This window comes from Natrialba taiwanensis DSM 12281, from assembly GCF_000337595.1.
In the GTDB taxonomy this organism is placed as follows: Archaea; Halobacteriota; Halobacteria; order Halobacteriales; family Natrialbaceae; genus Natrialba; species Natrialba taiwanensis.
The window spans coordinates 1-57,671 of record NZ_AOIL01000029.1; the positions used below are offsets into that span (position 1 = coordinate 1).

At 64.2% G+C, this 57,671-nt stretch carries 51 protein-coding genes (1 of these 51 running past the window's edge); 20 read left to right on the plus strand and 31 right to left on the minus strand.

What is annotated here, in order from left to right; genetic code table 11:
* Positions 1-1,156: 1,156 nt before the first annotated feature.
* Positions 1,157-1,429, minus strand: a complete 273-nt coding sequence (locus C484_RS08385) for a MarR family transcriptional regulator (protein WP_006664414.1) — start codon at positions 1,427-1,429, stop codon at positions 1,157-1,159.
* A 241-nt stretch (positions 1,430-1,670) separates the two neighbouring features.
* Between C484_RS08385 and pan1 the strand changes: the two genes are divergently transcribed.
* On the plus strand, positions 1,671-2,888 hold the full coding sequence (gene pan1 / locus C484_RS08390; protein WP_006664413.1) for a proteasome-activating nucleotidase Pan1: 1,218 nt from the start codon (positions 1,671-1,673) through the stop codon (positions 2,886-2,888).
* Positions 2,889-3,085: 197 nt separating this feature from the next.
* Complete coding sequence (locus tag C484_RS08395) at positions 3,086-3,994, plus strand: glycerophosphodiester phosphodiesterase (protein ID WP_006825508.1); 909 nt, start codon at positions 3,086-3,088, stop codon at positions 3,992-3,994.
* Positions 3,995-4,079: 85 nt separating this feature from the next.
* Here C484_RS08395 and C484_RS23630 read toward each other — a convergent pair whose 3' ends face one another.
* Entirely contained in the window at positions 4,080-4,220 is a 141-nt protein-coding gene (locus C484_RS23630) for a hypothetical protein (RefSeq protein WP_162832063.1), read from the minus strand.
* Between the two features lie 171 nt (positions 4,221-4,391).
* On the opposite strand from C484_RS23630, the gene C484_RS08400 reads away from it, so the two are divergent.
* The gene (locus tag C484_RS08400) at positions 4,392-4,946 is read left to right on the plus strand and encodes a GMP synthase subunit A (protein WP_006825509.1); all 555 of its coding nucleotides are present in this window, start codon (positions 4,392-4,394) and stop codon (positions 4,944-4,946) included.
* 16 nt (positions 4,947-4,962) lie between these two features.
* On the opposite strand, the gene hflX is transcribed toward C484_RS08400, so the two are convergent.
* Positions 4,963-6,297, minus strand: a complete 1,335-nt coding sequence (hflX, locus tag C484_RS08405) for a GTPase HflX (protein ID WP_006825510.1) — start codon at positions 6,295-6,297, stop codon at positions 4,963-4,965.
* A 398-nt stretch (positions 6,298-6,695) separates the two neighbouring features.
* On the opposite strand from hflX, the gene C484_RS08410 reads away from it, so the two are divergent.
* Both C484_RS08410 and C484_RS08415 read left to right on the plus strand, forming a co-directional pair.
* A complete protein-coding gene (locus C484_RS08410) occupies positions 6,696-7,202 on the plus strand; it encodes an LUD domain-containing protein (protein WP_006825511.1) in 507 nt (168 codons plus the stop codon).
* A 3-nt stretch (positions 7,203-7,205) separates the two neighbouring features.
* Positions 7,206-9,623 carry an LUD domain-containing protein gene (locus tag C484_RS08415; protein WP_006825512.1) on the plus strand — a complete coding sequence of 806 codons (2,418 nt, stop codon included), beginning with the start codon at positions 7,206-7,208 and terminating at the stop codon, positions 9,621-9,623.
* A 103-nt stretch (positions 9,624-9,726) separates the two neighbouring features.
* Here C484_RS08415 and C484_RS08420 read toward each other — a convergent pair whose 3' ends face one another.
* Both C484_RS08420 and C484_RS08425 read right to left on the minus strand, forming a co-directional pair.
* Positions 9,727-10,005, minus strand: a complete 279-nt coding sequence (locus tag C484_RS08420) for a DUF3194 domain-containing protein (RefSeq protein ID WP_006825513.1) — start codon at positions 10,003-10,005, stop codon at positions 9,727-9,729.
* 6 nt (positions 10,006-10,011) lie between these two features.
* Complete coding sequence (locus C484_RS08425; protein WP_006664406.1) at positions 10,012-10,410, minus strand: prefoldin subunit beta; 399 nt, start codon at positions 10,408-10,410, stop codon at positions 10,012-10,014.
* Positions 10,411-10,529: 119 nt separating this feature from the next.
* Between C484_RS08425 and C484_RS08430 the strand changes: the two genes are divergently transcribed.
* Positions 10,530-11,639 carry an iron transporter gene (locus C484_RS08430; protein WP_006825514.1) on the plus strand — a complete coding sequence of 370 codons (1,110 nt, stop codon included), beginning with the start codon at positions 10,530-10,532 and terminating at the stop codon, positions 11,637-11,639.
* Positions 11,640-11,675: 36 nt separating this feature from the next.
* On the opposite strand, the gene C484_RS08435 is transcribed toward C484_RS08430, so the two are convergent.
* The 6 genes from C484_RS08435 to C484_RS08460 form a co-directional block, all read right to left on the minus strand.
* A complete protein-coding gene (locus tag C484_RS08435) occupies positions 11,676-12,170 on the minus strand; it encodes a DUF2243 domain-containing protein (protein WP_006825515.1) in 495 nt (164 codons plus the stop codon).
* A gap of 159 nt (positions 12,171-12,329) precedes the next feature.
* Entirely contained in the window at positions 12,330-12,596 is a 267-nt protein-coding gene (locus tag C484_RS08440) for a KEOPS complex subunit Pcc1 (protein ID WP_006825516.1), read from the minus strand.
* A gap of 184 nt (positions 12,597-12,780) precedes the next feature.
* Complete coding sequence (locus tag C484_RS08445; RefSeq protein WP_004215399.1) at positions 12,781-12,915, minus strand: DNA-directed RNA polymerase subunit P; 135 nt, start codon at positions 12,913-12,915, stop codon at positions 12,781-12,783.
* 22 nt (positions 12,916-12,937) lie between these two features.
* A complete protein-coding gene (locus C484_RS08450) occupies positions 12,938-13,201 on the minus strand; it encodes a hypothetical protein (RefSeq protein ID WP_006664402.1) in 264 nt (87 codons plus the stop codon).
* 118 nt (positions 13,202-13,319) lie between these two features.
* Positions 13,320-13,538 (minus strand): hypothetical protein, encoded by a 219-nt coding sequence (locus C484_RS08455; RefSeq protein ID WP_006825517.1) that lies wholly within the window; start codon positions 13,536-13,538, stop codon positions 13,320-13,322.
* A 111-nt stretch (positions 13,539-13,649) separates the two neighbouring features.
* On the minus strand, positions 13,650-14,387 hold the full coding sequence (locus tag C484_RS08460) for a DUF2103 domain-containing protein (protein WP_006825518.1): 738 nt from the start codon (positions 14,385-14,387) through the stop codon (positions 13,650-13,652).
* Positions 14,388-14,546: 159 nt separating this feature from the next.
* Here C484_RS08460 and C484_RS08465 point away from each other — a divergent pair, with 159 nt between their 5' ends.
* Both C484_RS08465 and C484_RS08470 read left to right on the plus strand, forming a co-directional pair.
* Positions 14,547-14,960, plus strand: a complete 414-nt coding sequence (locus tag C484_RS08465) for an FxLYD domain-containing protein (RefSeq protein ID WP_006825519.1) — start codon at positions 14,547-14,549, stop codon at positions 14,958-14,960.
* 114 nt (positions 14,961-15,074) lie between these two features.
* Entirely contained in the window at positions 15,075-16,751 is a 1,677-nt protein-coding gene (locus C484_RS08470; protein ID WP_239640946.1) for a flippase, read from the plus strand.
* Positions 16,752-16,778: 27 nt separating this feature from the next.
* Here the strand turns inward: C484_RS08470 and C484_RS08475 are convergent, their stop codons facing one another.
* The gene (locus C484_RS08475; RefSeq protein ID WP_006825521.1) at positions 16,779-18,206 is read right to left on the minus strand and encodes an MATE family efflux transporter; all 1,428 of its coding nucleotides are present in this window, start codon (positions 18,204-18,206) and stop codon (positions 16,779-16,781) included.
* A 177-nt stretch (positions 18,207-18,383) separates the two neighbouring features.
* Between C484_RS08475 and C484_RS08480 the strand changes: the two genes are divergently transcribed.
* Together C484_RS08480 and C484_RS08485 are read left to right on the plus strand one after the other, a co-directional pair.
* Positions 18,384-22,316 (plus strand): glycoside hydrolase family 97 catalytic domain-containing protein, encoded by a 3,933-nt coding sequence (locus tag C484_RS08480; protein WP_006825522.1) that lies wholly within the window; start codon positions 18,384-18,386, stop codon positions 22,314-22,316.
* Between the two features lie 236 nt (positions 22,317-22,552).
* A complete protein-coding gene (locus C484_RS08485; RefSeq protein ID WP_006825523.1) occupies positions 22,553-24,958 on the plus strand; it encodes a DNA topoisomerase I in 2,406 nt (801 codons plus the stop codon).
* A 230-nt stretch (positions 24,959-25,188) separates the two neighbouring features.
* On the opposite strand, the gene C484_RS08490 is transcribed toward C484_RS08485, so the two are convergent.
* The 5 genes from C484_RS08490 to C484_RS08510 form a co-directional block, all read right to left on the minus strand.
* Positions 25,189-25,914: a TlpA family protein disulfide reductase gene (locus tag C484_RS08490; protein ID WP_049915169.1), complete on the minus strand. Its 726-nt coding sequence runs from the start codon at positions 25,912-25,914 to the stop codon at positions 25,189-25,191.
* 225 nt (positions 25,915-26,139) lie between these two features.
* On the minus strand, positions 26,140-26,883 hold the full coding sequence (locus tag C484_RS08495; protein WP_006825525.1) for a TlpA family protein disulfide reductase: 744 nt from the start codon (positions 26,881-26,883) through the stop codon (positions 26,140-26,142).
* Positions 26,884-26,972: 89 nt separating this feature from the next.
* The gene (locus C484_RS08500) at positions 26,973-27,539 is read right to left on the minus strand and encodes a class I SAM-dependent methyltransferase (protein ID WP_049915180.1); all 567 of its coding nucleotides are present in this window, start codon (positions 27,537-27,539) and stop codon (positions 26,973-26,975) included.
* A 73-nt stretch (positions 27,540-27,612) separates the two neighbouring features.
* The gene (locus C484_RS08505) at positions 27,613-28,707 is read right to left on the minus strand and encodes a phosphotransferase family protein (protein ID WP_006825527.1); all 1,095 of its coding nucleotides are present in this window, start codon (positions 28,705-28,707) and stop codon (positions 27,613-27,615) included.
* A gap of 116 nt (positions 28,708-28,823) precedes the next feature.
* A complete protein-coding gene (locus tag C484_RS08510; protein ID WP_006825528.1) occupies positions 28,824-30,296 on the minus strand; it encodes an aldehyde dehydrogenase family protein in 1,473 nt (490 codons plus the stop codon).
* A 677-nt stretch (positions 30,297-30,973) separates the two neighbouring features.
* Here C484_RS08510 and C484_RS08515 point away from each other — a divergent pair.
* Positions 30,974-31,654 carry a LysE family translocator gene (locus tag C484_RS08515; protein WP_006825529.1) on the plus strand — a complete coding sequence of 227 codons (681 nt, stop codon included), beginning with the start codon at positions 30,974-30,976 and terminating at the stop codon, positions 31,652-31,654.
* A gap of 248 nt (positions 31,655-31,902) precedes the next feature.
* Here C484_RS08515 and C484_RS08520 read toward each other — a convergent pair whose 3' ends face one another.
* Entirely contained in the window at positions 31,903-32,577 is a 675-nt protein-coding gene (locus C484_RS08520; RefSeq protein WP_049915171.1) for an HD domain-containing protein, read from the minus strand.
* Between the two features lie 224 nt (positions 32,578-32,801).
* Between C484_RS08520 and C484_RS08525 the strand changes: the two genes are divergently transcribed.
* The 3 genes from C484_RS08525 (at position 32,802) to C484_RS08535 (ending at position 35,723) form a co-directional block, all read left to right on the plus strand.
* On the plus strand, positions 32,802-33,260 hold the full coding sequence (locus C484_RS08525) for a cobalamin B12-binding domain-containing protein (RefSeq protein WP_006825531.1): 459 nt from the start codon (positions 32,802-32,804) through the stop codon (positions 33,258-33,260).
* Positions 33,257-34,426, plus strand: a complete 1,170-nt coding sequence (meaB, locus tag C484_RS08530; RefSeq protein ID WP_006825532.1) for a methylmalonyl Co-A mutase-associated GTPase MeaB — start codon at positions 33,257-33,259, stop codon at positions 34,424-34,426. Before C484_RS08525 ends, meaB begins: the two co-directional genes overlap by 4 nt.
* A 223-nt stretch (positions 34,427-34,649) precedes the next feature.
* Entirely contained in the window at positions 34,650-35,723 is a 1,074-nt protein-coding gene (locus tag C484_RS08535; RefSeq protein WP_006825533.1) for an alpha/beta fold hydrolase, read from the plus strand.
* 47 nt (positions 35,724-35,770) lie between these two features.
* Here C484_RS08535 and C484_RS08540 read toward each other — a convergent pair whose 3' ends face one another.
* The 4 genes from C484_RS08540 to C484_RS08555 form a co-directional block, all read right to left on the minus strand.
* On the minus strand, positions 35,771-37,387 hold the full coding sequence (locus tag C484_RS08540) for a BCCT family transporter (protein ID WP_006825534.1): 1,617 nt from the start codon (positions 37,385-37,387) through the stop codon (positions 35,771-35,773).
* A gap of 451 nt (positions 37,388-37,838) precedes the next feature.
* Positions 37,839-38,693 carry an NAD+ synthase gene (locus tag C484_RS08545; protein ID WP_006825535.1) on the minus strand — a complete coding sequence of 285 codons (855 nt, stop codon included), beginning with the start codon at positions 38,691-38,693 and terminating at the stop codon, positions 37,839-37,841.
* 188 nt (positions 38,694-38,881) lie between these two features.
* On the minus strand, positions 38,882-39,271 hold the full coding sequence (locus C484_RS08550) for a Zn-ribbon domain-containing OB-fold protein (protein WP_006825536.1): 390 nt from the start codon (positions 39,269-39,271) through the stop codon (positions 38,882-38,884).
* Positions 39,268-40,434: a thiolase C-terminal domain-containing protein gene (locus tag C484_RS08555; protein WP_006825537.1), complete on the minus strand. Its 1,167-nt coding sequence runs from the start codon at positions 40,432-40,434 to the stop codon at positions 39,268-39,270. The genes C484_RS08550 and C484_RS08555 overlap by 4 nt, the downstream gene beginning before the upstream one ends.
* A gap of 147 nt (positions 40,435-40,581) precedes the next feature.
* On the opposite strand from C484_RS08555, the gene C484_RS08560 reads away from it, so the two are divergent.
* Positions 40,582-41,715 carry a M42 family metallopeptidase gene (locus C484_RS08560; protein WP_006825538.1) on the plus strand — a complete coding sequence of 378 codons (1,134 nt, stop codon included), beginning with the start codon at positions 40,582-40,584 and terminating at the stop codon, positions 41,713-41,715.
* Between the two features lie 51 nt (positions 41,716-41,766).
* On the opposite strand, the gene trkA is transcribed toward C484_RS08560, so the two are convergent.
* Both trkA and C484_RS08570 read right to left on the minus strand, forming a co-directional pair.
* Entirely contained in the window at positions 41,767-43,104 is a 1,338-nt protein-coding gene (trkA, locus tag C484_RS08565; protein ID WP_006825539.1) for a Trk system potassium transporter TrkA, read from the minus strand.
* 238 nt (positions 43,105-43,342) lie between these two features.
* On the minus strand, positions 43,343-43,864 hold the full coding sequence (locus C484_RS08570) for an SRPBCC family protein (protein ID WP_006825540.1): 522 nt from the start codon (positions 43,862-43,864) through the stop codon (positions 43,343-43,345).
* 171 nt (positions 43,865-44,035) lie between these two features.
* On the opposite strand from C484_RS08570, the gene C484_RS08575 reads away from it, so the two are divergent.
* The 4 genes from C484_RS08575 to C484_RS08590 all read left to right on the plus strand — a co-directional run bounded on the left by C484_RS08575 (position 44,036) and on the right by C484_RS08590 (position 49,240).
* A complete protein-coding gene (locus C484_RS08575; protein ID WP_006825541.1) occupies positions 44,036-44,773 on the plus strand; it encodes an NAD(P)/FAD-dependent oxidoreductase in 738 nt (245 codons plus the stop codon).
* 105 nt (positions 44,774-44,878) lie between these two features.
* Positions 44,879-47,104 (plus strand): IucA/IucC family protein, encoded by a 2,226-nt coding sequence (locus tag C484_RS08580; protein WP_006825542.1) that lies wholly within the window; start codon positions 44,879-44,881, stop codon positions 47,102-47,104.
* A gap of 66 nt (positions 47,105-47,170) precedes the next feature.
* Positions 47,171-48,343: a bifunctional phosphopantothenoylcysteine decarboxylase/phosphopantothenate--cysteine ligase CoaBC gene (gene coaBC, locus C484_RS08585; protein WP_006825543.1), complete on the plus strand. Its 1,173-nt coding sequence runs from the start codon at positions 47,171-47,173 to the stop codon at positions 48,341-48,343.
* Positions 48,344-48,466: 123 nt separating this feature from the next.
* On the plus strand, positions 48,467-49,240 hold the full coding sequence (locus tag C484_RS08590) for a DUF7344 domain-containing protein (protein WP_006825544.1): 774 nt from the start codon (positions 48,467-48,469) through the stop codon (positions 49,238-49,240).
* An 89-nt stretch (positions 49,241-49,329) separates the two neighbouring features.
* On the opposite strand, the gene C484_RS08595 is transcribed toward C484_RS08590, so the two are convergent.
* Positions 49,330-50,169 (minus strand): aldo/keto reductase, encoded by an 840-nt coding sequence (locus tag C484_RS08595; protein WP_049915172.1) that lies wholly within the window; start codon positions 50,167-50,169, stop codon positions 49,330-49,332.
* Positions 50,170-50,564: 395 nt separating this feature from the next.
* Here C484_RS08595 and hpt point away from each other — a divergent pair, with 395 nt between their 5' ends.
* A complete protein-coding gene (gene hpt, locus C484_RS08600) occupies positions 50,565-51,134 on the plus strand; it encodes a hypoxanthine/guanine phosphoribosyltransferase (protein WP_006825546.1) in 570 nt (189 codons plus the stop codon).
* A gap of 143 nt (positions 51,135-51,277) precedes the next feature.
* Here hpt and C484_RS08605 read toward each other — a convergent pair whose 3' ends face one another.
* The 6 genes from C484_RS08605 to C484_RS08630 form a co-directional block, all read right to left on the minus strand.
* Positions 51,278-51,790, minus strand: a complete 513-nt coding sequence (locus C484_RS08605) for a DUF7529 family protein (RefSeq protein ID WP_006825547.1) — start codon at positions 51,788-51,790, stop codon at positions 51,278-51,280.
* Between the two features lie 178 nt (positions 51,791-51,968).
* Positions 51,969-52,427 carry a DUF7555 family protein gene (locus tag C484_RS08610; protein ID WP_239640947.1) on the minus strand — a complete coding sequence of 153 codons (459 nt, stop codon included), beginning with the start codon at positions 52,425-52,427 and terminating at the stop codon, positions 51,969-51,971.
* 74 nt (positions 52,428-52,501) lie between these two features.
* Positions 52,502-53,914, minus strand: a complete 1,413-nt coding sequence (locus C484_RS08615; RefSeq protein WP_006825549.1) for an ABC transporter ATP-binding protein — start codon at positions 53,912-53,914, stop codon at positions 52,502-52,504.
* Entirely contained in the window at positions 53,911-55,401 is a 1,491-nt protein-coding gene (locus C484_RS08620; protein ID WP_049915182.1) for an oligopeptide/dipeptide ABC transporter ATP-binding protein, read from the minus strand. The genes C484_RS08615 and C484_RS08620 overlap by 4 nt, the downstream gene beginning before the upstream one ends.
* Positions 55,402-55,406: 5 nt before the next feature.
* A complete protein-coding gene (locus C484_RS08625; protein WP_006825551.1) occupies positions 55,407-57,122 on the minus strand; it encodes an ABC transporter permease in 1,716 nt (571 codons plus the stop codon).
* Positions 57,123-57,671, minus strand: the 3' portion of a protein-coding gene (locus C484_RS08630) for an ABC transporter permease (protein WP_006825552.1). The gene runs 516 nt beyond the window's last position; the window shows 549 of its 1,065 coding nt (coding positions 517-1,065); the start codon falls outside the window, past its right edge; its stop codon occupies positions 57,123-57,125.

Genomic DNA, 57,671 nt, shown 5'->3' on the forward strand with positions numbered 1-57,671 from the left:
ATTCCTGCTGAACCGCTCTTCCGATCTGAGCAATACGGCGGCGTCGGGATCGGCGAAACTCACCGTCACCTCCTCGGTCTCGTCCGGCAGCTCCCGCCGGTCGTTCATCCGGGCCACGAGCGCCCCGCGGTCGAGCGCGAGTTCTTCGACGGCGGCTGGGGTGATCGGGCGACCCTCGCCCTCGACCGTCACGATGACGACGGCGTCCTCGACATCGTGCTGGCGGACGCGTTCTTGCACGCGGTCGATGCCTTCGCCCGCCTCGATTTCAACGTCGACGAAGACGAACTCGCGGGTGTCGGTGAGCGCGCGACGGCTGATGGCGACGCCGTCTTCGTCGGCGGCCTCGCCACCGAACTCGACCAGATTGTATCCCCGCGCCTCGCGCTCGCTGGCGCTCGCACGTTCGGTCGACCCGCAGTACGTGACCCAGGTATCGAGCACGTCCGCGGTCTCGGGCGCGTGGTTGTCCCCGAGGAGCACGGCGTCGAACTCGACGGTCGCCTCCTCAAGCATGCGTTCGGTATCCCAGTCCGCGTGGGCGAACGGTTCGAACAGGCCGTGGCCCACCAGCGCCGCGTGGGTCGCCTCGTCGGGATGCGGACTGAACTCGTAGTCGAGTTCGTCTCGCCGGGAGCGGGGGACGAAGTCTTGTCCGTAGATGGCGATGTCGTTGACGACTTCGGGGGTCGGTCCGAGTCGCGTCGCGAGGCCGATGTCGGCGAAGAGGTCGAGCCACTGTGCGTCGCGTTTGCCCTCGTGGTTGCCAACGATTGCGAGAAAGGGGATGTCGGCGTCGTCGAGCGTTCGGAGGACGTCGATGGTGCCCTGGAGGTCGACCAGTCCCGGCCGGCGGTCGTGAAAGAGATCGCCGGCGTGGATCACGGCGTCGACGTCGGCCGCGACCGCGTCCTCGGCGACGGTTCGAAACGCCTCGAGAAAGTCCCGTCGGCGGGCGGGCGAGTTGTACTGCTGGTACCCGATGTGGGTGTCGCCCGTGTGTATCACCCGTGTCATCTACCCGTCATTGGTGTGTGGGCCCTAAAGAGGTTCCGCGACCGGAGTGAAAGTAGTCTTCGCTGAGAAATCTCGATTCGGGAACTGCGGCTCGCGGATCGAATCATCTCCACCGCCGGCGAGTTCCGGTTGCGGCCGTTCAGGCGTCGATATCGAGACTGTACAGGCGCTTGCGGGCGTCCGAGAAGGAAAAGCGAGCGTCGACGACGTTCTCCTCGTCGAGCCGATTCAGCGCGTAGCGCACCGTTCGGGCGGGGAGCAGGGTCTCGTCGGCGATCTGCTGTTGGGTCATCGTGTCGTTGTACTCGAGGACCTTCGCGACGAGTTTGGCACTCGGGGGAAGTTCGCGCACGTCGTCCCAACTCCCTCGCTCCTGTTCGGTCTCCTGCCGAAACGTCTCTGAAGCACTCATCGTATACCCATTACCGAATACGAGGTGATAATATTTTCTGTTTCGTATAATGCCCCATAGTTATATATGGAGGCAATGGAGCAGTGAACTCGTTGTAAACCGGGGAGGGAAAAACGAGCCATCGAGCGGCTCTCGGCGAGAAGTGGCGGAATCGAAGCCGGTTGAATCTGTCGGCACAACCGGCTTCAGCGGGGACAGATGACCCGAAGCCTCTTATGAACCAACACCTAAGGAACGGGTGATGACTGACACTGTGGACGACGTCGACCTCCCATATGACGAGGACGAGGCGTCCCAACAGGAGAAAATTCAGGCACTCGAGGACCAGCTGGAAATCCTCGAGTCGCAAAACGAGGAGATGCGCGACAAGCTCCTCGACGCGAACGCCGAGAACAACAAGTACCAGCAGAAACTCGAGCGGCTCACGCACGAGAATAAGAAGCTAAAGCAGTCCCCACTGTTCGTCGCCACCGTCCAAGAACTCACCGACGAGGGCATCATCATCAAACAGCACGGGAACAACCAGGAAGCCCTGACCGAAGTGACCGACGAGATGCGCGAGGAGATCGATCCCGACGCCCGCGTCGCCGTCAACAACTCCCTCTCTATCGTCAAGACGCTCTCCAACGAAACCGACGTTCGGGCCCGCGTCATGGAAGTCACCGAGAGTCCCGAAGTCAGCTACGAGGACATCGGCGGCCTCGAAGACCAGATGCAGGAAGTCCGCGAAACCGTCGAGATGCCCCTCGAGAAGCCCGACATGTTCGACGACGTCGGGATCGACCCACCGAGCGGCGTTCTGCTGTACGGCCCGCCGGGTACCGGAAAGACCATGCTTGCAAAGGCCGTGGCCAACCAGACCAACGCCACCTTCATCAAGATGGCCGGCTCCGAACTCGTCCACAAGTTCATCGGCGAGGGAGCCAAACTGGTCCGGGACCTGTTCAAGGTCGCCCGCGAGCACGAACCCGCCGTCATCTTTATCGACGAAATCGACGCCATCGCCGCCAAGCGCACGGAGTCGAAGACCTCCGGCGACGCCGAGGTCCAGCGGACGATGATGCAACTCTTGAGCGAAATGGACGGCTTCGAAGACCGCGGCGAAATCCGTATCATCGCCGCCACCAACCGCTTCGACATGCTCGATCGCGCGATCCTCCGCCCCGGCCGCTTCGACCGCCTCATCGAAGTTCCAAAGCCGAACCAGGAGGGCCGCGAGATCATCTTCGAGATCCACACCCGCGGCATGAACGTCGCCGACGATGTCGAGTTCAGCGCACTCGCCGAAGCGGCCGACGAGGCCTCGGGTGCCGACATCAAAGCGGTCTGTACCGAGGCCGGGATGTTCGCCATCCGCGACGACCGCACCGAGATTCAGATGGCGGACTTCGAGAACGCCTGGGACAAGGTCCAGGCCGAATCCGACGAGACCGAAGACGTGTCGAAGACGTTCGCCTGATCGGTCTCTCCTGTTGGGCCGTCATCCGTTTTGAGGAACTGTCTGCCGTCATTTTCTGTCGACGACGATCGTGAACTCGCCAGCGGCTGCTTTTCGTGCACGGGATCGAGAATCTCTCTATACCAGCACGGAGCAGAATTTGTGATATGTAGCACTCATATAAACGATCTTTGTTGTCAGTCGGGTGGTCCGTCGTGATGGCTGGAAGACAGCCCGATTCCGACAAGACGGCACAGCAACGGCACACGACTGGCACGGCCGGTCGGCGGACGATCCTCGGAACGATCGGAGCAGTTACGGGACTCGCAGTCGGGACCGTCGGTATGAGCGACACCGGTGCGGCACGGGAGGGCGACGACCGGGTAGCTTCGTCCGAGCGCTCTCGCTCCGGCCCAACGCACGGCCCACACCTGACTGCACACCGCGGGTACGCCGATATCTTCCCGGAAAACACGGTCGCGGCGGTCGCCGGCGCATCGCGGCTCCGAGCGGACCGCATCGAAATCGACATTCAGCCGTCCGCGGACGGCGAAATCGTCGTCTTCCACGACGAGTTCCTCGACGACCTGACGGACGAGACGGGACGCGTCGCCGAGACGCCCGCCGAAACGGTGCTCGGAGCCGAGGTTCTCGAGAGCGGGGAGACGGTGCCGACGCTTCCGGCAGTTCTCGACGCCGCCCGCCCGAACGTTACGATGAACATCGAGTTCAAGGACAACGGCGATTACTCCTGGCAGGAAGTCGCCGACCGCACCCTCTCGATCGCAGCCGACTATCCGGGCGAGTTCTACGTCTCGTCGTTCGAGACGGCCGCGCTCGAGGCGGTCCGGAACGTCGATCCGAGCGTGTCGGTCGCGAAGCTCTTCGGGTCGAACAAAGACGAAAATCTTCAGACCGCGCGCGAACTCGACGCCGAGGCGGTCAACCCGTCGCTCGGCGTCCTCGATACTGAACTCGTCGAAACGGCTCACGAGGAGGGCCGTGCTGTGAACGTCTACACCATCGATACCTGGCAGGAGGCGCGCCAGCCCCTCGAACTGGGCGTCGACGGGCTTATCGCGGATTATCCGAGCGTCCTCGAGTTCGGAACCAGCAAACAGGTGTAATCCGCCGACGGTCGTTTCACCGTCGGTATCGTAGCGAGGCTCGAACGCGTGGGAAGACGCAACGTCTGGCTCTCTCCCCTTTCTCTTACAGCAATGCCGAGAAGACGAGCCACGGCACGACGAAAAGGGCGATCGTCAACACCGCGAGGAGCAACAGGTAGCCAGCGCCCGTTCCGAGCGCGGTGATCCAGGCCGGATGCTTGAACTCGTTGAGATCGACTGCCATATCCATACCGTTCGCTGACGAGCGTATAAACGTACCGGACAGCGGCAGTGGGATAGCAGCGGTAGCCAGCGACGCAGGCCATCTGAGAAGCCGACGAGAGCCGGGGTCATGCTACCGTGTGGCGTTGCGCTTCCGGACCGTTTTTACCGGGTGACTGGCTAGAGGGCCGTAATGACGAAGATCGTCGTGGTGGACAACCACGGGCAGTTTACGCACCTAGAGCGCCGGGCGCTTCGCGACCTCGGCGTTGACACGGAATTGATCGACAATGACACCCCACCGGAAGCGATCGAGGCGGACGGCGTCGTCCTCTCGGGCGGACCGGACATGGACCGCATCGGCGCTTCCGCCGAGTATCTCGAAGCGGACGTCCCTGTTCTCGGCATCTGTCTCGGCATGCAACTCATCGCCGAGGAACTCGGCGGCCGCGTCGAGGGCGGCGACTACGGCGGCTACGCCGACGTTACCGTTGAACTCGTCGACGCGGACGACCCGCTCACCGGCAATCTGCACCCCGAAACGCGAGTCTGGGCGAGTCACGCCGACGAGGTCGTCGAACTCCCCGACGGCTTCGAACGGACGGCAACGAGCGACGTCTGCGGCATCGAAGCGATGAGCGATACCGACCGGGAACTCTACGGCGTCCAGTGGCATCCGGAGGTCGCCCACACCGAGGAGGGCGATGCGATTTTCGAGAACTTCCGGGATATCTGCGAAGCAGCGTAAGGTCGATCCGGACGAGTCAGAGTTCTTCTGCGGTCGCTCGCAACTGTTCGATAACCGACGGCCGCCCGCGACAGACGAGCGTCACGGTATCGCCGTCGTAGTCGACGGTGTCGACCGACGTGCGATCGTACGCCTGCGAGACGAGCGACATTGCGTCGTCGCAGTTCGGCAGCCGAAACACTGCCCGTTCGGCCGGCAACCGGTCCAGGATCGTCGTCCGAAGCGGTTCGAGGTGTCTCCCCGTCCGAACGCTTATCGGGACCAGGTCCGAGGCAGATGCCGGGAGGATCGACCGTGCTACCGAGCAGCGACGCGCCCGCTCGCGGACGCCGAGCAGATCGACTTTGTTCAGGGCGGTGACGATGCGGTCGTCGTCGACGCCCTGTGCGTCGAGCACGTCGAGCGAAAGCGTGAGTCGCTCGCGAAAGCGGGCCGGGGGATCGCTCGCGTCGACGACCAGCACGACGACGTCCGCGGCGGCCGCCTCCGAGAGCGTCGCGCTGAAGGATTCGACGAGTTCGTGCGGGAGATCGTCGACGAAGCCGACGGTGTCGGTCGCGAGGACGGGTCGGCCGCCGATGGTCGCTCGCCGCGTCGTCGTTTCGAGGGTTTCGAAGAGGCGATCCGCGATGGTGGCGGTCGGGGCGTCGTCGGAGCGATCCGTCGCTGGCGTCTCCGGTGATCGGTCGGGCGATCGCGAGCGCGCGGGTGGCGAGTACGACAGGTCGTCCGCGAGCCGGTGCAACAGCGTCGACTTGCCGGCGTTGGTGTAGCCCGCGATCGTGACGAGATCGAATCCCGCTTCGCGACGGCGTTTGCGAAACTCGGCCGCTGGATCCTGGCACGCGGACAGTTTGCGTTCGAGGCGGTCGATTCGGTCGCGAACGTCGTAGACCGGCGACCCCGTTTCGGTTTGTCTGTTGAGTAACCCTTCGTCCGCGGCTTCAATGACGCGCGGGAGTTCGTATCGTAGCGTCGCGAGTTCAACTTGCAGTTGCGCACGGCGCGTGCCGGCACCGTCCTCGAACCGTTCGAGAACGAGCCGGTAGCGATCGATCACGGTCGTTTCGTCCGGCATCGATGATGCGAGCGCGTGGTGCTGGCTCGGCGTCAGTTCGCCGTCGACGACGACGCGTTCGGCGTTTCGGTCTGCGACGGTCCTGGCGAGTTCGGTGACCGTGCCGGCCCCGAAGTGGGTGCCGGGGTCCTCGGGACCGACCTGGGTGCGTTCGGCGACGATTTCGTGTCCGGTTGCGCGGGCTAACTCGGTGATTTCGTCGGTATCTACGGGAGCGGTTGCTGATCGTTTCGCGATGACTGTGCGTCGAGTCGGCGTGTTCGATTGTACCATGAGTGGGTGTTCGGTGGCATGGGTCGGGACGGAATCGGTGCTCGCCGCGGTTCGCGCGGGAGCCGCGGCTCTCGACGTGGTGACGGCCGGGTGCTCGCTGTGTGGTTTCGCCGCGTTGCGGTTCCACAGTGTCGCGTCTTCGCGGACTCGAACCTGTTCGATGTCCGATTCGATGCAGTACTCTGGGCCTGAAACCGCAGCCTGAAACTGCCGCTCACGACGGCGGCGAGCGATCCCGGCTTACCGGATGAAAAGGGTCTCCATAGTCCTCAAGTTCACTTCAGTAAGGAGCGATATAGCACTTTGGCCGGTGTGTGAACAGGACACACGATCTCGCGCCCAGCACGGGACCGAGACGACCGCCACGCTATTGGTCTCCCACCAGAACATGGTAGATAATGACAACCGATACAGTCGGCCGATTCGAACGCAGCCTCGACGAACTCGCAGTGAGCGTCGAGTTCACGTCGGCGACCGATGCGACCGACCGGCTCGACGCGATCCTCGAGACGCCGGCCGTCGGCGTCCCACTGCCGTTCGACGGCGTTTCGGTTCCCGAATCCGTGACGACGAGTCCGACGGCTGCCGAACTCGCGGACGCCCGAACCGGCATCACGCCGGCCACGTTTGCGATCGCGGAGTACGGTACCGTCGCGATCGAGTCACGAGCAGCCGGCGACGAACCGATCAGCCTCTACCCGGAGCACCACGTCGCCGTCGTCGCGGCGACCGATATCGTCCCGGACATCGGGGCCGGATTCGATCGTCTCGCTGACCGGTTCGCGGCCGGCGGCGACAGCATCGTCTTCGCGACGGGCCAGAGCGCGACCGCCGACATGGGCGGACTCGTCCACGGCGTCCACGGTCCCGGCGAGGTCACCGTCGTCGTACTGGAGGACCGATAACCGATGGCCGAACGCAGCCACGCACCGGACCAGTCCGACACGAGTGCAGCGCCGAACTCGCGAGCGGAAACTGCTGCCCACCTCCGTCACCTGCTCGAGACCGAAGGCGAGGCGATCCACACCCAGACCAGCGTCTCGAATTATCGCCGTGCGCAGGTGTACGACGAGACGGACAACCTCGACGCGTTGCGAACCGAGGCACGGGCGATCAAAGAAGATGCCATCGATCGTCTCCCCGAGTTGATCGAGACGGTCCGCGAGGCGGTCGAAGCGAACGGCGGCACGGTCTACGTCGCGGACGACGCCGCCGACGCGAACGCGTACGTGGCCGACGTGGTCGAAGACCGCGCGGGTGTCGACGACCCGGAAGCGGCCACCGGCAGCAAGGAGGGCGAGGCCGGCGACGGCGATGGCAACGGGAACCGGCCGTCGGTCGTCAAATCCAAATCGATGACGACCGAGGAGATCGACCTCAACGACGCCCTCGAAGCCGACGGTATCGACGTCACTGAAACCGACCTCGGGGAGTGGGTCCTCCAGGTCGCAGACGACACACCCTCGCACATCGTCGGTCCCGCGATGCACCTCACCCGCAAGGAAATCGCCGATCTGTTCGTCGAGCACTTCGATCCCGACGTCGAGTTCGACACGCCGGAAGCGCTCACGAAATTCGCCCGCGACCACCTCGGCGAGCACATTCAGGACGCCGACGTCGGCATTACGGGCGCGAACTTCGTCGCCGCCGACAGCGGAACGATCGCGCTCGTGACGAACGAGGGCAACGCCCGCAAGTGCGCCGTCACGCCCGATACGCACATCGCCATCGCCGGCGTCGAGAAACTGATCCCCTCGGTTCGCGACCTCGAACCGTTCGTCGACCTGATCGCAAAGAGCGCGACGGGCCAGCCGCTCTCCCAGTACGTGACAATGCTCTCGCCGCCGACGAACTCGCCGACGATCGACTTCGAGTCGCCGGACAAGCCGCTCGGCGGCGATGACAGCACAGCTGCCACCAATCGGGACCGCGAGTTCCACCTCGTCCTCCTCGACAACGGCCGCACGGACATGCGCCAGGATGACCAGCTCCGGGAGACGCTTTACTGCATCCGATGCGGAGCCTGCTCGAACTCGTGTGCGAACTTCCAGTCTGTCGGCGGCCACGGCTTCGGCGGCGAGACCTACTCCGGCGGCATCGCCACCGGCTGGGAGGCCGGCGTCCACGGACAGGACGCCGCGGCCGAGTTCAACGATCTCTGTACCGGCTGCACGCGCTGCGTCGACGCCTGCCCGGTGAAGATCGACATTCCGTGGATCAACACCGTCGTCAGGGACCGCGTCAACCGCGACGACGACCCCGAGGCGTACGACTTCCTCGTCGACGGCCTGACGCCGGACGACGAACCGGACGGATTCGACCTCGGCAAGCGCTTCTTCGGCAATATCGCCACCGTGACGAAACTCGGCAGCGCGACCGCGCCCCTCTCGAACTGGCTCGGCGACATCGAACTCGTTCGCTCGCTGCTCGAGCGCACGCTCGGGATTGACCGGCGACGGGACCTGCCGACGTTCGAACGGCAATCGCTCGTCGACTGGTTCGCGGCCCGCGGCGGCGAACGGGAGTCGAGACGGCGAGCAGCGGCCGCCGGCCCGGAGGACCGGAACCGGACCAGTGAACTCGACCGCGAGGTCGTCCTCTACCCGGATATCTACACCAACTACGTCGACACCGACCGCGGGAAGGCCGCCGTCCGAACGCTCGAGGCGCTCGGCATTCCCGTCTCCGTCCCCGACCTGCCCGAAAGCGGGCGTGCACCCCTCTCGCAGGGAATGATTTCGACAGCGGATCGACAGGCCAGCCGGGTCTACGCTGCGCTGGCCGAAGACCTGGACGCGGGCCGCGACGTCGTCGTCATCGAACCGTCCGACCTGGCGGCGTTCCAGCGCGAGTACGAACGGTTCCTGCCGGAACGGTCGTTCGAACGCCTGCGGGACAACAGCTACGAGATCTGCGAGTTCATCTTCGGCCTGCTCGAGAACGGGGCGGACTCGGACGCGCTCTCGACGGGCGATGGTGATGGAGCTGAAGATGAAGATGGCAACCGGTCGATCGCCTACCACTCGCACTGCCAGCAGCGCACGCTCGATCTCGAAGCGCCGACGACGGCCCTGCTCGAGCGCTGTGGCTACGCGCCACAGACTTCCTCGGTCGAGTGCTGCGGGATGGCCGGTTCCTTCGGCTACAAGCGAGAGTACTACGAGGTCAGTATGGACGTTGGCGACCGGCTTGCCCGGGAGTTCGACCACGGGGAGACGGATCTGGTCGTCGCCTCGGGAACATCCTGCGGCGACCAGCTCGAGGCGTTACTCGAGCGGGATGTACCCCATCCGGTCGAGGTGCTCGCGCCGAACTCGGCGGTGTAGAACCGCCAGATGCAGGATTCGTGGCCGGTCTCTTCCGATCGGACGGGTGGCTCGAACGGGTGTGAAAACGGGAGAACAGGCGAACGGACAGGACGGTGGAGAATTATTCCCCGAACAGGTCGTCGACCGCCTCGCGTGCAACGCGTGCGGCCTCGTCTGCGACTTCCTTTGGGTCGGTCCCGTCGTCGCGCTCGGGTGCGTTGAGATAGATGTCGACTTCGAGAACGCCGTCCTCGAACGACACCGTCACGTCGAGATCGCGTACGTTCGACTGCTTGTACCGCGAGAAGATCAGTCCTTCTGCGGCCTCGGCGGCCGTCTGGACGACTTCCTCGTCGGTCGGCTCAGTCGGTCGCTCGTCCGTCGAATCGCTGGTCGACATCGACAGTTACGCGCCGCCTGCACCCGGGCCGCCAGGGCCGGCCGGGCCGCCCATGCCGCCCGCGCCGCCGAGCAGGTCTTCGAGTTCGTCCTGCAGGCTCTCGAACTGGTCCTGGACGCGATCTTCCTGCTTTTCGAGGGTTTCGAGGCGGAGTTCGAGCGAGTCGACCTTTTCGTCGAGGTCGTCCTCGGCTGCCTCGTAGTCCGTCTCGACGAGGAGGTCGCCGACCTGCCGGTACATCGTGGTGTCCTCGTCGATGTTCTCGAGTTCGTTCTGGGCGTTCTGGGCCTCGGTAAGACCCGATTCGGTCTCCTGTTTCTGGACGGCGACCTGCTGGGCGGTCTCTTGCAGGTCCTGAAGCTGTTCGATTTTCTCCTGTGCCTCCGGCGGCAGATTCCCTTGCATGTCTCGACCGTCGCCCTCCGCACTGATAAAGCCAAGCTTTGCGTTCGGACAGCGCCGGGCTGCTGGTGCAGCCCGTAGCCCTACCCGCTTGGCAGTGGAGTGCACGGAGTGCACGAGCGATGCGACGCCGCGACGCACTCGCCGCTGGCGGGTCCGCCCTCTCGGTCTCGCTTACCGCCGGCTGCCTCGAGACGCTCCGGCGCGAGGATGCCTGGCGCGAACTCGTGGTCGACCCGCCCGACGGCGTCTACGTTCCGCCTCACGTCGACGAGATGCTGCCCTACGCGAGGATGACCGCAGCCGGGTGCGAACTTTCGCTGCTGGGGTCGCGCCCGCACTCCTTCTGGATCGTCGCCGGCACAGAGCGGAGCCGGGCCGACGTTCGATCGCGACACGCACTCCATCTGATGGTGGTCGTTCGGGATGCGGAGACGGGTGTGATTCTCCCCGCACCGGTGACGGTACGGATTCGGCGCGGGAGGGCGAGCGACGACGGCGAGCGAATCGACCAGCGAGATCTCTGGCCGATGCTCTCGCAGCGAATGGGGCCCCACTACGGCGATAACGTCCCGCTCGACGGCGATGGGACCTACACGGCGACGGTCCAAGTCGGCCCGCCAAGCGTCGCGCCGACCGGTTCCTTCGCCGGTGAATTTGGGACGACAACCGTCGACCTCGAGTTCGAGTACGAGGCCGCCGCAATCGATGCACTCGAGCGCCGGCTGATCGACGCGGACGAGGGCCGAGGCGAATCCGACGCGCTCGAACCGATGGGCGACCACACCGGAGACGCTCGCGGTCACGACCGCGATAGTGCTGAACTCGCGTTCGATCGCGAGGGCGTGACTCGAATCGGATCCGAAACGAGCGACGATATCGTCTACGTCGCCGCGCTCGTCGAGGACGATGTCCGAAACGCGGCGGAAACGAAAATCCCGGCGCTCGCGGTAACGGCGCGGACGGCGTACAACCGGTACGCACTTCCGTTTGCGTCGCTGACGGCTACGATCTCGACAGACGGTGATCGGATCGCCGGCGGGCCGCTCGAAGGGACGATCGACCCGCGGTACGGACACCACTATCGAACGCCCGTCGATCCGGACACCCTCGAGCGCGGCGACACCCTTTCGATCGGCCTCGAAACCCCGCCGCAGATGGCGCGTCACGAAGGGTACGAGACGGCGTTTCTCGAGCCGGCCACGGTTCGGCTGCCGCTCGATGCGCGGTAGCCACGCCTGTCAGCTGGTTTCGCCGGACCGGCGGCATCACTCGGATTGTCCCCTACCAGTGGTCAGAACGGGGCCGTCAGCCGTTCGGAGGAGGCCCAGACCGAGAACGAGCAACAGGACGCTCACGAGGATCCACGGGGGGTTCCACGCCTCCGTTCCGTGGACGACGTTGTGCAGGTCGAGCACGTAGTGGTCGACGATGCCGTCGTAGACGTTGAACACGCCCGCGCCGACGACAATTGCACCGAGCAGGTACCGGGTCGAAAACCGTTCGGCGGTTCCGTTGACGAGCCGCCAGAGCAGCCCGAGCCCCACGAGCGTGATTCCGAGCGTCGCCACCAGAAAGAGTCCGTCGAACATGACGTTCGTCCGCAGTCCGTCGAGACTGTACGGATCGTAGTATCCCGAGAGAAGGTGATGCGTCTGGAACGTCAGGTGAAAGACCACGGTGTCGATGACCGCGCCGAACCCGAACCCGATCGTTCCGCCAGCGAGCCCCAATCGACGACGCGTTCCGGCGGCTGTCGACATATACCGACTTCGACGACGGCAGGCAAAAAACGAAAACCAGCAACTGCCGCGGCCACAGTCGCAGTCGCACCGATGGAATCGAGTCGGAGCGAGTTCACCGGAAACCGGCACCAGTACCGGAACCGGAAATCGGTACCAGTACTAACGTGATTCTGCCGACTATCGGTCGTGGCGCGCAGCGACACCGATCTCCACCGTGCGTTCGGCGACATCGACCAGCGCAAACCAGGTATTTACCGCTGCCCGAAGTGCGATCACGTCCTCGGCATCGATCCGAATCGTGACGACCGATCCGTCCCGCTCGATCGTCGTCCGGGAGCGCTCGTCGTCGATCTCGCCGATCTCGCGGGCGACGCTCTCTGCGACGACTGTCGCCCGCTCGGAAGACTCGTAGTCGAACTCGAGGAGTGTGTCGTGTGAAGCCACGGGAATCGATTTTCGAGAGGTGGTTACATCAAAACTGAACGCTGTTGTGGGCAGTCATCGGCCGGTCGACGCCGGCATGGCCGCGGCCTGGGACTAGGTGGCGTCGAGTTCGACGCCTCGATAGTGGATATTCGATTTGGGATCCCGTATCAGCGTCGATACCGACGACAGGCGGTCACCGGCGTTAGTTGACGTCGACTTCCTTGACATCACGACTGCGTTCTTTCAGGAGCACGCGGTGACCGCAGTAGGGACAGCGGACGCCGCCGTACTCGTCGAGTTGCACGTCACGTTTACAGCGGGAGCACTTGTAACTCATTCTAAGAGGGGATAGAGAGGCGTTAGTCGTCGTCCTCGGCGAGCGCAGCGCGGATCGAGCGCTGAACCGTGCGACCGGCGGGCGTCTCCGGACGGTAAGCACCGCCGGTGAAGACTTCGCCGGTCGCTTCGTTCTTCCAGATACCGGTCCCGACGCGTGTCACGTCGTCACCGTCGACCTGTGCGTTCTCCATGTCGTCTTCGATCTCGCTGATGCGACGCCGGGCGACGCGACCGTAGCGTGCGCCAAAGCGGCCCGCGCTACCGATGGTTCCTTTATCGGCCATAGTACTGCTGTCTATCCGGAGCGGATTCTTAAACCTGTTGAGTTACTGTTCCCGGCACGCACTCTCGTGTCGGAGCGCGTCGCCGGCGATCGAGTCGATATCCGTCAATCGTTTCCCGTCAGTCGTTTTGCTCGCTATCTGCGGCCTGGTCGGCCACCGGTCCGACGAGTAACTCCCGGAAGACGACCGCAAGCGCAACGAGCGGACCGACCGGGGTGAGCGGTGCCGCAAGGAGCCCCGTCCCCACGCCCGTCACCGCGATCAGGGATCGCAGTGCGAGTCCGCTCACTGCGAGCAACGGAATCATAGCCAGGATCGCGTCGGCGCGCTCGAGCATGGCTAATTAGATATAATTACAGCTCCACGGATAAAGGGCAGACAACCAGCAGTGAGTGTCACTTCCATCGACTAGTGACAGTATTTGTCAGCAGCCACTGCAAACGACTCCCTACCTGAACTCGTCTTCGGCGAGCACGTCGTTGAGATCCGCACGGATTCGCTCGCCCATCTCCCGGTCGCGAGCGGTCGTCACGATGCGATTTTCCTGTACGCTCGAGCCGTCCCGGAGTAACATCCGCACGTTGCCGCCGCCGTCGGCACGCGTCACTTTCGCCCGAAGCCCCGACTGAGAGCCGTTTCCGCCCGCATCGATCGGTCCCGGAATCACCTTCTTGACGTGGGGATGTCCGGCCACGGTCTGAATCGCCCGCATCCCCGTCCGCCCCCCGATCAGCGTCGAGTGACTCCCGCCGATCTTCTCCATCGGCGGCGTCTCCACGACGTCGAGGGCTCGCGTCCCGCGGCGCTTGCGAACTTCCCCGACCGGATCGTCGGCATCGACGCGGTAGAACTCGTGGTGGACGTCTTCGCGGACTGCACGGATGACGGTACGCTCGCCGCCCGCATAGACCTCCTCGGGGCGCTTGCGCCGGATCTCGTCACCGACCAACCCGGCGAAGTTCCGGAGTTCGATCGGCTCGTTCTCGCCATCTTCGGGTGTCGTCGTGATCGTCGTCTCGCCGAGAACTGGCTCTGTCCGGTCGTGGTCGTCTTCCGCCGCGAGCATCGTCAGCGTCACTCGGTCGCGTGCGGCCTCGAGAACGACCGCTTCGGTGTTCTCTTCGCGACAGACCAGACAGAAGTCGCCGGGTTTCTCGAGCGGCGAGGCGCAGTGACGACACTCCATGACGATAGGGACGGTTGGGCGTGGACGTGTAAAACCGACCCGCTTTCGACCGGTCGCGGTGAGCCAGCGTCGGCACTCACACCGCGGGTGCCGACCGGCTATTGCCGGCCGTGAAGCCGACCCGAACGCTGAAGGTCCAGCCTCGTCTACACACGGCAGATGTCCCGGCTGCACCGTCGCTCGGTTCTGGCCCTCGCCGGCACGGTTCTCTCCGCGGGCGCTGCGGGCTGTCTCGAGTTCATCGACGACGATGGGGAGGACCTCACCGAACCGGGGGCCGGTGACGTAGACATCGTCTGGGATGACCTCGTTCGCGTCGATCCCGATACCGAGGACGAACGCGTGTTCGTCTGGGCGGTCGTCAGAAACGTCGGCGACCGCACGCTCAACTACGTCGAAATCCGGGCGACGTTCGTTGACGCCGCGGGAGCTGAACTCGAAAGCGTCATCGAACACGTCGACGAGGACGTGTCCTCGGGCGAGGAGTGGTCGTTCGAGGTCGAGTTCCCCCAGTTCGGCGAGCAGGCAGCCGCGGTCGCGGGATACGAACTCGAGCCGGTGACGGGCGTGTAGCATGATCGGGTGGGTCCGCTAACGAGCAGGCGAAACGGGCGGCGCGGACAGCGTCGGCGAGCGGACCGGACGAGAACGCGGACATGGCGGGACCGAAGACGAGGTGATCGTGATATGACCGAGCGTAATGGTGCTGCTGAGGGTGATTCCGCGCCCGGGTCTGGAACGGAGGCGCAGTCAGATGTCGGGGGCGGGCCCGGTACTGAGTCTGTTGCCGACACTAACCCCGAATCTGACACTGACCCTGATCCCAAATCTGAACCCTTGTCCACCGCCGAAACCACCCACGACGAGGGGATCACGACCCTCGCAAAACAGGGCGGCATCACGTTCGTCGGGAACGTCGTCAAGGGTGCGTTCGGCTTCGCGATCGTCATGCTGATGACCCGGTTCGTCAGCCCCTCGATCTACGGGCTGTTCGTCCTCGCGACCTCCGTCATCCTCTTCACCCAGGTCTTTGCCAACCTCGGGCTGCCGCTCGCGATCGACTACTTCGTCCCGCAGTACCTCGACACGGGCGAGCACGGCAAGGCGACCGGCGTCATCGTTCAGGTCACCGCGGTCGTCCTCGTGGCCTCGTCGATCGTCGCGTTCGCGCTCGCGGCCGGCTCGCGGACTATCGGCGACCTCTTTCAGGAACCCTCGATGCGGGTCGCACTCCTGTACCTGTCGGTGACTATTCCGATGCTCGCGATCTACAGAGTGGTACTTACCTCCGCCTACAGCATCAAACAACTCCAGTACCGCGTTCTCATGCGCGATATCGTCCGACCGCTCGTCCGCTTCGGCGTGACGGCCGGCCTCCTGCTCGCCAGTCTCGGCCTCCTCGCCCTGATCATCGGCTACGTCGTCGGCCTGTTCGTTGCCATCACCGTCGGCGCAGTCGCCTTCGTCTCCAGAGCACGCGCCCGGGGCCTCCTGACGAGCGATATCGAACTCGTCTCGGTTCGCCCGCTCGTCACCTACTCGCTCCCGCTCGCGATGACCAGCGTCGTCTTCGTCCTGATGGGACAGGTCGACTACTTCGTCGTCGGCTACTTCCTCGACGCCAACGACGTCGGCATCTACCGGGTCGGCTACATGCTCGGCTCCGGCCTGATGATCATCTTCAACTCTCTCTCGCCAGTGTTCAAACCGCTCATCGCCGAGACCCAAGACGATACTGAACTCGTCGAACGGCGGTTTCGGGTAGCTGCCCGGTGGATCGCCGGACTGACGCTGCCAATCGCGATCGTCCTCTCGCTGGGCACGAGTTCGTATCTCGCCGTGCTGTACACGCCCCAGTACGCCGAGGCGAATCTCGTCGTCGTCCTGCTGTGCGGGGCGTTTCTGTTCAACGTGACGGTCGGCGGGCCGAACGGCTCGCTGTTGCAGGGGATGGGGTACTCGCGGATCGTCTTCGCCAATACGCTCGTGCTCTTCGGGGCGAATTTCCTCGTGTCGATGGCGCTCGTGCCGGTGGTCGGGATCGAGGGGGCGGCGATCGGATCGGCGACGGCGCTGGTTTTGGTGGGCGGGCTCACGCTCGGTGAGGTGTACGTTATCGACGGGATTCAACCGTTCACCCGGGATTTCGCCAGGGTCGTCGGTGCCGGCATTCCGGCGACGATTGCGGGTGTGCCGATCGTGGTCGTGCTCGAGTCGGCGCTGCTGATCGTCGGGTTGCTGCCGGTCGTCGTGGTCGGCGTCTATCTGGGTTCGCTGGTCGTTACGGATGCGTTCACCGAGGAGGATGCTCGCATGCTCCGCGAGTTCAGTCCGGCGCTCGAGCGGTGGTTGCCGATGGGTTGACGGTGGTGGCTGCGTCTCGCGGTCGGCTCACTTGCCGACGATGCCGCGTTTCCAGGTGCCGAGGCGGAACCAGGCGACGGCGACGACGAACGAGAGGACCATGCCGAAGGAGTAGGCCCACCAGATGCCCTCGGTTCCCCAGTCGAGGCCGGCGATCGTCACGTCGAGTCCCGGAATCGTCACCGCCCAGGCGAACGCGAGCACGAGGGCGACCGGGAGGCGAAAGACCCACCGGGAGAGGATCGAGAGGACCATTGCCTCCAGCGTGTTTCCAGCGCCGCGAAACGCGCCCTGGATGACCATGACGCCGGCGAACAGCGCCCAGAACGGCGTCATAATTCGCAGGAAGCGCACGCCCTCGGCGATCACGTCGGGGTTGTCGACGAAGATGCCCATCGCCTGCGCCGGAACGAGAAAGAGGGTGGCGGCGACGACGAAGAGACAGCCCATCGTGCCGCCGGTCGCGGTTCGCGCGACGGCGGCGGCCCGGTCGGGCGTTCTCGCGCCGAGATTCTGACCGACGCCGGTTGCCGCCGCGTTGCCGACAGCGCCGGCGACCGACCACGTGACGGACATCAGTCGAACGCCGATGCCGTAGGCTGCGGTCGGCGTCGCGCCGAACCGGGCGACGAGTCCGGCCATTGCGACCGAGGCGAAACTGCGAGCCCAGCCGTCGACCGTCGAGGGCGTCCCGACGGAGACGAGTTGCCACTGGACGCCGAGGTTCGGTCTGAGGTCTCCGAGACGGAGTCGGACGCCGAACCGGCCGTCGAGCAGGATGGCAATGCCCGCCGCCGTCGCGAGTCCGCGTGAGATGAACGTGGCGACGGCGGCCCCGCGCGTTCCCATCGCGGGGAACGGTCCCCAGCCGAGGATGAGGAACGGGTCGATCACGACGTTGATGCCGGCGGAGACGAACACGAGCCACATCGCCGTCTTCGTGTCGCCGGCACCCTGCAGCGAGGCCCGAAAGGCGAAAAACAGGAAGGTAAGCGGCAGCGCGAGGAAGATGATTTCGATGTAGGCGAGCGCCTCGACGAATACCTGCTCGCGAGCGCCGATGAGTCCCAATAGCGGCCGCCGGAAGAAGAGCCCGACGACGGCGAGAACGGTCGAAACTGTAAGCGTCAGGAGCACGGTCTGCGCCACCACACGGTCCGCCGTTCTGTCGTCTCCGGAACCGACGTACTGCGAGACGAGTGCGATCGTCGCTGCGGTGATGCCCATCGCCGTCGAGACGAACATCCACGACAGCGGAAACATGAGCGAGACCGCAGCGACAGCGATTTCGCCGTCGCCAACTCGACCGACCCAGAACATATCCGCGAGGTTGTAGACCGTCTGCAGGAGATTACCGAGGACGAGCGGCCAGGACAGCGCCAGCAGTTTCGGCGGGATCGCTCCCGTCGTCATATCGACGCGCTTTCGCTCCGGTTCCGAACCTGTTTCTGACACGACTGCTCTCGTCCATGTCTCTCCCGGCGACGTGAAAGAACTCCCGTTCCCGGCGGTTCCTGGCGGTCCCCGCTCGGTGTCCGCCAGCCGGCACATCGAAGGTGACAATCCTCTACTACGTCGTATTCTACCAATTACCAACTTTTATGACGGTCGGTGATGCAGTCGTGTCTGCCAATGTGTGAAAAAGAATCACAACAATCGTTGTTAGATTCGACGCGGCGGACGGTACTCGGCGGGATGACGACCGCGCTGGCCGCGGCGGCGTACACGCGACCGGGCCTCGCGTGGCTGACGGACCCCGTTTCGAACGACGACGACGAGGCCGTACAGCGCGTCACCTCCCCCGACGGGACGATTTGCGTAACGGTCGACGTTTCCGACGGGACGCCGCGATACGCCGTCGCCGTCGACGGGACGACCTACCTCGAACCGTCGGCGATCGGGTTCGAGTTCAGAAATCAGCCGACGTTCGGTGCCGGCAGTGACGGGGCCGGCCCCGAATCTGAACTCGAGGTCACGGGCAGCGAGCACGAATCGACGACGGAACGCTGGGAACCGGTCTGGGGCGAGTTCGACAGCGTCGAGGCCGACTACAACGCGCTCCGGCTCGGACTTGCGGAGACGGACGGGCCGGGTCGGACGGCCACCCTCGAGATCCGCGTGTTCGACGACGGGCTGGGCTTTCGCGTGGGCTTCGACGAGAGCTTCGCGAGCAACAGCGAGCGGGCGGTGATCGCGTCGGAGAACACGGCGTTCGCCTTCGCGGACGATTACACGGCCTGGTGGATCGACAACGAGGTCACCAATCCGCGGTTCGAACAGGAGTACGTGGAGACGCCGCTCAGCGAGATTCCCGGCGGGTCGAGGCGGACGCGGCCGACGGATACGCCGATTCGAAACGGGGCGCACACGCCGTTGACGGTGCGAGCCGACGGCGACATCTACCTGAGTATTCACGAGTCGAATCTGGTCGACTACGCGTCCGCGACGGTTGCACCACGGTCGGAGACGGGCGGGACGGGGTTCAGCACGGAACTGACGCCACTGCCGGACGGGACGAAGGCCTCGCTCGAACTGCCGAACGCGACGCCGTGGCGGACGATTCAGATCGGTCGGCGACCGGGCGATCTGATCGAGTCGCAGCTGATTCCGTTGTTGAGCCCGCCGCTTGCGGAATCAGTCCTGCCAACCGTCGACGGCGACCCCGACACGAGCTGGATCACGCCCAGAACGTACGTCGGCATCTGGTGGACGATGATCGCCGGCTCGGCGAACTGGGAGTACCGGGCCGACGAGTCCTTCGAGACGCCCGAAGCGGCGGCGGGGTACATCCACGGCGCTCGCACCGAGCGGATGAAACGGTACATGCGCTTTGCAGACCGGAACGGCATCGACAGCGTCCTCGTGGAGGGCTGGAACGAGGGCTGGGACACCTACCCCGGCGACGGCACCGGTCTCGATTTCTCCGTCGACGATTCCTATCCCGACTTCGACGTCGAGGCAGTCACCGACTTCGGTCACGAACTCGACGGCGACGTGGAGATGACCATCCACAACGAAACGGCGGGCGCGCTGCCGAACTACGAAGCGCAGATCCTCGACGACGACATCTTCGCGCAGTACGAGGACCTCGGCATCCACTCGATCAAGAACGGCTACGTCTCCGACCCGGGACTCGGAATCGACGGCGACGGCTCCGAGCCGACGCACAACCACCACAACCAGCTCGCGGTCAACCACCACCGCCTCGTCATCGAAGCCGCCGCCGCGAACCGCCAGCTGCTCGAAATCCACGAAGGCATCAAGCCGACGGGCGAAATCCGTACCTACCCCAACGTGGCGAGTCGAGAAGTGGTGAAAGCCCAGGAGTACGACGGCTTCGACCAACTCAGTGCGGACGTGGGCGCGGACCATCACGTCACGCTGCCGTTCACGCGCAACCTCGCCGGCCCGGTCAGCTACCAGCCCGGCATCTTCGACCTCACGTTCACCGACGACCGCGGCGGCCGAATCCAGACGACGCGAGCCAAGCAACTCGCCATGTACCCGACCTACCTCGGCGGCCTCCAGATGGCCGCCGACCGCATCGAGGCCTACGTCAACGACGAGTTCGCCGTCGGTGAACTCGTCCAGGCCGCCTCGGGCGAGATCGACGGCTTCGTCACCCTCGACGAGTGGCGAAACGCGTTCGGGACGAACTACGTCGCCGTCGACCCCAACCGCGTCCCCTCGGGATCGTCCGTCTCGTTCACCGTCCGCGACGCCGACGCGGGCACCTACGACCTCCACCTGCGCTACGCGAGCGCCGCCGAGGACAACGCCCAGCGCGTGATCGACGCCGGCGGCCCGCAGGCAACCCTGCGCGTCAACGATTCGACGCGGACCATCTCCCCCGAGTTCACCGAGTACTGGGATCGGTGGGACGTATTCACCACGGAAGTTGAACTCGACGAGGGCGACAATACGATCGCGATCGAACTCCACTACGACGACTCGGGCGAGGCGTTCGAGGGCGATGTCGGCGGTTTCAACCTCAATACGATCGCGGTCGGCGAGGCCGGTGAGCCGTCTCCCGTGCCGGCGGCGTACGAGGACTACACGCCCGCAAACGAGAACATGGACGCGAAACCCGAGTTCGCGTTCATTGAGAACGTGCCGGCCGCCGGCTGGGACGAGACGCGAGTTCTCGACGCGGCGATCGGGGAGTACACAGTCACCGCCCGTCGGACGGGCACGGAGTGGTACGTCGGTGCGATGACCGACGACGGCGGTCGGGCGATAGACGTGCCGCTTGACTTTCTCGCGCCCGGAAACGCCGGGTCGGCGGGTCGCGGTCGCAGCGACGAGCGGGGCGGCACCGGGAACGGCCACGGAACTGGCAGCGGCAATGGCAACGGTACCGAGACCGGTACCGACAGCGCCACTGGCAACGACGACGCCGGCATCCCCCGCGGGCCCAAATACGTCGCCGAAATCTACAGCGACGGACTCGGCGGCGGCTACCGATCCGACCCCGAAACCGTCAGGATCGACGAGGTCATCGTCGACCCCGGCACGACGATCCTCGCCTCGATGGCCAGCAGCGGCGGCACGGCGATCCGGCTCCGACCGGCACGCGGCGAGGACCGACGCGACCTGCCGGCGTACGAACGCCCGACCCAGACCGTCAGCTACGACATCGACGCGGAGACCGCACCCGGTTCGGCCTTCATCTCGGCGACCGGCTCGAACGACGGCGAGTTCATCGGCGGCGAGACGGTCGCGATCGAGATCGACGGCGACCGCGAAACCGTCGCCAACGTCCGCCTCGCGCCCGGCGCGTCGAACGACGTGTTCGAATTCGACTATGCGATCTCGTCGATCGGAACCCACGAAGTCGTCCTGCGGGACCCGACCGACGGCCGCGTCCTCGCGTCCGAATCGGTCACCGTCGCGCCAGGCGAACTCGTCGCCGAGTTCAGCGATCCGCGCGGCGACGATCACGGCCCCGGCGAGTACGCGTACCCGACGGACGACGCGTTCCGGGAGGGAGCGTTCGACCTGCGGTCGGTCGGCGTCTACGAATCGGACAGCGAGTACCTGTTCGCCCTCGAAGTGGGCGACCTCTACGCGACCTTCGGCGGCGAATTCTCGCCGCACTATTTCGCGATCTACCTCCGCGACCCGTCGCGGGCCGACGGTCGGACACCTGAACTCGGCGACCTCCGGGTGACCGCCGACTTCGCCGCCCCGTGGCACTACCGCATCGCTGCGAGCGGGTTCGAGACGAGCCTGGTCGACGCCGCGGGAACCGCACTCGGGTCGCCGGCAACGGTCGCCGATCACGACGCCGACACGGTGGTGGTGTCCGTCGAGAAGGCCGCTCTGGACCTCGACCTCGCGAGCGCTGAACTGCTTCCGGTCGTCGGCTCGGAGGACTACGGCGCGTTCCGCCCGATCGCGGTCGAGGCCGACGAGTTCACCTTCGGTGGTGCACGGGCGGATGCGGTCGAGAACGCGCCGCGGATTCTCGACCTGCTGACGCCCGACGGAATCGAGCAGTCCGAGGCGCTCGCCTACGACGAGAGCGAGCGCGCGACGCTCCCGTTCATACCGTTGTCGGACTGAACGCGAGTACTCGGACTCGGGCGCGATTTCGGCTGCGCGTTCCTGAAGCCAATCGTCGTCCGCTTACAACTCACGGACCTCGCGCACGCGAGCGCAGCGCCCGCGCATCGCACGCATACCCGCGCAGTCTGGCGATTATCGGCGAAAGCGTTATCAAATTCTCAATCGTAGCGAGCGAGCATGAACGACACTCGACGATGCACCCCCGACCGCTGCCGTCGGGAAGGTGATCGATAGTGGAACTGATTATCACCGAGAAGAACAACGCTGCGCGGCGAATATCGGATATTCTGAGCGGCGGCACGTACGACACGACCCGCGAGAACGGCGTCAACGTCTACGAGTGGGGCGGCACGCGCTGTGTCGGCCTCTCGGGTCACGTCGTCGGTGTTGACTTCCCCTCGGAGTACTCCGACTGGCGCGACGTCGAACCCGTCGAACTCATCGACGCGAGCGTCGAAAAGACCGCGACGAAGGAAAACATCGTCGCCACCCTCCGTATCCTCTCCCGAAAGGCGACCCAGGTCACCATCGCGACCGACTACGACCGCGAGGGCGAACTCATCGGTAAGGAGGCCTACGACATCGTCCGCGAGGTCGACGACGGGGTTCCTATCCGCCGCGTCCGGTTCTCCTCGATCACGGAAACCGAGGTCAAAAACGCCTTCGACGAGCCAGATGAACTCGACTTCGACCTGGCCGCGGCGGGCGAGGCGCGCCAGATCATCGACCTCGTCTGGGGGGCCGCGCTCACGCGCTTTCTCTCGCTGTCGGCGGGCCAGCTCGGCAACGACTTCATCTCCGTCGGCCGCGTCCAGTCGCCGACGCTCAGACTGATCGTCGACCGCGAGCGCGAGATCCAGGCGTTCGACCCCGAGGACTACTGGGAACTCGTCGCCGACGTGGCCAAGGGTGAGGAAGCCTTCGAAGCCCAGTACTTCTACTACGACGAGGACGACAACGAGGCCGAACGCGTCTGGGAGGAAGCCGCCGCCGAGGAGGTCTTCGAGACGCTCTCCCAGCGCGAGACGGCGACCGTGGTCGACGTCAACCGCCGCACGCGCACCGACTCGCCGCCGGCACCGTTCAACACGACCCAGTTCATCCGCGCCGCCGGCTCGCTCGGCTACTCCGCAAAGCGCGCCATGTCGATCGCGGAGGACCTCTACACGGCCGGCTACATCACGTACCCGCGGACAGATAACACCGTCTACCCCGACGATCTGGACCCCGAGGAACTGCTCGACGAGTTCGTCGGCCACCCCTCCCTCGGCGAGTCCGCCGAGTCGCTGCTCGAGACCGACGATATCGTCCCCACCGAGGGCGACGAGGAGACGACCGACCACCCGCCGATTCATCCGACCGGCGAGATTCCTGCCCGCGGAGACGTAAGCGACGACGAGTGGGACGTTTTCGAACTCGTCGTCCGCCGGTTCTACGCGACGGTCGCCGCGGACGCCGTCTGGGAACACCTCAAAGTCGTCGCCGAGGCCGCCGATCACCGCCTCAAGGCCAACGGCAAACGTCTCGTCGAACCCGGCTACCACGACGTCTACCCGTACTTCAGCACCACCGAGAACTACGTCCCCGACGTCGAGGAAGGTGAAGACATCTCGATCACCGATGTCGAACTCGAGGACAAACAGACCCAGCCGCCCCGCCGGTACGGCCAGTCCCGGCTCATCGAGACCATGGAGGACATGGGCATCGGGACGAAGTCGACGCGCCACGAAACCATCCAGAAGCTCTACGATCGCGGCTACATCGAGAGCGACCCGCCGCGCCCGACCAAGCTTGCGATGGCCGTCGTCGAGGCCACCGAGAACTACGCCGACCGCGTCGTGAGCGAGGACATGACGGCCCAACTCGAAGCCGACATGGACGCCATCGCTTCCGGCGAGGCCGGGCTCGAAGACGTAACCGATGAGTCCCGAGAGATGCTCGAGGAAATCTTCGCCAACCTCGCCGACTCGCGGGACGAGATCGGCGACCACCTCCGCAAGTCACTCAAGGACGACAAGCGACTCGGCCCCTGTCCCGACTGCGGCGAGGACCTCCTCGTGCGCCGCAGCCGCCACGGCTCGTACTTCGTCGGCTGCGACGGCTACCCCGACTGCGAGTTCACCCTGCCGCTGCCCTCGACCGGCAAGCCGCTGATCCTCGACGACGAGTGCGAGGACCACGGCCTGCACGAGGTGAAGATGCTCGCCGGCCGGCAGACGTTCGTCCACGGTTGCCCGCTTTGCAAGGCCGAAGACGCCGGCGAGGGACCGGTGCTCGGCGACTGTCCCGAGTGCGGCGACGAACACGACGGAGAGCTTGCGATCAAAACGCTCCAGAGCGGCTCCCGACTCGTCGGCTGTACGCGCTACCCCGACTGCGAGTACTCGCTGCCGCTACCCCGCCGCGGCGAAATCGAGGTCACCGACGAGTTCTGCGACGACCACGAGTTACCTGAACTCGTCATCCACAGCGGCGACGAGCCGTGGGAACTGGGCTGTCCGATCTGTAACTACCAGGAGTTCCAGGCCCGCGAGAGTGAGAGCGGGTCGGATCTCGAGTCGATCGACGGTATCGGTGCGAAGACGGTCGAAAAGTTAATTGCTCAGATCGGAAGAGCGGNCGACGCTCTTCCGATCTGAGCAATGTTCGGAACTGGAAGGCGAGCGCCTGACGCCGGATCCCGGCTCTGCTGGTACTCGAACATGTCGCATTCCGGCTCTACCAGCCTGCCGTGTCGCCTCTCGGTGGTGCAGCGGCTCGCACCCCACCGTCTCACCAGTCGGAGTGTTAGTTACCGATAGCAATACGGGACAACGAACAGCGTGTCAGGACGGTCGGTAATTGTCTCGCTATCAGGCGTCCACTGTCCTTACGCGCTCGAGTCCGAACTCGTCTCGGTTTCGCCGCTCTCGCGTTCACTCTCGTTTGCTGTATCAGCTGCCGTCGACTCGGATTCGCTCTCGTTCTCATCGCTATCTGCTCCGTCTTCCTCATCCTCGGTTTCTGCCGCCCGTTCGCGATACGCCTCGAGTTCGGGTTCGATTGCGTATTTCAACTTTCGGGCGTCGGGGTTCCCGGTCATGTGGCGGTGTTTCTCCCCGTTCTCGTCGATTATGATCACGACCGGATAGCCGACGACCTGGTAGGACCCGGCCAACGACCGCCCGGACTGAAATCCGAGGTACCAGTTGCCGTCGTGCTCGTCCCACCATTCGCGGAGTTCGTCGTGGTCCCGCTCGGCGGTAAGCGAGACGACGGTCAGATCGTCTCCGTACTCCTCCTTGAGTTCGTCGCGAGCGGCTCTGAGTTGCGGCATGAGCGCCTGACAGTTCCCGCAGCTCGGCGCGAAGAACATGGCGACGGTGACGCCGTCGTTCGGGACCTCGAGCGTTCCGGCCTCGCTGCCGGTCGCCTCGATCGTTTCGAGTTCGATGGGGCCGTCGTCGCCGTCGGTTCCGTCCCCGTTTCCGCTCGGCGTGTTCGCGGAACGGGGCTCGGTGAAGGAATCGATGGGGATGGCTCCGGAGAGGATCCCGCCGGCACCGGCGAGGACGCCGACGCTGCCGACGCCGGCGAGAAGCGTTCGCCGTTTCATGGGGCCGTCACCGCCGACGGATGGCACGTGCTAGCCGCGGGACATCGAGGACGAGAGCGATCGAAGTCGGGCCACCCACCGAGGCGCTGACTCGAACTCAGAAGTCGCCACGGGGAAAGCGATCGCCGGGGTTTCATGCGCGAGTGTACGTGATCAAGACCAATGGGTCCACTGGTTCGTCTCTCGAAGGTGACAGGTGGCTGTGATCCGCAGACCCAGGGACGATTACCCGCTCGTCTCGTTCGTGTCCGTTGCCGTGGTCGTTTCAGCGTCGCCGATCGTCTCGAGCGTCTCCGTGACGCCGGTCACGAAGTTCGCGGTCGTCGTGCCGCCCTCGTCTCGCCAGTAACCCTCCCCGTCGGCGTCGATGACGATCGTCGTTGGCGTTCCTCTGACCTCGTAGACATCCTGTAACGTGCCTTCCTCGTCCATGCCGATCGTCCAGTTCCCGTCGTGAGCGGCCCACCACTCGCCGAGTTCAGCCGGCGAGGGCGAGGCACCGTAGGTGGTGTCGATGACGGAGAACATCGTCACGGTTCCGTCGGGGCCGACGGTGTAGTCGAGTTCGTCGTCCGACGAATCCTGCTGGGGCTCATCCATGAGTTTCTGTCTCACGGTTCCGAGCGTCGAGTGGAGACCCTCGCTGGTCGGGCAGTGGACGCGGGTGAAATTGAGGAGCATGATACCCTCGGTTGGCGGGACGGTCATCGTCCCGGCCTCGCTCCCCGGGCCGTCGACTGTCGTGATGTCCATCGGGAGGGACGGGGAGACGGTGGATCGATCGGCGGAATCGTCGGTGTCATTTTCGTCGCCGGTGCTATTGGTGGCGTCGGTTTCGTCGCTTCCATCGCCGCCGGAGCGATCCAGACAGCCGGCAAGCGCCGCCAGTGTCGTTCCGCTCGTCGCCGTCGCGGCAAGCAGGGACCGTCGGGTGGTTCTCCACGGTAGCGTCGATCCGGTGGTACGCATAGCCTACCCTCTCACCGCGCAGTGTCATGAATCGGTGGGCAGCGTTTGCGTCGCTTTAATGCCCGACTCGCGCACGCTCACGCTCACTCTCACTCGCCCCGCGAATTGCGAGCCACACAGACGTACGTCTCCAGTCGCTCCGTCGCCTGCGTCACCACCAACCCCGCCTCGCGAAGGGCCGTCACCGCCTCCCCGAGCGAGAACCGCTCCGACAGCGGCGGCCCCGCCGCCCGCTCGCCCGTCGCCGACCAGTCGACCGTCACCAGTCGCCCGCCCGGCCGCAGCACCCGCCCGAGTTCAGTCAGGCTCTCCTCGCTCGCGAACTCGTGGTACGTATCGACCGAAAAGGCGGCGTCGAGGCTGTCTTCGGCCAGCGGCAGGTCGTCGACGGGCGCGTGAATCGGCTCGACGGTCGCCGGGAGCCCCTTTTCGCGATAGAACTCGTGCATCTCCGCTTGCACATCGACGGCGTAGAGGGTGTTGACGAACGGGGCGACATCGTCGGCGTAGAAGCCGGTGCCGCTGCCGAGATCGGCGACCGTCAGCCCGTCATGGGGTTCGAGCAGGGAGAGCAGTTCCTCGCGCGAACACCAGCGGTAGCGGCTCTCGTCCTCGAGCGCGGCGGCGCGGTCGGGGTCGTAGGTGTGAAATCCCATACTCGTGGTTCGCGTCGAGAGGGTATGATTGTGGAGGTCGCGTTCGGTTCGGTGATACGTCCTCACGGTTCGTCTACAGTTCGAACTCGCCAGTGGCGATGCTGTGTGCGATTCGTGCCATATACTCGACGTGTGGTTCCCAGTGAGACTCGTTCCCCGCTTCGATTCGGTGGCGGTGAAGGTCCGCCCACACCGTCGCGAGCATCAGTGCCGTGTGGGCTCGGTAGAACCGTTCGTTTTCGAACGTGATTCCCGTCTCGTCCTCGTAGCGAGTAACGAGCTCCCGACGGCTGGGACTCCCCGGCCGCATCGTAAACGGAGCCAGTCCGTTTTCGTTCGCCGCTCTCAACTGTTGAATCGCGTCTTCGTTCGAATACCGCGCTTCGAGTTCGTCGAGCGGCGGTGTCGGATCGTTCTCGTCCCCCCAGCGGAGCAAGAGATAGCCGAGTTCGGTCAGCGGATCGCCGATCATCGCCGTTTCCCAGTCGAGAACGCCGGTTATCTTGGGGTTATCGCCGGCGGCGAAAAGCACGTTTCCCGGTCTGAAGTCGCCGTGAACGACCGTTCGTTTTGACTCCTCGGGGGCGTTTTGGCGGAGCCACTCCGCAACGGATCGAAGCAGCGGGAGTTCGCGGCCCGTTACGGTCGCCGTCTCATTGAGTCGGGCGGTTGCGCGATCGATTTGATTCAGCGGAGACTGCCGGTTACAGCACTCCTCGAACGGGGCAACGTCCAGCGAGTGAATCGCGGCGAGCGTCTCTATCAGGTTCGCCGCCACGTCGTTTCGCGAGGTTTCGTTCTGGAACCGCTCCGGGAGATCCGACCCGAGCGGGATCGTCGAGCCCTCGAGAAACGTGGTGACGAAAAACGAGTTCCCGATCACCGAAGCATCGTCGCAAAACAGGACCGGCTCCGGCGTCGGAATCGAGGTGTCACCGAGCGCTCGGAGCACGCGATACTCCCGTTTCACGCCGATGAACAAGTCCGTCCGTCGCAACTTATTCGGTCGTCGCAAGACATACCGCTGCTCGTCGTTTGCGGTCGAAATCTCGAGCGTCAAATTGAGACCGTCGTTGAGGACCCGGGTTTCGCCGACATCGATTCCCGACTCCCCCGAAAGGTACGCTTCAAGGCTGGCCGCGTCGATGGCCGTCTCCGTCCCGCTCATACTCCAAAACAGTATCGCTTTTTATAAAATATCGACGGAAATAACCAGTGCTGCGTGACGGTGTATCGGCCAAAACCGGATCGTACGCCGCAGTAAGACGATTCCCGTCGGGACGGCTACCGTCCTCGCTCGTCGAGGTTCACCGAGATCGACTTCGTCTGCAGGTACGAATCGAGCGCCTCGAGTCCCTTCTCGCGGCCGATCCCGCTCTGTTTCATCCCGCCGAAGGGCGTCTCGACCGAGCCGCCGAACCACTCGTTGACGTAGACGCCGCCCGCCTCGAGTTCGTGTGCCATCGAGAGCGCCTGCTTGATATCGCGGGAGAAGACGCCGCCCGTCAGGCCGAACTCGACGTCGTTCGCGATCGACATCGCTTCCTCGCGGTCCGAAAACGGAATCACCGTCAGCACGGGGCCGAAGATCTCCTCCTGGGCGATCTTGGACTGCGGGTCGACGTCCGAGAAAACCGTCGGCGGGACGAAGTAGCCGTCGTCGTCGAGCGGTTCGCCGCCGGTTTCGAGGGTCGCGCCCGATTCGATCCCTGCGTCGATGTACTCGAGCACCGCCTCGTAGTGGGCTTCGTGGTTGAGCGGCCCCATATCCGGATCGTCGACGCCCGGCCCCAACTCGTAGGACTCGGCCCGCTCGACGATCCGCTCGACGAACTCGTCGTAGATCGACTCGTGGACCAGCGCGCGGTCGGCCGCCGAACAGATCTGTCCGGCGTTCGTGAAGATGCCGACGGCGGTCCAGAAGACGGCCTCGTCGAGGTCGGCGTCGGGCATCACGACGGCCGGATTCTTGCCGCCGAGTTCGAGCGTGACGGGCGAAAGGGATTCGGCCGCGGCTTCCATCACGGTCTGGCCGGTCGCGACGCTGCCGGTGAAGGTGAGTGCGTCGACGCCGTCGTGGGCGGTGAGGGCCGCGCCGGGTTCGCTACCGCCGGTAACGACGTTGACGACGCCGTCCGGAACGCCCGCCTGCTGGCACAGGTCCGCTAGGTGGAGCGCGGAAAGCGGCGTCGTCGGTGCGGGTTTTGCGACGACGGTGTTACCCGCGACCAGCGCCGGCGCAATGCCACGGGCAGTGAGGTTCAGCGGGAAGTTCCACGGGATAATCTGCCCACTGACGCCGTAGGGTTCCCGAACGGTGATATTGAGCGCGTCCTGGCCGGTCGGAACGTGTTTCCCCTCGAGTTTGTCGGCCGCGCCGGCGTAGTACTCGAAGAACCGGGCGGCCCCCTCGACATCGGTGCGGGCCTGCGTGAGCGGCTTGCCCTGATCGCGGCTCTCGATCCGGGCGAGTTCAGCAGCGTTGTCGCGGATGAGATCCGCGATTCGATGGACGATGCGGCCGCGTTCGGCCGGCGCGGTCGCCCGCCAAGTCGGTGCCGCCTCCCGAGCGGCCGCGACCGCGCGGTCGACGGTCTCGGCGGTGGCGGCCTCGACCGTCGCGAGCGGTTCGCCGGTCGCGGGATCGGTCGTCGTAAACTGCTCGTCGGCGTCCGACTGGCTGAACTCGCCGTCGATGTACGGTCGATACTGGTCCCGGAGTTCGATGTCGTTCTCGGAGTCGAGTGTCGTTGTCATGGGTTGTCGCTGGGGCCCCGCAGCGGGCCTGGTGGCTCCGCACTGCGGGCTGCCGTCTCTGCACCGACGAAGGCGATTCACATAAGCGTCAGTATCTGTTTTCGGAGGTGTTAATCATATCTGGTATCATATCGACGGATTATTGGTGAAAATGATACCTCGTGTGGTTATCGGCGCGACGTGGCACGCGCAGCGCTGGTGCTCGTCGATTCGAGGGACAGGGGTGGAACATGCCCCGGCGGGTGTCGGCCGGGACATCGCTTCTTCCCGCGAGGGACCGAAGCATGATTCTATGCGTCCCACCGAGATATAAAGCTCCCGAACGAAGGAGCATCCATTTTGTACGACGGATGGCAACTAGAAGACAGTATCCGTACCCAATTAGATCGGAAGTCTGCCTTACAGAGTCTGAAACCAGGGTAATGGAGAAGCCGAGGCATGGCTTGCATGCGGGCTTGTACCGAAGTCGTAGCCGGACCAGTCGTCCGCGGGATGCGGGTAGTCGGCCTGAAAACAGGGCTCGACGCACGATCGGCTCCAACATCCAAACGATCCTCGGACGACTCGCCGCCGGGAACGAAGCGAATACTCGATTGCACTCGTCCCCGTCTTTGGACCTTCTTCGCCGCAGTCGCTGTCCTTTTCACATCGCCACTCCCACTATAACTCGACTACACGTGCTCAGTGCTGTCGGGACGCTCCTCGCGGGCGTCGTCTTCGGAATCGCCCTCGCAGCCCCGCCGGGGCCGATGAACGCCATCATCGCCGAGGAGAGCGTGCTGCGCGGCTGGACCGCCGGCTTCTGGGCCGGCCTCGGTGCGATGCTCGCCGACGTGGTCTTCTTCGTCCTCGTCCTGGCCGGCGTCGTCACGCTCATCGACCGCTATCCCGCGATCAGACCCGCGCTGTACCTCCTCGGGGGCATCCTCATGTTGTACTTCGCGCTCGGGGCGATCGAAGAGGCACGACACACCGCCGCCTTCACCGACGGCGAGACCGACTCAACCGCCGGCTTTCGCAAAACGTTCGCCCTCTCGCTGACCAATCCCTACCAGCTCGGCTTCTGGCTCACGGTCGGCGTCGGCCTCCTCCAGCCCGGAACCCTCGATATCTTCGCCCACGTGCCCGCCATCGACTCCGTCCTCGCGGGCTCGCTCGTCGTCCAGACCGGCTCTCCCGAACTCTTGGTCGGCTTTTTCGGCGGGATCGCCGTCTGGATCGTCACCTATCCCGCGGCGCTTGCCGCCGCCGGGCGGCGCGTCGACGCCCTCGCACCGGCGATCGCCGCCCTGAGCGCCGTCGTTCTCGTCGGATTTGGCGCGCTCTTTCTCGTCGTCGGAACGCTTGCGATTGTCTAATCGATCGAGACGATCGCGATAGTGGCTCGGATCGCCGTTCTTTTTCTCGTACTACTGGTGCTGGTACTCTTCGTGACCGCTCGCTGGGCCCACCATCGATCGGTTCGCTCGCCGTCGGAACGGCAGCCGTCTCACGCTCGGCTGCGGACTGGATTGAAAAGCGACTGTGTCGGGGAAAATCGGCGGTCGAACGAGTTCATCGCCACGCGTTGGGTTCAGGTGGTTTGGGTGGTTCGAGGTGGTTCGGTTCAGTCGCCCATGCCCGCGATTTCGTCTTCGAGCCACTCCCGGAACCACTTGACGCGTTTGAGGCGCTGGTGGGCGATGCCCTCGGCGGTCTCGCTTTCGACGCGCGAGGCGGCGTTGTAGCCGCGTTCGAGGACGCGCTCGACCATTTCGTCGGTGTCCATGTGGGTACGGGCTTCGTAGCCCATGCGCAACAGCATGAGTGCGGTGCCGTTTGCGCCGACCTTATCGAGTAAGTCGGCTTCGATCAGACACTGCGTTTCGAGCGCCAGGTCGGTCAGATCGCCCTGGTAGGAGTGTTGTTCGATGGCGCGACACACCTGGTGGACGAACGATTCGGGGAACTCGCCGCGCGATTCTAAGTATTCGCGGGCGACGCGGGCACCGGCCTCGGCGTGGAGTTCTTGATCGGTTTCGAGTTTGGCCACGTCGTGAAAGAGGGCGGCGACGCGAGTGACATCGACGTCGGCACCCTCTTCGCGGGCGATTTCCGTCGCGAGTTCGACCACGTTGAGGATGTGGTTGTGCCGGTACTCGGCGGAGTGCCACGGGTACCAGCGCATTCGGCCGCCTTCCTCTTCTTTTTCGACGCTGGCCGCGAGATATTCGAAGACGAACGCCGTCATCTCCTCAAACTCGGCATCGGTAACCCTGCGTTCTTTTATTTCGACGCCCACGAGAGATCCCTCCGCAAGAGACGAACGATAGTCATTACCAGAATGTTCGGTCGTTTCGCTCTTTAGCCTTTGGTTCGGGGGAGACTCATTCACACAGTAGCAAACGAAGTGCTGGCCGTCTGCAACTGGGCCGACGCGACTGGTAGCGGTCGACCGTGCGGGCTATTCCTGATCCTGCCACAATTTCCGTTAAAGTCAAACAGGCGGCCGCGGAAGGCACGGGTATGAGCAGCGATCAGGACGAGGACTCCCAATCACAGCACCACACACAGACGGCGGAACGGGACCGCTCGATTCGGTGTCTCGTTTCCAAGGTCGGCCTCGATGGCCACGACCGCGGTGCACACGTTATCTCCCGAGCGTTTCGTGACGCCGGATTCGAGGTTATCTACTCGGGACTACACAAGGCACCCGACGAGATCGTCCAGGCGGCGGTCCAGGAGGACGTCGACGTGCTCGGCATCTCGATCCTCTCGGGCGCACACGACACCCTCGTCCCGAAGATCATGGACGGCCTCGAAGAGTACGGCGCACGCGAGGATACCCTCGTCCTCGTCGGCGGCGTCATCCCCGACGAAGACCGTCCCGAACTCGAAGACGAAGGCGTCGCCGCGATCTTCGGTCCCGGCACGTCGATCGAAGAGACCATCGAGTTCGTCCGCGAAAACGCACCCGAGCGATGAACGCCGACGATCGAGAACTCCTTGATGCCCTGCTGGCCGGGGAGCACCGCGCACTCGCCCGGACGATTTCGAAGATCGAGAATCGCGCACCTGGTTATCGCGAGCTGGTCTCTGCACTCTACGCCCACACCGGCAACGCCGACGTGATCGGGATCACGGGCAGTCCCGGCGCGGGCAAGTCGACGCTGGTCGACAAGCTCGCCGAAACCTACCGCGAGCGCGGCGAGACGGTCGGCATCATCGCGATCGATCCGTCCTCGCCCTTCACCGGCGGTGCCGTCCTCGGGGATCGTATCCGGATGGCGTCGACGATCGGCGACATGGACGTCTTCGTACGCTCGATGAGCGCCCGCGGCACGCTTGGCGGCCTCTCGACGGCCACGGCGGACGCGGTCAAGGCGATGGACGCCTTCGGCAAGGACAAGATCATCATCGAAACCGTCGGCGCCGGCCAGAACGAGGTCGATATCGTCCGGACGGCGGATACCGTCGCCGTCCTCGTCCCGCCGGGCTCGGGCGACTCGATACAGACGCTGAAAGCCGGTATCCTCGAGATCGCGGACGTCTTCGCGGTGAACAAGGCAGACCGCGACGGCGCAGACCGGACCGTCCAGGAACTCCGGGAGATGCTCCACATCGGCGAGGGCGTCGGCTTCGGCGGGTCCGGACACCACGGTGCTGATGCGATGGCCGACGACAGGACCGAACCGACCGCCGGAACTGGAGCCGGAAACGAAGACAGAGGCGGAAACACAGACGCAGAGGCAGGCGCAGACGGAGACGGTAACGACACCGACAGCCCCGCCGAATGGACCCCCTCCATCGTCGAAACCGTCGCCACCGACGGCACTGGCGTCGACACCTTCATCGACGAACTCGCCGCCCACAAGTCGTTCCTCGTCGACTCCGGCACCCACGCCGAGAAGGTCCGCGAGCGCTACGCCGAGGAGATCCGCACCCTCCTTCGCGAGGACATCAACACGCTGCTCGAAACCGAACTCGAGGAGGCCGGCGGCGTCGAGGACCTCGCCGAAGCCGTCCGTACCGGCGATACCGATCCCTACACGATCGCCACCGACGTGCTCTCACCAGTCGCTGCCTGTCTCGAAGAAGCGGCTGTGCAGGCCCCCGGACTCGAATCGGAGTCGGACGCCGACCGACACTAAGACGACCGTCTCCTGCTCGCCGCCGTTGACCACTACCGTGTGATACGGACTGCTGTAAGTCATTTCCGGCGCAACCGCATGACGGACGCGGTCGCACCGGTAAATCGTTACAGCAGACCGTATGAGCCACCGTCGAACTCCCGCCGTGACTTGCCACCCAGCGACTGGACCCTGATGGACGGTAACCCTACTTCTAAGACCGTCCCCGATGTAGCCCTCGCCCATGAAAGCCCGTACAGTCCTCGGAGCGGCCATCGGAACCGTCGGTGCAGCCATCGTCGGCAACCGCCTCCTCACGAGACGCGCCGGCGACCTCGAGAACCCGTTCACCGGCGTCGAGCGAACCTACCGCTGGCGCGGCATCGAAACCACCTACACGGTCGCCGGCGATCCGAACGATCCCGATATGCTCCTGTGTCACGGCGTCCACGCCGGCGCGAGCAGCCACGAGTTCAGCGAAATCTTCGAGCGACTGGCGGAAGACTATCACGTCTACGCGGTCGATCTTCCCGGCTTCGGCCGCTCGGAGCGCCCGCCGCTGGTCTATTCGCCGACGCTCTACATCGAGTTTCTTCGTGACTTCGTGAGCGACGTGACGGACGAGCCGATCGTCGTCGCCTCCTCGCTCACGGGGTCGTTCGCGGTCGGGGCTGCGCGGGAGTCCAATATCGCCGAACTCGTGTTGATCTGTCCGACGGACGACACGGGGACGGCGCGACCATGGGTCCGGACGCTGCTCCGGGCACCGGTCGTGGGGACGACGCTGTTCAACCTGCTCGCGAGCACGCCCTCGATTCGGTACTTCTACGACCGCGACGGCTACTACGATCCCGAGCGGATCGATGAGGAAACGGTTAGCTACGCCTGGCAGAGCGCCCACCAGCCGGGAGCCCGCTACGCACCGGCGTCGTTTGCGGCGGGAATGCTCGATCCGGGTGCCGATACCGATACCGGCGCTGATGCTGGTGCTGGTGACGATACCGGCACCGGTGACGGAAGCGATACTGCGGACACAACCACGGAGCCCGATGCCATGACCGACGAGTTCAATCTGGCGACCGAACTCGCGGCGCTCGAGACGCCGACCACGCTGATCTGGGGGCGCGACGCCGAACTCGTGCCGTTGCGCGAGGGGCGGGACCTGGCGGAAGCGGCGGATCTCGATCTGGTTGCGATCGATTACGCGACGCAGTTGCCCCACGCCGAGCATCCGGACGAGTTCGTCGCGTATCTCACGGCGGAGTTACTGGAGGGGAATACGGGGGATGCCGATGTCGGGTTCGGCGAGAACGCGTGAGCTGTCACGAGGTGGTGTGTGGCGCTGACTGATGACCCGACGTGCCGTTAGTCGTCTGCGACATCCTTGTCGATGACTTCGTCCGAGCCGGGAACCGACACGTCGTCCTCTTCGCGGAGGAACATCGATTCGCGGTCGCCGAACGCGAGTGCGACCGAGACGGCTGCAACCAGCGTAATGATCGCGAACGGGCCGCCGGTGATTATCGCGGCCGCTTGCAACGCATCGACGCCGCCGGTAACCATCAGCAGCGACGCGAGTGCGCCGATGAGCAGTCCCCAGACGACGCGGTTGATCGTCGAGGGCTCTCTCGCTCCGCCCGTGGTCAACATCCCCAGTGCCAGCGTCGAGGAGTCGGCCGACGTGACGAAGAAGGTCGTCACGAGCACGAGGAACATCGCCGCTAACACGCCGCCGAGCGGTAACGTCTCGAACAGCGGATAGCCAGCAGCCCCTTCGCCCAGTTCGCCGACGACGGCGAGGATGTCCGCCCGGCCACGCTGCTGAGCGAAAATAGCTGATCCGCCCATCGTCGCAAACCAAGGAATCGTCACGCCGGTCGAGGCGACGACGCCGGTGACGGCGACCTGTCGAACCGTCCGCCCGCGCGAAATGCGGGCGATGAACAGCCCGACGAACGGGGCCCACGAGAACCACCACGCCCAGTAGAACACCGTCCACTCGCCGATCCAGTCCGCGACGCTTCCACCGCCCGCAGCGCCGGCACCGGTGTAGAAACTCATCGTGATGAACTCGTTGATGTAGCCGCCGAGCGCCTGCGTCCCGACCGAGAGAATGTACTGCGTCGGGCCGAGCACGAGCGTCGAGACGAGCAGGACGAGGAACAACACGAGGTTGAAGTAGGAGATTCGTCGGATGCCCTTCTGGACGCCGAGCGTAACCGAGACGGTAAACGCGACCGTCAGACCGGTGATGACGAGGACCGTCGTCAGATCGCCAACCGAGGTGCCGGTCGTCCACTCGAGACCGGTCAGGAACTGGTTGCCGACGAACCCGAGCGTCGCCGCGACGCCGCCGATCGTCGCGAACACCGCGAGGATGTCGACGAGTTTCGCGACCGGACGGTCGAGATTGTCGAGTCCGATCCACGGCGTGAGGATCGTCGAGATCCGAAGCGGCGCGTCGTACCGGTAGCCGTAGTAGGCGATCGGAATCCCTAGGACGACGTAGGCCGTCCACGCTGAGATGCCCCAGTGGAAGAACGTGTACTGGATCGCGCCGACGGCTGCCTCGGGGGTTTGCGAGCCGGCATCGAGAAACGGCGAGACCGTATCGTAGTGGAAAATCGCCTCCGCCGGCCCCCAGAAGACGATTCCCGCCGCAATCCCCGCCGAGTACAACATCGCGAAGTACGCGGGAAATCGAAAGGCCGGTTCCTCGTCGTCTCCGCCGAGCGTGATGTTCCCCCAGGGGCTAAAGATGAGAAAGCCGACGAACACTATCAGGGCGAACATAATCAGCAGGTACGCCCACCCGAAGTTCGACCAGAGGAACTCGTTGGTACTGTCCATCAGATCGGCTGTTGTCTCCTGGCGAAGAACGAATCCGAGAACGGTAAGCGCCGTGACGAGCACGCCGGCACCGAAAACGACGTAATCGAGTTCAGTCGTGAACTCGTCCCAGGCGTTTTGGAGTCGACTCATGCGTTCATCACTGCCGTCCGTGTGAGGTGTGTTGTCGGGGGCTGTCATTGGTGTCACTGGTGAACTGATGGGTATCGATATCGGTATCGGTATGATGTGGTGTGTCGTGTCAGCGGCTGTACGAGTGTCCGCGTGTGCTGTGTGCGGCCTGCAGACGGCTGTGATTGACTATCACTGTCACTGGAGCTGAACATGACAGGGGAACGACTGTCCCACCGCTTTCGTCCCGAAACAACACGTCCGGGCGTTCGAACTCGACGGCGACTCGGGACTGGAAAGCGACATGTATCCTGTCAGGTCGGCCGATCGATGTGGCGGTCCAAGCCGTGTCGTTCGGTCGGTCGACTCGAATCCGCACCCATCCGCTCGCGGTGTTCGTGACGGTCGCGATGGTCGTGATATGCACGGTGCTCGTCCGAACTCGTGCTCTCGATGCGGTGGACTGGGTAGCTTAGAACAGTGGCTCCGGCGTTGCCGGTGGGGGTCGTTTGTGTGAACTCTCCTCGTGCATCGTTGCGACCTGTTCGACGCCGTCGACCGTCGTCTCGGTAAGCCGAGCGACGACCGAGGCTGGCAGGTTCCCGTCGATGTAGAACGCGAGGACGGCGTCGAGCGTATCGTAGTCGAATCCGAGTTCTTCCTCGTCGCTCTTGTAGTCGACCATGCCGCCGGTGGGCGTCTTCTGGACGATGACTTCCGGCACGCCGAGAGCGGCGGCGAGCTGGCGGACCTGCTGTTTGTAGAGGTTCCCGAGCGGGTTGCAATCGACGCCGCCGTCACCGTACTTCGTCACGTAGCCCGTCGCGAGTTCGGCGCGGTTGCCGGTGCCGAGGACGAGTCGGTTCTCGCGGTTGGCGATCAGGTAGGTCGTTGTCATTCGCACGCGGGCGCTCGTGTTGCCGACGTAGCGGCCCTCCCATTGGGCTTCGGACTCGTTGTCGGACTCCGCGTCGGCGAGTTCGAGGAGGCGATCCATGATCGGGTCGATGCCGATCTGTTCGTACTCGATCCCGAGGTCCTGGGCGACGCGTTCGGCGTCGCTCATGTTCTCGGCTTCGTTGACCGCCTTCGGGAGGATGATCCCGTGGACGTTCTCGGTCCCGAGCGCTTCGACGGCGAGGTGGGCCGTCGTCGTGCTATCGATGCCACCGGAGAGCGCAATTTCGACGCCATCGGCGTCCGCGGCGTCGACGCGCTTTCGGATGAACTCGGTGAGATGTGTGAGCTGCGCATCGATCTCGTCTGCAGCGAATTGAAGGTCAACCGGCTCGATCTCGTCCTGCGTCTGCTCGTAGAGGTTCGCCATGCGAACGCCCGGTTTAGCGGGACCAAGACATAAAAGGCACCTGCCTACAATGTGCGACCGGCGTGTTCGAAATCGAAGAAACGCTACCACGGCGGCGCTCGGGCTCATACGGACTGCTGTACCGATTGCCTGGTGAACTCATAGGACCGATTTGCGGGTGCGCTGGAACTGACCGACAGCCGTCCGTCTCAGACCGTCTTGAACCCGATCACCCGTTCCCCCGTCGTTTCCGAACTCGTGACGTCGAGTTCGACGGGCAGACCGGTGTCGACCGCGTCGGGATCGAGATCGACGACCTGACCGGTCACGCGGATGGGACCGAAGTCGGCGATCGCGGTCGCGTAGGGGGCATCGTCCTCGAAGGCGGGCGTCGGTACGTGCGTGACGGTGAACGTCTCGATCTCGCCCATTTCCGGAAGCGGTCGCTCGTCGAGTTCAGCCGCGCCGCAGGTCGGGCAGAGCCGCCGCGGGGGGAGGGAGGTGTGGCCGGCCGGGCATTCGAGGTAGTAGGCGTCCCCGGTTTCGGCGGCGTCGAGCCAGTCGTCGAAGCCGGCGTCGCGGGCGGATTCGTCGCTCATTCTGCCACCTCCAGGACGTGGACGGTGGCGCTGGCGACCGTTCCACCCGCGTTGTGGGCGACGCCGGTCGTCGCGTCGGCGACGTGTTCGCTGTTCGGATGCGTGCCGGCGAGGAGTTTCACCACTTCGGCGATCTGTGACGCGCCGGTCGCGCCGACCGGGTGTCCCTTCGCCTTCAGCCCGCCCGAGAGGTTGATCGGCGTGTCGCTGTCAGCTGTCGTCCGGCCGTCGCGGGCGGCCGTAATGCCCTCGCCGACGGGTTCGAGATCCAGCGCTTCGAGCGCGAGCACTTCGGCGATCGTAAAGCAGTCGTGGACCTCCGCAACGTCTACGTCACCCGCGCCGATTCCGGCGTCCGCGTAGGCCGCTTCCCCGGCCTCGCGGGCGGCCGGCGAGCGAGCGAGGAACTCGCGGTCGTGCAGCGCCATCCGGTCGCCGCCCTGGCCGGTGCCAGTGATCGCGACCGGCGCGTCAATGTCGTGTGCCTCGGCGTACGCCTCGCTCGTCAGCACCAGCGCGGACGCCCCGTCCGAGAGCGGACAGGCATCGTAGAGGCTGAGTGGACTCGACACCGTCGGCGCGTCGAGCGCCTCTGCCACTTCGATCGACTTCTGATACTGGGCCTTCTCGTTGGGCAGGGCGTTCTCGTGGTTCTTGACGGCGACATGGGCCAGGTCCTCACGGCCGCCGCCGAACTCGTCGAAGTACGCCTTGGCCATCAGCGCGTACGCGCCGGGGAAGGTCATCCCCGCTCGCACTTCCCAGAGTTCGTCGGCCGCGATGGCGAGCGCTTCGGTCGCGCCGGCGGTCCCGAGGTTAGTCATGCGCTCGGCACCGCCGACGAGGACCACGTCGTGTTCGCCGTTGCGAACGCGCATAACGGCGTCGCGAACGGCCATTCCGCTCGACGCGCAGGCTGATTCGTAGCGGGTGGCCGGTGCCTGCACACCGGCGGCTTCGGCCATCAGCGGCCCCTGGTGACCCTGGTGTTCGGCGAGTTCACCCATGAAGTTGCCGTAGAGCACGGCTTCGACATCCTCTCGGGGGACGCCGCTATCCGCGAAGGCGGCGCTGCTCGCTTCGGCAAAGAGATCCCTGCTCGTCCGTTCGGGCGCGTTTCCAAACGGGGTCAACCCTGTTCCTGCGACGCGTACGCCAGTCATGTACACTCGTACTTCGCCGATCCGTTAATACTCCGCGATTGCCGACGAGTCCATCAGGAATGTTGATTCGGAATGTGAATAAAAAACCGCCGCCCGAGTACGCACCGTTTCCGCGCGTTTATACCCACCTCGAACACAGTAGTGTGTATGAGTGACACGGAACAATCGATTCCGTTCGAGTTCGACCTGTTGACCGATCTGACCGAGACGAGCGGCGTCCCCGGCTACGAGGACCGCGTTCGCGAATTGGTCGTCAACGAGTTCGACTCGTTTGCCGACCGCGTCCAAACTGACACGATGGGAAACGTCGTCGCCACGCTGGAGGGTGACTCCGAGTATTCGGTCGCCGTCGCCGCGCACATGGACGAGATCGGGTTTATGGTTCGGCACGTGCGGAGCGCCGGACGGACGGGAGACGGGACGAACGGCGATAGCACCGGCGGCGAGGACGGAGGCGGCTTCGGTTTCCTCGAACTCGAACCGCTCGGGGGCTGGGACGCGCGCGTTCTCAAGGCTCAGCGCGTGACCGTCCACACCGACGGTGGCGACCTGCCGGGCGTCATCGGCTCCCCGCCGCCGCACACGCTCGACGAGGACGAACGCGAGCGGACGCCCGACGTTTCGGACCTCTACGTTGACACCGGCCTCCCCTACGGCGAACTCGCCGAGCGCGTCTCGCCGGGCGATCTCGTCACGATGGACCAGTCCACCGAGCGCCTCGGCGAGACGATCACCGGCAAAGCCCTCGACGACCGCATCTGCCTGTTCGCGATGCTCTCGGCCGCCCGCCGGCTCGCGGACGCTGATCTCGACGCGACGATCCACTTCTGTGCCACCGTTCAGGAGGAAGTCGGCCTGCGCGGCGCTCACGCCCTCGGCGTCGACGTCGATCCGGACCTCGCCATCGCACTCGATGTGACCGTCGCCAACGACGTTCCCGGCTTCGGCGGCGGCGAGCGCGTCACCGAACTCGGCGAGGGTGCTGCGATCAAACTCAAAGACTCGAGCGTCATCACGAACGCGAAGGTCCATCGCCGCCTCCAGGCCGTCGCCGACGAGGCGGGAATCGACTCGCAGGTGGAGATTCTGCCCGCCGGCGGCACCGATACGGCCGGATTCCAGCACACGGCCGGGGCGAAACCCGTCGGCGCGATTTCGATCCCGACGCGGTACCTCCACACCGTCACGGAGACCGCCCACGTCGACGACGTGGCGGCGACGATCGACCTCCTCGAAGCGTTCCTCGCCAGCGAGGACAGCGAGCACGACTATACGCTGTAACCGCCGACAGCCCTCGCTGTAACCGCCGACAGCCCTCTCCACCCCTCGTACTCACAACGCCGCCGCAACCACGTCGATAACGGGCGTCTCGGCGAAGACAACCACATGGTCTCCGCGTTGGACCCGCGTCTCGCCGCGAGGCGTAATCAACTCCCCGTCGCGCGTAATCGCCCCGATCACGACCCCGTCCGGGAGTTCAGCGATCGCCTCGCGGATCGGCGCGTCCACCAGCAGGCTCTCGTCGTCGACCTCGAACTCGAGCACCTCCGCGCGGTCGTGTTCTATTATTGCGAGGTTCTCGGTCCGTTGCTCCCTGGTGAACCGGGTAATCTCTTCCGCTGTCACCCACCGCGGGTTGACCGCAACGTCGATGCCGACCGTCTCGAAGAGATCGACGTACTCGCCGTACTCCACGACACCGAGCGTCCGTTCGACGCCGATCCGTTTCGCCAGCAGGGAGACGAGCAGGTTCTTCTCGTCGCTATCGAGCGCAGCGATGACGATGTCCGACTCGCCGACGTGCTCGCGGACGAGAAAGTCGATATCCGTCGCATCGCTCTCGAGAACGAGCGTCTTCGGCAACTGCTCGGCGAGTTCACGCGCGCGATCGGGGTCGCGTTCGACGAGTCGCGATTCCAGGCCGTGCTCCTCGAAGAGCCGCGCCGTCTGATAGCCGATCTCGCTCCCGCCAACGATGACGATTTCGTCGGCTTCCTCGAGCGTCGGTAGTGGCGACAGTGTGCCGGCGAACTCGCGGGTGTTTTCGACGGAGCCGATGACGACGAGTTCATCGCCGGCCTCGATGACGGTCTCGCCGGTCGGGACGACGACGTTGTCGTCCCGGATGAGTGCGGCGAACGTCAGCGATTCGAACCGGTCGGCGTCGGCGACGGTTTTGCCGGCGACCGGACTGTCCGGGCTGATTTCGAACTCGGCCATGCGAACGAGTCCGTTCGCGAAACTGTCGACATCACGCGCGCCCGGCAGGTTGACGATATCGACGATCGTCTCGGCCGTGTGAAGATCGGTACTCACCATGACATCGACGCCGAATGCGCCGTCCGAGCGTTCCCAGGTGCGAAGGAGGTCCGTCTTTTTCACGCGCGCGATCGTGAACGGGTTGTCGACGGTTTTGGCCGCGCCGCAGACAACGATGTTCGTCGCGTCGTCGTCAGTGCTTGCGACGACCAGATCGGCTTCGTCGATGCCGGCTTCGTCGAGCATCTGTCCGGACGTGCCATCCCCTTCGATGGCCATCACGTCGTGTTCGTAGGTGATCGAGTCGACGCGGCGCTCGTCGCGGTCGACGACGACGACCTCGTGATCCTGGTCGAGACTGTCCGCGATGTGGGTGCCGACCTCGCCGGCACCGACGACGATGACGCGCATCGCGAATCACCGGCCGCCGCCGTCGGCAGTGGTGCTCACTGTACTCCGGTATTGGTGCCGGTCTCGAGGGCAGCGGGTTCCAGTTCGTCGAGAGACGCCAGCCTGTTCCATACGCCACGTACGCGGGCACGGCGTAAGAATTGTCTGCCAGCAGACGTGACTGTGCCGGTCCAGCCAGCCATAGTGGATAGAAGAGTGGCCGTTTCGAACCCGGCACCGTCGGCCCACGGATCGCGGATCAGGGTAACTCGTGAACAGTTAATTCTACGTCGCGGGGCCGGCCCTCGATGTCTTCCACGAGTCGGCTGACGACGCCTTTGGCCTCGCTCAGGAGTCGCGGCTTGACCTTCCCGATCACCCAGTCGAGCGAGACGAACCGGGGAAGCGAAATCGCGTTCTCGTCCGCGGAGTGGGGATCGTACACCGCCTCGAAGTAGATCCGGCTTGCGGTCTCTTCTTCCGGCGGGGCGGCGTCGGGTTCCGGTTCGATCCGCCACTCGCCGCGAGCGGCGAGATTGTTCCGTAACTCCCACGTGAGCGATTCGGGCGGCGTAATCGACGTCACCTCCGATCGGGCCGTATAGCTGAGTTTCCACCAGGCGAGTCGGAGATCGTAGACCGAGCCGACACCGCCGTCGCCGTGGACGCGAACGTCCGTCAAGTGCTCCGTATAGCGCGGATAGTCGGTAAACGACCGCACGTACGGAAAGACCTCCTCCGGCGAACGATAGGCAACGGTACTGAGGAGAATTCTGTCCACGGCGGCAGTATGACGGGCCCGCCCGTAAGGATTCTCATTGCTGTAGCCCGGCATTCCTCTCCTCCTCCGGTTTCACCGCCATACCCATCCATGCACCAACACCTGCCCGCTCGCTGCTCGTCTTCCGCCGCCGAGAACAACCTCTATAGCCGTGCCGGACAACGACCATCCATGCACGATCTCTGTATCGTCGGCGGCGGCGTCGCCGGCCTCGCCACGTCGATTTTCACCGCGCGCGCAGGACTCGACACGCTCGTCATCGACGGCGGCGAGTCCATCCTCGCACGCAACGCCAGCCTCGAGAACTACCCCGGCTTCCCGAACGGCGTCGACGCCCGCCGGTACCTGCAACTGGCCCGCGAACAGGCGCGAAACGCCGGTGCAACGTTCGAACTCGGGCGGGTGACGAGCGCCGACCGCCGAGACGACACCGACCCTGAAGCGGGGTTCGTCCTCGAAACCGACGGCGGCGACCCGATCGAGGCGCGCCGAATCGTCGCCGCCTCCTGGTCCGACAGCGAATATCTCGTCCCGCTGGATGTCGGCCGGACACAACGCGGCAGCAAACACTTCGTTTCCGTCGATGAGGCGGGGCGAACGGCCGTCGACGGCGTCTACGCCGCCGGCCGACTCGCCGGCGAACCCCACCAGACAATCGTCGCGGCGGGCCACGGCGCGACGGTCGGCCTTGCCGTGATCCACGACTCCGATGTCAACTTCTATCACGACTGGGTCGCCCCGGAAGGCTACTTCACCGGCCGCGGCCGCGACGTGCCGCCGGGGTGTGAGGAGATCGACGACGACGAACGACGTGAACGTGACGAGCGGGCGAGGGAGACGATGCTCGAGGCGTTCGCGGAGCCGCTTGACGACCAGCCGACGATGCACCCGAGCGTCGAACAGGACTGACTCCGCCTGAACTCGAGTTCAGGTGCACCGACTGCAGCAAGTGCCGATCCCCCCATCAAGTTATCACGATCTCTGTGGGAGTGCAGATACCGTCGTGATGCGAGTATGACCCGGTTGAACCAGCGCGACTGCACGCCGATTCGCCTTCGAACGATCGCGGAACGAGACGCGTTCGGAGCGGCAGTCTGCTATTTGAACGCCCGTGGTAACGGCGGCGACAGTGGCTGTGACAGTGGTGAGACCAGCGATGGAAACCGCGCCGTCTCCGCCGAGGAGGCGTTTCTCGAGGCGCTCGAGTTCGCCCGGCGCGAGATTCTGCACCAGTTCGTCCACGGGGTGCTCCGCGGGCGACCTGCCGGCGTTCCAACTGCACGGGTCGTGGAGCGCGAGTCGCCCGCTATCCCGGACGCGGAGGGCTTCGAACGCACCGCGTTCGATGGGACGCAACTGCTCGAAGCAGTCACACCGCTTCCGACGACGTGCCGGCAGCTCGCGTTGCTCCCGTTTCCGGCTTCGGAGACGGTTCTGGTCGCACCGATCGCACGCCGGCACGGATACGACCGCTTTCGACTCGTCGGTCCGGTGTCCCGGCTGTCGACGGCCCGCTCGTCGGGAACCGTAGCGAACGCCCGCGCCGCCCCGTCCGCGACGCGGGTTGGGATGCCTGGTGAACTCGTTTCGCTGCTCGAACGCGAGGGCGGATTTTCCGACGCCGCACAGGCGGATCGAATCTGGGAGGAAGTCGCCGAAAGCGTCGCGAACCTCGCGCTTGCGCGACTCGCCACGGGTGTTCACGCGCGAGCGGTCGAGACGGCGGCGGAGACAGCGGAAACGGCGACCGACTCCCCCTTGGAACCGATCGAGGCGGGTATCGCTGCTGCCGATGACGCCGCCGCTTTCGAGCGAATCGTTACCGACGGTCACCCGTTCCATCCGGCTGGGAAGCTTCGCCGCGGGATGACCGCTGCGGACGGACTTGCGTACGCACCCGAGTTCACCGACCGAGTCGACCTGCGGTTCGTCGCCATCGAACGGGACGCCGCGCTCGAAACACGGTCAAGGGGTGCGGATGGCGAGAGTCTGACCACTCGCCTGTTCAGGCTGTTCGACGGGCTCGAGGCGGCGCTCGAGCGAGCGATCCCCGGGTCGGCCGATGCAGCCGCGTACGCCGTCGTTCCGGTCCACCCGTTCCAGTACCATCACACGGTACCGGAGCGCTACGCGCGACAGTGTGCGTCCGGGCGGATCGTCCCGATACCAGAGTGCAGCCGGCCGGCGACGCCTCAGCTCAATCTCCGGACGGTGGTCCCGTTCGAGAGCGAGCGGACGGCCGACGGGCCGCTTTCGCACCTCAAACTCGCGATCGATGTCCAGACGACGAACGTCGTTCGGACGCTGTCCCCACAGGCCGTCACGAATGGCCCGCGGGTGACTGCCCTCATGAGGGAGATTGCAGCGCGGGAATCGTTCGAGTCGCTGGGAATCGTCCCGGAGCCGGCAGCGACGTGTTACTACCCGCCCGGCGGTTCGCAGCCCTACACGGCCGGCGACGAGTTCGACGACGCCCGTCACCTCTCGGCACTGGTTCGGACCAATCCCCTCGCACACCCGCTGGTTGGGGGCGCAGATGACGCGATTCCCGTGGTGGCGTCGAGCCTGCTCGCCGAGTCGCCTGCGACGGGGCGGCCACTCGTCCGTGATCTCATCGAGCGCTACGCGACAGTGACGGAGACGACGACCGTTGCCGAGGCGGCGCTCGCGTTCGTCGACGCGTACGCCGGCGTCGTCGTCCCCGAGCAGCTACGCCTGCTGACGACGTACGGCATCGCCCTCGAGAGCCACCTCCAGAACAGTCTCCTCGTCCTCGATCGCGAACGCGCGCATCCGATCGGGACGCTCGTCCGCGACCTCGGCGGGATTCGCGTGCACAGCGGCCGCCTCGGCGAGCACGGACTCTCGTTTACGCCCTACCCCGACTCGGACCTCGACGCCGACGGCGAGCGCGACCTCCACCGAAAACTGTACTACGCACTCTTTCAGAACCACCTCGCTGAACTCGTCGCGACGATCGCCGCCGAAACGGCCGTCGACGAGCGGGCGTGCTGGGTCCGGATTCGGGCGCATTGCGAACAAGCGTTCGAGCAGGTCCGCGCCAATACGGCGGTCCCCAATTCCCGAGTTCGTCGCGACGAGCGCGCGCTGTTTGCGGAGCGAGCGACTCACAAGGCCCTGACCGCGATGCGACTACGGGGCAAGCGCCACGAGTACGTGACCAGCGAGGTATCGAACCCGCTGACGCCGGCGGGGCGAGCGGTGATCGACCCCACCTGAGCGGGCCGTTGGATACCGGGTAGCGCCTCGCTACCCTTAACACACTGCCGGGAGAATACCGGACGAATGCTCGAAGGCGTCAACGTCGCGCTCGGGGTGACGGGCTCGATCGCGGCCGTCAAGACGGTCGAACTGGCCCACGAACTGCGACGACGAGGGGCCACAGTCCGCGGCGTGATGACCGATAGTGCGCAGGGAATCATCCCCCCCTGGGCGCTCGAGTTCGCGACCGACACCGAGGTCGTCACGGAGATTACGGGCAGCGTCGAACACGTCGAACTCTGCGGAAACGACGGCTGGGCGGACGTCTTCCTGATCGCGCCAGCGACGGCCAATACGGTCGGCAAAATCGCGGGTGCGATCGACGATACGCCTGTGACGACGTGTGCGACGACTGCACTCGGAGCCGGAACCCCGATCGTGATCGCACCGGCGATGCACAAGCCGATGTACGACCACCCCGGCGTGCTCGAGGCCATCGAAACCGTCGAGGACTGGGGCGTCGAGTTCGTCGACCCGCGAATCGAGGAGGGAAAAGCGAAGATCGCGACCGAGGAGGCGATCGTCTGTGAGACCGCCCGCGCGGCCGGCGACCGTCCGCTTGCCGACCAGCACGTCGTCGTCACGAGCGGTGCGACGACCGAAGCCATCGATCCGGTGCGCGTCCTCACGAACCGATCGTCGGGGAAGATGGGCCGCGCCGTCGCCGCCGCCTGCTACGTTCGCGGTGCCGACGTGACGCTCGTCCACGACGGGGCGTCCGTCCCCTACGCCGATGTCCGAAGCGTCGAAAGTGCCACGGAGATGCTCGAAACCACGCGAGACGTCTGTGCCGGCGGGTCCGGAGCCACCGCCGATGCCCTCGTCTCGGCCGCCGCCATCGGCGATTATACCGTCGAAACCAGTCCGGAGAAGATCCGCTCCGGACAGGATCTCACGCTCGATCTCGAACCCACCCCGAAACTCATCGACGACCTTCGCGAGGCGTTCCCCGACCTGCCTATCGTCGGGTTCAAGACCGAAACGTCGGGCGACGACGCGAAGATGATCGACCAAGCCCGAGAGATGCTCGCGCGCGCTGAACTCGCGTTCGTCGTCGCGAACGATGCGAGCGTAATGGGTGCAGAGCAGACGCGCGCATTGCTCGTTCACGCGACAGATGTCGCCCAGTTCGAGGGGGCGAAAGCGGCGCTGGGTGGGGAAATTGCGGATTCGATCGCGGCAGTACTCGACAGCTAGTCAACCAATTGATGCATGCAAAGTGGGGCAGGAAAGTTATATAGGTGGCGTTCATCCCACTGAACTAACGCATTCAGTCTCGGCTGAATGCTCGCGGGTTTGAGTGGATAGAGGTGATTCGGAGTGGTCCAGCAACAACGGGATGATCGTATCGAACGCGGGTCGAAGGGTGGGGGAGCCGAGCGTGAACGTGACAATAAAGCAGAGGGGTCTGGAGCGCGCGATGACTCGACATCCGATGGAACGGAAACGAAAACGGAAACGGGCGCTGCGGCGAAATCGACACGACGGAACGGGTCCGGGGACGCGTCTGCATCCGACTCGGCTGCAGGCGCTGACGCTGAGCTGGACCCCCTCTCGAAAGGCGAAGTCTTCGAAGTCCTGCGCAATCAGCGCCGGCGCTACGTCCTCCACTTTCTGAAACAGGATGGCCGGCCCGTTGAACTCGGCGACCTTGCACAGCAACTCGCGGCGTGGGAGTACGAGACCACCCTCGACGGCGTTACGTCCGCACAGCGAAAACGCGTCTATACCACGCTTCAGCAGACGCATCTCCCGAAAATGGACGAGGTCGGCATTCTCCAGTTCGACTCCGATCGCGGCGTTATCCGGGCGACCGACCGGACCCGAGATATCAGCGTCTATCTCGAAATCGTTCCCGGTCACGAGTTCGCCTGGCGGGAACTGTACCTGTCGCTGGGTGCGATCGGGTCGGCACTGGTCGCCGCGCTCTGGCTCGGAATCTATCCGCTCACGATGTTGTCGGATCTGTCCTGGCTCGCACTCGTCTCGATAACGGTGACGGTAACGGCGGTCGTCCACATCTACCACGAGCGACATATGCGCCTCGGCCGCGGTGAGCAGCCGCCCGAACTCAGTTACGGGCCGGGAGAGTAACGACGGCGGCGGGGAGACGTGAACCGACCAGCCCGAACCCACACGCGACTGAACTCGTCGTCCCACTGGGACAACGAGCACGGGTGAGCTTACTCGGCGATTCCGTAGGTGTCGTCGGTCCAGTCGCGTGTCGGAAGATCGTACACCGGCTGGTGGTGGTCGATAGCGTCGAGACGATCGCGGTCTTCTTCGTCGAGTGTCCAGTCGAACAGGTCCAGGTTCGAACGGACGTGTTCGGGCGACGTGGACTTCGGCAGCACGACGATTTCGTTTTCGACGGCCCACTTGAGAATGATCTGGGCCGGCGATCGGTCGTACGCCTCCGCGATGTCCTGGACGGTTTCGTCGGCGAAGACTTCCGTTCGACCGAAGGGTGCAGCGGCCTCGATGACGGTTTCGGTTCCGCGGCAGTACTCGAGGAGCGCATCCTGCGTGTTCCAAGGATGATACTCGACCTGGTTGACGGCGATTGGCACGTCCGCGATGTGGCGTGCACAACTGAGTTGGTACGCGTCGAAGTTCGACACGCCGATATTTCGAACCGTTCCCTCATCGTGAAGCGTTGCCATCGCGTCCAGGGTCTCGCGAAGCGAAATCGCCGGGTTGGGCCAGTGAATGAGGTACAGATCCAGGTGCTCGGTCCCCAGTCGCTCTAGGGACGCCTCACAGGCGGCGATCACCGACTCGTAGTCGAGGTTTTTCGGGAGGACTTTCGACGTGAGAAACACGTCTTCGCGGTCGTACTCGGATAGTACGTCGCCGATTTCGCGTTCGTTCCGATAGCCCTCGGCGGTATCGATGTGGCCGTAGCCAGCGTCTAGACCGGCTCGAACCGACTCGCGGACGGTGTCACCGTCGATATTCCAGGTCCCAATACCAACCAACGGCAGTTCGGCGCCACTCGGAAGCGTCGTTGTCGGTGGACTCATCGGACGATGTTCACCGCAGCACGGCAAAACGATTCGGTTCGTCCACAGCTTTGCCATGAGTCGCGTTCGTCCGGTCGTTGTTCGTCTCAGCGCATCCCCAGTACGGGAAAACCGCTTCACAACACGGAGTCGACAGCAGCTACAGCAGTCACTGCGAGTTACGGCACATCCGATCGCACGACGGCTATGGGAACGGTGTGTAAATCGTTGCACCATCACTATAGTTACACATCTGTTTCGACGGTTACGTGAGACGAACACGGTTCGATACCGGCATCACAACATGATTCAGCGACACACAGACACGTCCACCGACAGTTCTCATACCCCTGACACACCACCACACTCCTCGAACGTATCGTCAACTTTTACTCCGCGTCCGTCCCACCCACGGCATGGATCAGTTACAGCAGTCACTCCTCGACGCGCCGATCATCGAAAAGAACGGCTATCACTACTTCGTCCATCCCATCAGCGACGGCGTCCCCAAACTCGACCCCACACTCCTCCGAGAAATCGTCATCCGAATCATCCGCAAAGCCGAACTCGAAGAGGTCGATCGGATCGTTACCCCCGCTGCGATGGGTATCCACATCTCCACCGCTGTCTCGCTGATGACCGATATTCCGCTGACCGTGATCCGAAAGCGCCAGTACGGCCTCGACGACGAGGTCGCCATCTCCCAGAAAACCGGCTACTCGGAGAACGAGATGTACATCAACGACGTTCGAGAGGGCGAACACGTCCTCGTCCTTGACGACGTTCTCTCGACCGGCGGCACGCTCGCCTCCGTCCTCGAAGCACTCGACGAAATCGGTGCAGAAGTCGTCGACACCGTCGCCGTCATCAAGAAGGTCGGCGGCGAGAATGAAGTCGACGACGCCGGGTATACCGTCAAGACGCTGATCAACGTCGATGTCGTCGACGGCGAGGTCGTCATCGTCGACGAAGACGGCGACTTCTAGTCCGTTCTACGTCGCTTGTCGATGAGTGTCTGTCTCCGTGAACTCGGAAGTCACACCGCCGTCGCGACGAGTGCAGCCGGCTGTCACTGGCGATTCTCAACTCGGTGCTCTCACGTGCTACTATCGACGCCGACACTCCCCGATCACGGTACCAGCGGGGCGTACTCATCGTGTTTGAACGAGCCGAGTACTGTCTTATCGAGCGTCCTCACGTGCGTATAGAGTTCACCGTCCTCGGTGGCAGCGGCGACCATACCCGGAACGTGGCGACGTTCGTACTGTCCTGCAAGCAAGATTGCAGTCTCGCTTTCGGGATCGAGGAGTTCGACCACGAGGAAGACGGCACCATCGACTTCGTTTCGGTAGGCTTCGTATCGCGGGAACTCGCCGCGTTCGAAGGCGTTCGTGAACGAGTCGGCATGGTTGTCCGCGATAACAAAGAAGAGCCCGTATCGATCGTCGTGTTTCTTGCCAGCATCCCGGCTGACTGCTGCGGTTTGGAGGGCCGGAATGGCGACGGTGTCCCAGCCGTTTTCCTGCCGCTGTTGTTCGAGAGCAGACAGGTCTTCGGTGGTCTGCACCCAGGCGTTCTTGATCGCAGTCCCGCTGACTGGCTCTCGCTGCTGAGTGAACTCGTCATCCCCGATTTGTGTCATACACCTCGTTGGGCACAGCAGTGGGATAACTCTTTTCACGCCTACACACCGGTCTCTGGTTTTTCTGACGGTATCGTAGTGCTCTTTCTGAGAGTGGCTCCGCTCAGTGAGACACTCCTTTCGAGAGACAGCGGATCAAGACCGACACGGGGTCAGGCGGGGACGAGTGAGCGACCGGTCAGATGCCGAACACCGCCTCCATCAGATAGGAGATCAGCAGGACGGCGAGGCTCCCGAAGAAGAGTTTCCCGGCTGGATTGATCCGGTCCTCCGGCGGCGGTTCTTGGAACCACCGCTTCGGTGGAAGGGATGCGACGAGTGCCTGAAACCGCGTCTGATCCGCCGTTTCCGGAATCGAATCACCAGAGACACCGGAGAGAGCCGCTTCGTCCTCGAGATCGGATGGCGACCGTGGCCACAGCCGAGCCGTGGTATATCCGAGGAGAATGAAGCCCACGAAGAACAATACGAGTTTCGCCCGTGAGAGGCCACCACCGGTTACCAGTCCAAAGACGAGAGCACAGATCGTGCTGATCGCGGCAACTGCGCCGGCATACGTCAGCGCATCGATCAAGACGAGAAGCCGAGTTCGGTGCTGTGACTGGGATTGAGACTGTGACTGACGATCAGAGTTCATGTGAGATGGTCGAGAGGCGTCTTGTAATCGTACTACAGCGACAGCTGTGAAACTGCCGCTACGAAGCCACGGCGTTACCGATGACGATCATCGAGAACGTGCTCCGGTTTTCGGTAGTCTGCATCGGCATCGTGGCGGTGACAGAGACTCCGACGGCCGGATGGGCTGACGACGTGGTAGTCGGGTTCGACCGACTCTTCTGCGTCCGTGTCGTTCGCCTCGTTGGCACCGTCAGGCACGTGGCCCTCGCAGACGCTGCCGAACTCCGCACCGAGCAGGTCGAGTGCCGCCTGTTCGTTGCCACCGCGGGCGAGTTCAGCGGCGTCGTCCAGAACTTCTTCGACGGCCGGCGGCACCTCCTGATCGTCGAACAGTTCGGCGTAGATTTCGTCGATCGTCCCGAAGTGTGGCTCCTTGCCGAGCAGTTCTCTGATGCGGTCGGTGACCGTCTTTTCCGTGCGATCCCGCTCGCGAAGGACTTCTCGGAGCGTATCGAGTTGGTGCCAGAGTTCGTTGTCGAGGTCCTGGTACTCCGGCGGCCGGATACGGGCCGGACAGCGAGTGCTGAACGGGCATCCAGACGGCGGGAATCGCGGACTCGGCGGCGTTCCCTGAAGCGTGATCCGATCCTTGTGGGCGGTGGGATCGGGTTCCGGAATCGCCGAGAGCAGCGAGTGCGTGTAGGGATTTGCCGGATTGGAGAACAGTTCCTCCGTCGGTCCGATCTCCATGATGTTCCCGAGATACATGACCGCAACCCGGTCACAGATGTGGCGCACGACCGAGAGGTCGTGAGCGATAAAGAGGTAGGTCAGCCCGAACTCCTCTTGCAAGTCCTCGAGCAGGTTGATTACCTCTGCCTGGACTGAGACGTCCAGCGCGGAGACCGGTTCGTCCAGCACGATGAACTCGGGCTCGAGCGTCAGCGTGCGTGCGATCCCGATCCGCTGGCGCTGGCCGCCGGAGAACTGGTGTGGGTACCGGTAGTAGTGCTCTCGCTGGAGGCCGACGGTATCGAGCAGTTCCTTGACGTGCTGGCGGCGCTCCCGCGGTGTCTTCCAGCTGTGAACGTCGAGCGGTTCGCGGACGATCTCGCCGATCGTCATCCGGTCGTTGAGACTGGAGTCCGGATCCTGGAACACCATCTGTGCGTTGCGCCGCCAGTCTTTGAGGTCGGCTCCCGACAGCGTCGTGATGTCCGTCCCGTCGAAGCGGATTTCGCCGCCGGTCGCGGATTCGAGCTGGATGAGCGTTCGCCCGAGCGTACTTTTCCCGCAGCCGGACTCGCCGACCAGCCCGAGCGTTTCGCCACGTTTGATGTCGAAACTGACACCGTCGACGGCCTTGACTGGGGTCCCGCCGAGTAGCCCATCGCCTTCGTAGTAAGTTCGTAGGTCGCGGATCTCGACCATGACATCTGAATCCTGGTGTGAGTCCGTGTCTACGTCCGCTTCTGCCGTACCCGTCTCGAGGGCGTTTTGACTCATCGGTCATCACCTCGTGGCGTTTCGGTTTCTGTGTCGGTCGCAGCGTCGGCATTCCCGCCCGTCGCTTTCACCTCTCCGGCCCCCTGGTCCGGGGTCCGACCGGACGGATGCGCAGCCGCCGTATACTCGTCGACGTACAGGAGACAGGCAGCCGTATGCGCCGCCTGCTCGTCCTCGGGATGTCCATCGCCGACGGGAACCGTCTCGGGATGAACGGCCTCACAGTCGCTGAACGCCTTCGGACAGCGAGGGGCAAACCGGCAGTACGTCGCGGGTTCGTTCGGCGTCGGCACGTTCCCCTCGATCGTCTGCAGGCGCTCCCCCTGCTGTCGCCCCGGAATGGACTCGAGCAGCCCCTGCGTGTAGGGGTGTTTCGGATCGCCGAACAGCGAATGGACACCAGCCGTTTCAACGATTTCGCCTGCGTACATGACGTTCACGCGATCTGTCACCTCCGCGATCACACCCATATCGTGGGTGATAAACAGGATACCGAGGTCGCGTTCGTGCTGGAGTTCCTTGAGCAAGTCGAGAATCTGGGCCTGGATCGTCACGTCCAGCGCCGTCGTCGGCTCGTCACAGATCAGTACTTCCGGATCGCACGCAAGCGCCATCGCGATGACCGCACGCTGGCGCATTCCGCCGGAGAACTGGTGGGGATACTCGGTTACACGCCGTCGTGCATCCGGAATCCCGACCGCTTCGAGCAACTCGATCGCCTCTTCCGTTGCCGCCTGCCCGGAGAGGTCCTGATGGAGCCGCAACGTTTCCTCGAGTTGGTTCCCGACCGTGTAGACCGGGTTCAGACTCGTCAGCGGATCCTGGAACACCATCGCAATCCGGCCGCCACGCATCTTCCGCTGAATCTCGCCGGTACACCGCGTGAGTTCGACGAACCCGTCCGTAATCGACTCGGGGTCGTCGGTACCGCCGTCGCGGACAAATACGCACTCGTCCGCGCCGATGAACTCGAGCGTGTCGCCGTAAGCACCGACGAAGTCCTCGAGTGTCGCCTCCTCGCGGTCGTCGTAGCCGAACGTCGACGGCGTTGCGTCGATTTCGGGATGGTCGAACAGCGAGGTCGGGTCGTGTTCGGCCTCGAGTTCATCGAGGCTGACGGTTCGGCCTGCGAACGTGGTGGCGAACGATCGGAGCGTTGGGACGTGCTGGAAGCGGATACTGCTCCCTTCGAGCACGTGGCCGGGAGAATCGACGAGGCCCATAATCGAACGGGCGGTGACGCTTTTCCCGGAGCCGCTCTCGCCGACGACGCCGACGGTTTCGCCGGGACGGATGTCGAAGTCGACACCGTCGACGGCTCGAATGACCTCCTTGTCGGTGAAAAAGGAGGTCTGGAGGTTTCTGACGGTGATGATCGGTTCGTTCCGGTCACCGGCAGTTGTCGTGGCGTTCGACGCTGCCGTCGCGGTTGTGTCTAGTGTCGATGTTGCCGTTGACTGTGCATCTGCCGTTGGATTAGATTCCATTGCCATTATCCACCACCTCCGGTAGCGGCGGCAGCACTACCGTCGCCGCTATCACTCTGTGGGTCGATTGCGTCGCGGATGCCGTCGCCGAGCGCGTTGAACCCGGTCACCAGGAAGACGACCAAGAGTCCGGGAAGCGTAGCGACGTGCCACGAAGACGTCGAGACGAACGACTTGCCTTCGAAGACTGCCCGACCCCATTCGGGCGTCGGTGCCTGTACACCGAACCCGAGGAACGAGAGGGCAGCAACGCCGATGATGACCCCACCGAGCGAGAGCGAGGCGTAGATGAGCATGTAGCCGGCGATGTACGGCGACATGTGTTTTCGCATGGTTGCCGTCGGACTCTGGCCGTAGCTCTTTGCGGCGTCGATCCACTCCTGTTCTGATACCTGGAGTGCGGGTCCGCGGACCGAGCGCCACAGTAGCGGCCAGCCGGTCCCTGCGAAGATCAGCGCGAGGAGTAAGCCTCCATTGTAAATCTCCGCGATCGGATGGTTCGCCTGCATGAACAGCACCGAGAGTAACAGGACCAGTAACAGCCGTGGAAGAGCGATCACCGAGTCACTGGCGATGATCGCCAGTAGATCAGCGACGCCCTTGTAGTAGGCCGTAATCAGTGCGAGCACCGTCGCGATGACTGCCATCAGGACCGTGGCAAGGAGTCCGATGACGAGTGAAACCTGCGCACCGTACGCGAGGAAGGTAAACAGATCCTTCCCGTCCGCATTCGTTCCGAACGGATGGAAGCGGTCGTAGTCGTCGTAGCTCATCAGCCCGACGTTCTGGTCGCCACCCCGTGAACGACTATTCATATTCGCATCGCCGTGCGTGATCGATTCAACTCCATCATCACCCTGGTACTGGATCTCGTGTTCGTACGGGCTGTAGAGATTCTTCTCCGCCGTGACCGGACTGACGGCCGGAGCCCAAAGCGCCATCACGACGAACATGAACACGACGACGAAGCCGAAGACTCCCCAGTAGTGGGTCCGCAGGCGATTGATGCTGTCGTCGCGAGGCGTCCAGTCCGCCTCGCGGTAGTGTTCGCGGAAGATTTCGTAGCCCTTCCAGAGCCAGGCGAGCCAGGTCAGAGCGTACGCGTAGACGACGAGCACGCGAAGCGCCCACGCCCACGCAGGCGAGAGGCCGAGGAACGTCCCTTCCCAACTTCCGTCCGGCAGCTGGTAGCCCTGGTTCGGAATAATCTCTCGGCTCGTAATCGTCGTCAGCGACCCGACTGCTTCGACACCGCGCGTAAGGACGCCGATGAGCATCTCGAAGAGCCCGCCGACGGGTGTCCAGACGAGTGCAGCGGCGACGATCGCAAGCAGTCCGGTCACGAGCAGTCGTTCGAGGATATCCTCACGGCCCGTACTCACGTCGATTCCAAGTCGGTCGACGAGCGACCACGGGATGAACAGCCACTTGACGATGATGGCGACGATTCCCAGCAGGATGAACGCCGTGACTACGAAGGCAGCGATGCCAGCACCGGTTCCGAATGAACTGGCAACAGCTCCTCGTACTGAACTCGGAATCGTTACGACCATATCGACCATCAATCCCATCGCACCGCCCAGTCGGAGAACGCCATCGGCGATCCGGCCCAGTTCGAGTGCAATCAGGACGAGCGCACCGACCAGCCAAAACAAGGCTGGCCGTGGATTTGCAGCGATACGGTCCCGCAGTCTCATGTCGTCGAATTCGTTCATACTCATCTATTCGTACCCCACGCGTGGATCCAGAACCGTATAGAGGAAGTCCTGGAGGATGTTTACCGAGACGATCAGGATGATGAAGACGAACATCAGCGATCCGACCAGTGGGAGATCACCTTGGACCGATGCCTGGAAGAACAGGTATCCGATTCCATTGATGCCGAAGATGACCTCGACGATGACCGAGCCGCCGATCAGGATGAACGCCTCGTTGGTGATGATCGGGACGAGCGGAACCAGTGCGTTCCGGAAGACGTGTTTCCAGACGATGGCCCGATTCCGAAGTCCCTTCGCCTTTGCAGTCTCGACGTAATTCGAGTTAATCGTCTCGAGAACGGCGGTGCGTCCAATTCGCATCTCGTTCCCCATCGCAGCCGAGCCCAAAACGACCGCAGGGGGCAGGATCTGTTTGATCGAGGCTGCGAGTGTTATCGGTGAAAAGTAAAATCCGATCGGGATGCTGAGAGCCCCGAGTGAGACCCAGTCGGTAACCGCAATGAAGTTAAGCGGCGGTTGTCCGATAAGTCCGGGAACGGTCACACCTATTGT

What these genes read in the sequence shown, in the direction of transcription:
- C484_RS08385 (WP_006664414.1), bottom strand. Translation starts at nt 1,429, where the DNA reads ATGAGTGCTTCAGAGACGTTTCGGCAGGAGACCGAACAGGAGCGAGGG.
- pan1 (WP_006664413.1), top strand. Translation starts at nt 1,671, where the DNA reads ATGACTGACACTGTGGACGACGTCGACCTCCCATATGACGAGGACGAG.
- C484_RS08395 (WP_006825508.1), top strand. Translation starts at nt 3,086, where the DNA reads ATGGCTGGAAGACAGCCCGATTCCGACAAGACGGCACAGCAACGGCAC.
- C484_RS23630 (WP_162832063.1), bottom strand. Translation starts at nt 4,220, where the DNA reads ATGGCAGTCGATCTCAACGAGTTCAAGCATCCGGCCTGGATCACCGCG.
- C484_RS08400 (WP_006825509.1), top strand. Translation starts at nt 4,392, where the DNA reads ATGACGAAGATCGTCGTGGTGGACAACCACGGGCAGTTTACGCACCTA.
- hflX (WP_006825510.1), bottom strand. Translation starts at nt 6,297, where the DNA reads ATGGTACAATCGAACACGCCGACTCGACGCACAGTCATCGCGAAACGA.
- C484_RS08410 (WP_006825511.1), top strand. Translation starts at nt 6,696, where the DNA reads ATGACAACCGATACAGTCGGCCGATTCGAACGCAGCCTCGACGAACTC.
- C484_RS08415 (WP_006825512.1), top strand. Translation starts at nt 7,206, where the DNA reads ATGGCCGAACGCAGCCACGCACCGGACCAGTCCGACACGAGTGCAGCG.
- C484_RS08420 (WP_006825513.1), bottom strand. Translation starts at nt 10,005, where the DNA reads ATGTCGACCAGCGATTCGACGGACGAGCGACCGACTGAGCCGACCGAC.
- C484_RS08425 (WP_006664406.1), bottom strand. Translation starts at nt 10,410, where the DNA reads ATGCAAGGGAATCTGCCGCCGGAGGCACAGGAGAAAATCGAACAGCTT.
- C484_RS08430 (WP_006825514.1), top strand. Translation starts at nt 10,530, where the DNA reads ATGCGACGCCGCGACGCACTCGCCGCTGGCGGGTCCGCCCTCTCGGTC.
- C484_RS08435 (WP_006825515.1), bottom strand. Translation starts at nt 12,170, where the DNA reads ATGTCGACAGCCGCCGGAACGCGTCGTCGATTGGGGCTCGCTGGCGGA.
- C484_RS08445 (WP_004215399.1), bottom strand. Translation starts at nt 12,915, where the DNA reads ATGAGTTACAAGTGCTCCCGCTGTAAACGTGACGTGCAACTCGACGAG.
- C484_RS08450 (WP_006664402.1), bottom strand. Translation starts at nt 13,201, where the DNA reads ATGGCCGATAAAGGAACCATCGGTAGCGCGGGCCGCTTTGGCGCACGC.
- C484_RS08455 (WP_006825517.1), bottom strand. Translation starts at nt 13,538, where the DNA reads ATGCTCGAGCGCGCCGACGCGATCCTGGCTATGATTCCGTTGCTCGCA.
- C484_RS08460 (WP_006825518.1), bottom strand. Translation starts at nt 14,387, where the DNA reads ATGGAGTGTCGTCACTGCGCCTCGCCGCTCGAGAAACCCGGCGACTTC.
- C484_RS08465 (WP_006825519.1), top strand. Translation starts at nt 14,547, where the DNA reads ATGTCCCGGCTGCACCGTCGCTCGGTTCTGGCCCTCGCCGGCACGGTT.
- C484_RS08470 (WP_239640946.1), top strand. Translation starts at nt 15,075, where the DNA reads ATGACCGAGCGTAATGGTGCTGCTGAGGGTGATTCCGCGCCCGGGTCT.
- C484_RS08480 (WP_006825522.1), top strand. Translation starts at nt 18,384, where the DNA reads ATGTGTGAAAAAGAATCACAACAATCGTTGTTAGATTCGACGCGGCGG.
- C484_RS08490 (WP_049915169.1), bottom strand. Translation starts at nt 25,914, where the DNA reads ATGAAACGGCGAACGCTTCTCGCCGGCGTCGGCAGCGTCGGCGTCCTC.
- C484_RS08495 (WP_006825525.1), bottom strand. Translation starts at nt 26,883, where the DNA reads ATGCGTACCACCGGATCGACGCTACCGTGGAGAACCACCCGACGGTCC.
- C484_RS08500 (WP_049915180.1), bottom strand. Translation starts at nt 27,539, where the DNA reads ATGGGATTTCACACCTACGACCCCGACCGCGCCGCCGCGCTCGAGGAC.
- C484_RS08505 (WP_006825527.1), bottom strand. Translation starts at nt 28,707, where the DNA reads ATGAGCGGGACGGAGACGGCCATCGACGCGGCCAGCCTTGAAGCGTAC.
- C484_RS08510 (WP_006825528.1), bottom strand. Translation starts at nt 30,296, where the DNA reads ATGACAACGACACTCGACTCCGAGAACGACATCGAACTCCGGGACCAG.
- C484_RS08525 (WP_006825531.1), top strand. Translation starts at nt 32,802, where the DNA reads ATGAGCAGCGATCAGGACGAGGACTCCCAATCACAGCACCACACACAG.
- meaB (WP_006825532.1), top strand. Translation starts at nt 33,257, where the DNA reads ATGAACGCCGACGATCGAGAACTCCTTGATGCCCTGCTGGCCGGGGAG.
- C484_RS08535 (WP_006825533.1), top strand. Translation starts at nt 34,650, where the DNA reads ATGAAAGCCCGTACAGTCCTCGGAGCGGCCATCGGAACCGTCGGTGCA.
- C484_RS08540 (WP_006825534.1), bottom strand. Translation starts at nt 37,387, where the DNA reads ATGAGTCGACTCCAAAACGCCTGGGACGAGTTCACGACTGAACTCGAT.
- C484_RS08545 (WP_006825535.1), bottom strand. Translation starts at nt 38,693, where the DNA reads ATGGCGAACCTCTACGAGCAGACGCAGGACGAGATCGAGCCGGTTGAC.
- C484_RS08550 (WP_006825536.1), bottom strand. Translation starts at nt 39,271, where the DNA reads ATGAGCGACGAATCCGCCCGCGACGCCGGCTTCGACGACTGGCTCGAC.
- C484_RS08555 (WP_006825537.1), bottom strand. Translation starts at nt 40,434, where the DNA reads ATGACTGGCGTACGCGTCGCAGGAACAGGGTTGACCCCGTTTGGAAAC.
- C484_RS08560 (WP_006825538.1), top strand. Translation starts at nt 40,582, where the DNA reads ATGAGTGACACGGAACAATCGATTCCGTTCGAGTTCGACCTGTTGACC.
- trkA (WP_006825539.1), bottom strand. Translation starts at nt 43,104, where the DNA reads ATGCGCGTCATCGTCGTCGGTGCCGGCGAGGTCGGCACCCACATCGCG.
- C484_RS08575 (WP_006825541.1), top strand. Translation starts at nt 44,036, where the DNA reads ATGCACGATCTCTGTATCGTCGGCGGCGGCGTCGCCGGCCTCGCCACG.
- C484_RS08580 (WP_006825542.1), top strand. Translation starts at nt 44,879, where the DNA reads ATGACCCGGTTGAACCAGCGCGACTGCACGCCGATTCGCCTTCGAACG.
- coaBC (WP_006825543.1), top strand. Translation starts at nt 47,171, where the DNA reads ATGCTCGAAGGCGTCAACGTCGCGCTCGGGGTGACGGGCTCGATCGCG.
- C484_RS08595 (WP_049915172.1), bottom strand. Translation starts at nt 50,169, where the DNA reads ATGAGTCCACCGACAACGACGCTTCCGAGTGGCGCCGAACTGCCGTTG.
- hpt (WP_006825546.1), top strand. Translation starts at nt 50,565, where the DNA reads ATGGATCAGTTACAGCAGTCACTCCTCGACGCGCCGATCATCGAAAAG.
- C484_RS08605 (WP_006825547.1), bottom strand. Translation starts at nt 51,790, where the DNA reads ATGACACAAATCGGGGATGACGAGTTCACTCAGCAGCGAGAGCCAGTC.
- C484_RS08610 (WP_239640947.1), bottom strand. Translation starts at nt 52,427, where the DNA reads ATGAACTCTGATCGTCAGTCACAGTCTCAATCCCAGTCACAGCACCGA.
- C484_RS08615 (WP_006825549.1), bottom strand. Translation starts at nt 53,914, where the DNA reads ATGAGTCAAAACGCCCTCGAGACGGGTACGGCAGAAGCGGACGTAGAC.
- C484_RS08620 (WP_049915182.1), bottom strand. Translation starts at nt 55,401, where the DNA reads ATGGAATCTAATCCAACGGCAGATGCACAGTCAACGGCAACATCGACA.
- C484_RS08625 (WP_006825551.1), bottom strand. Translation starts at nt 57,122, where the DNA reads ATGAGTATGAACGAATTCGACGACATGAGACTGCGGGACCGTATCGCT.